This window comes from Massilia oculi (assembly GCF_017582745.1).
In the GTDB taxonomy this organism is placed as follows: Bacteria; Pseudomonadota; Gammaproteobacteria; order Burkholderiales; family Burkholderiaceae_D; genus Telluria; species Telluria oculi_A.
Map to the genome: position 1 here is coordinate 1 of NZ_JAFVIM010000022.1, position 56,770 is coordinate 56,770.

The following is a 56,770-nucleotide window of genomic DNA, read 5'->3' on the forward strand; positions in this document are numbered from 1 at the left end:
ATGCCGCGTTGTAGTCTTTCCAGTTGGTCGTTCGGTACTTCAGCTTTACGGGAGCAATCATGCCGTCAGTTTACCCGTGCTGCGCCTCGGCCGCTGATGGGCCGATTTGTGCAACAAAGCCCCGCGCCGTCATTCGCTTTATCGACCACCGCCTGCTCACCCTCACCGGTCTCGCATTGGGCATTGCCGTATTATGCGCCTACCTCACTTTGGTATTCCTCAATGAGGCCCGATTTCCGCGCAGCGCGCTGGCGATATATTGGTTCATCGCTTTTTCTTATGTCGTCATATCGCGGATCGGCGTGCGCAAGCTGCTGCGCAGCAAGCGCGGCCCCTGCGCCGGCAAGGCGCTGGCGGTCGCCATCTACGGCGCCGGCGAGGCCGGCGCCCGGCTGGCCCAGACCATGCGCGACGGCGACGAGTACCGCCCGCTGTGCTTCTTCGACGACAAGCACGCGCTGAACGAGCGCACCGTGGCCGGCCTGCGCGTGTTCCACACCTCGCGCCTGGTCGAGCTCGGCGCCGCGCTCGGCATCCGCACCATCGTCATCGCCCTGCCCGCCGCCGCACCCGAACGCCTGCGCGAGCTGATGCAGCGCCTGGGCCAGGCCGGCGTGCCCACCAAGATCCTCACCCGGCTGGTCGACCTGGCCGACGACAAGGCCAGCGACAAGTCGGTCCTGCGCGACGCCATCCGCGAAATCAAGTTCGAAGACCTGCTCGGCCGGCCGCCGGTGCCCCCGCGCCTCGACCTGTTCGCGCGCTGCGTGCGCGGCAGGGGGGTGCTGGTGACGGGCGCCGGCGGTTCCATCGGCAGCGAGCTGTGTCGCCAGATCGTCACCCTGAGCCCGGCGCGCCTGCACCTGATCGACCACTCCGAATACGCCCTGTACACCATCCGGCAGGAGCTGGCGGTGCGCTTCCCCGACCTGCCCATCCACGCCCACCTGGGCTCGGTCTGCAATGCCGACCTGGTCGAGCGCGTGCTGGCCGCCGGCGGCATCGACACCATCTACCATGCCGCCGCCTACAAGCACGTGCCGCTGGTCGAGACCAATATCGTCGAAGGCCTGCGCAACAATGTGCTGGGAGCCCAGATCATCGCCGCCGGCGCGGCGCGGCACGGCGTCCAGACCTGCGTGCTGATCTCCAGCGACAAGGCGGTGCGGCCGACCAATATCATGGGCGCCAGCAAGCGCATCGCCGAGCTGATCTTCCAGGCCGCGGCGGCCCGCGCCGCCGGTGGCTGCGCACCGGGCGACGGCGCAGGCGGTGGCGCCGCCCATGGCGACGGCCATGGCCCGGCCCATGGCGCGGGCAACAAGGCAGGCACGACGTTCTGCATGGTCCGCTTCGGCAATGTACTGGGCTCCTCGGGGTCCGTGATTCCCCTGTTCCAGCGCCAGATCACGCGCGGCGGGCCGGTGACGATCACCCATCCCGAGGTGTCGCGCTACTTCATGCTCATCCCCGAGGCGGCCCAGCTGGTGATCCAGGCCGGCGCCATGGCCAAGGGCGGCGACGTGTTCGTGCTCGACATGGGCGAGCCGGTACGCATCCTCGACCTGGCGCGCACCATGATCGCCATGCACGGCCTCACCGAACGCACGCCCCAGCAGCCGCGCGGTGACATCGAGATCCAGTTCATCGGCCTGTTCCCGGGCGAAAAACTGCACGAAGAACTGCTCACCGACGGCACCGTCTTCCCGAGCGAGCACCAGCGCATCATGCGCATGAAGGAGAGCGCGCTGAGGCCCAATGTGCTCGAGACCTGCATCACCTGTCTCATGATGGCCTGCGAGACCCACGAGCGCGGCCCCATCGAGTCGATGGTCAAGGCCATCGTGTCCGAATACCTGCCGGGGGCGCCGGCGCCGTTGCCGCAGGCGCCGGTCGAGGAGCCCGTGCCTGCCGGCCTGATTCGCAAGTTCGTGCCGTTCCGTATCTAGAACCGGCCAGCGCCACCGCTACACGCCGTCACCGTCACTGCGTTGCCGTCATACCTGCTGTCATACATCGCCGTCATACCGTTATTGTCGAGGAAACCCATGCGAGACGAGAACCAATCAGTTCACCTGGAGCAGTTGCTGGCCCGGCTGCGCGACCGCCATGCCGTCATCGGCATCATCGGCCTCGGCTACGTCGGCCTGCCGCTGGCGCTGCGCTACGCCGCCGAAGGCTTCCGTGTCCTCGGAATCGACGTCGACGCCGACAAGGTCGCGCGCCTCAACCGCGGCGGCAGCTATATCGCGCACATCGGCGCCGCGGCGATCGAAGAGGCGCGCGCCGCCGGCTTCATGGCCAGCACCGACTTCGCGCGCACGAGCGAGGCCGACGCCCTGATCATCTGCGTTCCCACCCCGCTCACCGCCTACCGCGAGCCCGACCTGTCATTCGTGATCGGCACCGTCGAATCCCTGCTGCCGCACATGCGGCCCGGCCAGCTGCTGTCGCTCGAGAGCACCACCTATCCCGGCACCACCGAGGAAGAGCTGCGCCCGCGCCTGGAGTCGCGCGGCCTGCGCGTCGGCCAGGACGTGTTCCTCGTGTTCTCGCCCGAGCGCGAAGACCCGGGCAATCCAGATTTCCACACCCGCACCATCCCCAAGGTATGCGGCGGTTCCACCAATGCCTGCCTGGAAGCCGGCCTGGCCCTGTACCGCGCCGCCATCGACACGGTGGTGCCGGTCAGCTCGACCCGCGCGGCCGAACTGACCAAGCTGCTCGAGAACATCCACCGCGCCGTCAACATCGGCCTGGTCAACGAAATGAAAATCATCGCCGACCGCATGGGCATCGACATCCACGAGGTGATCCGCGCCGCCGCCACCAAGCCGTTCGGCTTCACCCCGTATTACCCCGGCCCCGGCCTGGGCGGGCACTGCATCCCGATCGATCCCTTCTATCTCACCTGGAAGGCGCGTCAATATGGCCTGCACACCCGCTTCATCGAGCTGGCCGGCGAGATCAACAGCGACATGTCAGGCTGGGTGGTGGGCAAGGTGGCCGACGCCCTCAACGAGCGCGGCCGCGCGGTGATGGGCAGCCGCATCCTGGTGCTGGGCATCTCCTACAAGAAGGACGTCGAAGACATGCGCGAATCGCCCTCGGTGGCGCTGATGGAGCTGCTGCGCGCGCGCGGCGCCGCGGTCGACTATTCCGACCCGCACGTCCCGGTCTTTCCGCGCATGCGCGAACACCGCTTCGAGCTGTCGAGCGTACCCCTCACTCCGTCCTCGCTCGCATCCTATGACGTGGTGCTGCTGGCCACCAGCCACAGCGCCTTCGACTACGACCTCGTGCGGCAGTACGCCAACCTGATCGTGGACACCCGCGGCGTCTACCCGAACCGCTTGCCGAACGTGGTGCAGGCCTGACGCGCCCGGCCCGATCCTCCGATCCGACCCTCCACGCCCGACCATCGCTGCCCACCATCACGCCCGGAGCCCGCATGCGCCAATATTCTCCCCCCATCCGCGACCGCAAGATCCGCTTCGCCCTGGTCGGCTGCGGCCGCATCGCCCGCAACCACATGAACGCCATGCGCGAGCACGCCGAGCGCTGCGAACTGGCCGGCGTATGCGACATCGACCCGCACGCCCGCGAAGAAGCCGCCGGCATCACGGGCGCCTGTCCGTATGCCAGCCTCGACCGCATGCTGGCCGAGCTCGATGCCGACGCCTTCGTGCTCGCCACCCCGTCCGGCCTGCACCCGGGCCAGGCGATTCGCATCGCCGCGGCCGGCCGCCACGTGATCACCGAGAAGCCGATGGCCACGCGCTGGGAAGACGGCAAGCGCATGGTCGCCGCCGCCGACGAGGCCGGGGTGCGGCTGTTCGTGGTCAAGCAGAACCGCCGCAACGCCACCCTGCAGCTGCTCAAGCGCGCGGTCGAGAAAAAGCGCTTCGGCCGCATCTACATGGTCAACCTCAATGTGTTCTGGACCCGCCCCGAGGAGTACTACCGCAGCGCCGGCTGGCGCGGCACCTGGGAATTCGACGGCGGCGCCTTCATGAACCAGGCCAGCCACTACGTCGACCTGCTCGAATGGATCGTCGGCCCGATCGAAAGCCTGCAAGCCTATACCGCCACCCTGGCGCGCGACATCGAGGTCGAGGACACCGGCGTGATGAGTCTGCGCTGGCGCAATGGCGCGCTGGGCTCGATGAACGTCACCATGCTGACCTGGCCGCGCAACCTCGAAGGCTCGATCACCATCCTCGGCGAACATGGCAGCGCGCGCATCGGCGGTGTCGCCGTCAACGAGGTCCAACAATGGGAATTCGCGCAAGCCGATCCCGACGACGCCCTGGTGCCTGATGCCAGCTACCAGACCACCTCGGTCTATGGCTTCGGCCATCCGCTCTACTACGACAACGTGATCCGCGTGCTGCGCGGCGAGGCCGAGCCCGAGACCGACGGGCGCGAAGGCCTGAAGTCGCTCGAGGTGCTGGTCGCCGCCTACCGCTCGGCGCGCGACGGCCGCCGCGTCGCCCTGCCGCTGGAGTACTGACCATGGCCATCATCATCCATTCCAGCGCCATCGTCGACCGCGGCGCCCAGCTCGGCGACGACACCCACGTCTGGCACTTTGCCCACGTCTGCGCCGGCGCGCGCATCGGCGCCGCCTGCTCGCTGGGCCAGAACGTCTTCGTCGGCAACGACGTGAGCATCGGCAACGGGGTCAAGATCCAGAACAACGTCTCGATCTACGATGCCGTGACGCTGGAAGACGACGTCTTCTGCGGTCCCAGCATGGTGTTCACCAACGTCTACAACCCGCGCGCGGCGGTGCCGCGCAAGCACGAGTACCGGCGCACCCTGGTGCGGCGCGGCGCCACCATCGGCGCCAATGCCACCGTCGTGTGCGGCGTGACGATCGGCCAGTACGCCTTCGTCGCCGCCGGCGCCGTGGTCAACCGCGACGTCGCGCCGCATGCGCTGGTGGCGGGCGTGCCGGCGCGCCAGATCGGCTGGATCAGCCGCACCGGCGACCGCCTGGCCCTGCCCCTCACCGGCAACGGCGAAGCCCGCTGCCCGCATACCGGCGAGCCCTATGTATTGCAAGACGGCGCCTGCCGTCCGGCCGACAGCGCAAGCAACCCGCCGGGCGACAACCCGAACCCAAGCTCGAGCCACAGCCCCGCACGAGGATAAGTCATGGACTTCATCGACCTCAAATCGCAATATCTCGCCTCGCGCGAGCTGATCAACGGCCGCATCCAGGCCGTCCTCGACCACGGCCAGTACATCCTCGGCCCCGAGGTCGCCGAGCTCGAGGCGCGCCTGGCGGCCCGCACCGGCGCGCGCCACTGCATCACCGTGTCGTCCGGCACCGAGGCGCTCATCATCGCCATGATGGCGCTCGGCATCAAGTCCGGCGACGAGGTGATCACCACCCCGTTCTCCTTCATCGCCGCGGCCGAAGCCGTGATGCTGGTGGGCGCCACACCGGTGTTCGCCGACGTCGAAGCCGCCACCGGCAACATCGATGCGCGCCTGATCGCCGAGCGCATCACGCCGCGCACGCGCGCCATCCTCCCGGTCTCGCTGTACGGCCAGCCGGCCGACATGGACGCCATCAACGCCATCGCCGAACCCTATGGCATCGCCGTCATCGAGGATGCCGCCCAGAGCTTCGGCGCCACCTACCGCGGCCGCCAGAGCTGCCACCTGTCCACGATCGGCTGCACCAGCTTCTTCCCCAGCAAGCCGCTGGGCTGCTATGGCGACGGCGGCGCCCTGTTCACCGACGACGACGCCCTGGCCCAGGCCATGCGCGAAATCCGCGTCCATGGCCAGTCGCACCGCTATGTGCACACCCGGCTGGGCGTGGGTGGACGCATGGACACCCTGCAGTGCGCCGTGGTGCTGGCCAAGCTCAAACGCTTCGACTGGGAGGTCGAACAGCGCCAGCGCGCCGCGGCCGGGTACGACGCGCTGCTGCGCCACCAGGTTCCCGTCCTCGCCGTGCGCAACGACCGCAGCAGCGTCCATGCCCAGTACACGGTGCTGGTCGACGACCGTGAACGGGTGCGTGGGCAGCTTGCCGCCGCCGGCATCCCGACCGCCGTCCACTATCCGGTGCCGATCCACCGCCAGGCCGCCTATGCCCACCTGGCGCCGGACACCTATCCGGTGGCCGAGGGTTTGGCCCGGCGCGTCCTGAGCCTGCCGATGGGGCCGTTCCTCGACGACGCCAGCGTGCAGCGGGTGGCCAGGGCCTTGCTCGACGCCTGCCAGGCGCGTGACGCGATGCCGGCCGTGGCGGCGGAACAGATGGCGCCTGCACCGACTGCCGCCACCGCCGCCTCGACCGCCACGCCCGCCACCACCTCATGAGGCAACTGCCGCCATTCTGGCGCCACGTCGCCACCGTCCTCGGCGGCGCCCTCGGCGCGCAGGCCCTGCCGCTGCTGGCGGCGCCGCTGCTGACGCGCATGTGCACGCCGCAAGAGATGGGCGCCTACAGCGTCTGGCTCGGCGTGATCGCGCTGTCGGCGATCGGCGCCACCCTGCGCATGGAGGCGGCGATGATCCTCGACCACGACGAGCGGCACCAGCGCACCTGCTTCCGGGTCGTGTTCTACAGCGCCACCATCGCCGCCTTGCTGCTGACCCTGATCGCCACAGTGGCGCGGCTGGCCGGCTTCGAGCCCGCCCTGCACCTGCCATGGGCGGCCCTGCTCACCATCGGCGCCGGCGCCTGGCTGATCGCCTGCATGCAGACCACGCTCGCCTACGCCACCTCGCACAATGCCTTCGGCAAGGCGGCGCGCGCCAAGGTGGTGGCGGCCGCCGTCATCGTCCTCACCCAGCTCACGCTGCTGTACGCCGGCCTTGGCGGGTCGGGCCTGATCGCCGGCCACCTGTGCGGCCTGCTGGCCGGCTACCTGTGCGCGCGGCGCCTGCTGCAGCCGCCGCGCGCGCCCATCGCCTGGCTGCCCGACCTCGGCCAGCGCGCCTACCTGAGGCGCCACCAGGCCTTCTGGCGCTACTCGCTGCCCTCGAACCTGCTCAACGGCGCCGTCAGCCAGTTGCCCCTGTTCCTGATCGGGATGCGCCACGGCGCGCTGGCCGCCGGCCTGTACGCGCTGACCCAGCGCGTGCTGTCGGCGCCGGTGTCGCTGCTGGCGGCCTCGGTGCTCGAGGTCTTCAAGCGCGAATCTGTGCTCGAATTCCGCGAGCACGGCAATTGCAGCCGCACCTACCGCCATACCTTCAAGGCCCTGCTGGTGCTGGGCATCGGCCCGGCGCTGCTGCTGATGGCCTTCGCCCCGACCCTGTTCGCCACCGTGTTCGGCGCCTCCTGGCGCGAGGCGGGCGAGCTGGCCCAGCTGATGGCGCCGCTGTTCCTGCTGAACTTTGTCGCCAGTCCGCTGAGCTATGTGTTCTTCGTGGCCGGCCGCCAGAAGGCCGACCTGCTGTGGCAGGTGACGCTGTTCGCCACCACCCTCGGCGCCTTCCTGCTGCCGGGCAGCGTGCACGAGAACGTGCTGTGGTACGTGATCGGCTATTCCTGCCTCTACCTGGTCTACCTGCACATGTCCTGGAACTGCTCGCGCAACGGGCTGGCGGCCGCATGAATAGCTTGTCCACTCCGCATCCCAGTGCGCATCCCGCGCCACCGCCTGCCCTGCATCCCGGCGGCGCACCCGACACCTGGCAGCTGGCGCTGCAGGGCGGCCCCACCCAGCCCCGCGGCGCGGCGCGCGCCCGGCGCGAGCAATGGCTGATGATCGCCTGCTTCTTCATGCTGTTCCCGGGCTTCTTCTTTTATCACACCCTGCTCGGCACCGGCACCACCGGCGCCTTCCTGGGCGGCTACTTCGCCCCGGTGGCGCTGGCCTTTGCCGGCCCGATGTGCCTGGTCTACCTTGCCCGCATGCGACGCGAGGCACAGCGCCTGACCCTGGTCGACGTCCACTACGGCGTCTTCTTCGCGTATTTCGTGGGCGTGGTGATGGTCAATGCGGCGGCCGGCGCCAACCGCGCGATCGTGACCTACCACATGCTCGCCATCCTGTTCATGGTGCTGGTCTACATCCAGTTCAGCTTCATCGACTTCGACAGCCGGCGCTTCCGCGTCGTCGGCCTGCTCGGCCTGGCCGGGATGTCGGCCATCGTGTTCTCGTATTCGGTCGACGGCGTGTTCTACCTCGGCGCGCTCGGCATCGCCAAGGATACCAATGCGCTCGCCACCTACCAGGGTTTTTCGCGCTCCTACCTGTTTACTTACCTCGCGGTGGCCACCTTCACGCGGAACCTGCCGCTGCGCCTGGCCTTGCATGCCCTGGGGGCGGCCACCCTGTTCGTCAACACCGCGCGCAGCGAGTTCGTGGCCCTGCTGTTCGCGATTCCCCTGATCGAATTCTATTATTCGCGCCACAAGCTGTACTTCGTGCTGGCCGGCGTGTGCATCGCCACCACCGTCGGCCTCTACCTCGACCAGATCCTGGCTTCCCTGCCCTCGAACCGCATCCTCGAACTGTTCGACCTGTCGCATTCGACCTCGGCCAACAAGCGCCAGCAGCTGACCGTGCACGCGGTGCAATCGATCGCCGCCCATCCCATCCTGGGCGACTATGGCAGCTACAAGCCCGGCCATTACTCGCACAACGTGCTGTCGGCCTGGGTCGACCTCGGCCTGTTCGGCATGCTCTACGTGGCGGCGCTCGCCATCGTCCCAATCACGCCGATGTTCTTCCACGAGTATTTCGCCGCGCGCCGGCGCCCGCTGTTCCTGCTGGCCTTCGCCTTCGCCTGCGTGACCGTCCTGTTGCTGGTGTCGTCCCATTACTTCACTGACATGCTGCTCAGCGCCACCCTCGGCGCCTGCAGCCGCTATGCCTACGAGAGGAAACATGCCGCGCATCGTCCACCTGACCTCGGCGCATCCGCGCTACGACACCAGGATCTTCGTCAAGCAATGCCGCACGCTGGCCAGCCACGGTCATGAGGTCATCCTGGTGGTGGCCGACGGCCTCGGCGACGAGTTGCGCGACGGCGTCCGGATCGTCGACGCCGGGAAACGCGCGGACAGACCGTCGGAGCGCCGTCCAAACGCCCTCGTGGGCCGTTTGGACCGCATGCTGTGGACCACGCGCCGGGTCGCCGCGCTCGCGCTGGCCTTCGATGCCGACGCCTACCAGTTGCACGACCCGGAGCTATTGCCGGCCGGCCTGCGCCTGCGGCGCGCCGGCATGCGGGTCGTGTTCGACGCCCACGAAGACGTGCCGACCCAGCTGCTCGACAAACCGTATCTGGCCCCCGGCATCGCGCGCATGGCGGCGGCCCTGTACGCGCGCTATGAACGCTACGCCTGCGCCCGCCTCGACGGCCTGCTGGCCGCCACTCCCCATATCCGCGAGCGGCTGGAGCACTGCAATGCGCGGACGATCGACGTCGCCAACTATCCGGTCCCCGAGGAATTCTCTCCCGAGCGCAGCTGGGACGCGCGCACCGATATCTGCTACGTCGGCAGCATCTCGGCGATCCGCGGCATCCGCGAAATGGTGCAGGCCTGCGCCCTGCTGCGCACCCCGGCCCGGCTGGCCCTGGCCGGCAGCTTCGCCGACCCGGCGCTCGCGCGCGAGGTGGCGCTGCTGCCGGGCTGGACCCGCATCCGCGCACTCGGCCACCTCGACCGCGCCGGCGTGGGCCGGGTCATGGAAAACGCGTTCGCCGGCCTGGTCACCCTGCTGCCGACCGCGAGCTACCGCGACGCGCTGCCGGTCAAGATGTTCGAGTACATGGCGGCCGGCATTCCCGTGATCGCGTCGGATTTCCCGCGCTGGCGCGCCATCGTCGAGGCCAGCGAGTGCGGCCTGTGCGTCGATCCGCGCGATCCGGCCGCCATCGCCGCCGCCATCGACCGCCTGGCGCAGGAGCCAACGCTGGCCCGGCGCATGGGCGCCAATGGCCGGCGTGCCGTCGAACAAACATATAACTGGAAAAACGAGGCGCAGAAGCTGGTGCGCTTTTATGCCGACCTGACCCGGCATCCACTGGCGCACCGCCTGGCGCTGACCTAGCGGACAACAATGAATCCACCCCGCGCCAGCGCCCATCGTTTAAGCGGTTTCAAGGAATCGCACGGCGATCCACCTTATCGTGTATTGCAGACTTAGAGGTGAGAATATGTTCTTGCAACACTACAATACATTTATTCAAGCCATTAATTTGCCGGTAGCAAAGCTCTGCTTTCACGAGCATATCGATCCGGAAGATATCCGCACGACCTACCGCGCCTTCACCCGGCCGCATCCGCGTTTTCGGCTCATTCGCGCCAAGACCGTCGGCGCGGCGCTGATCGACCTGTCGCGCTTCGCCGACCGCCACGCCTACGAGGAGAGAATCAAGGCGAAGAACCACGGCGGCTATCACGCGAAACGGGCGCGCAAACGCGGCTACCGTTTCGTCGATATCGACCGCAACGATTATATCGACGACATCCACGCGATCAATACCTCGCTCGATATGCGGCAAGGCCGCCCGATGGACCGCAAATATACCGAGAAACACGAGGCATTCGTCACGCTGCCGCATTTCCGCCATCACGGCATTCTCGATCCACAGGGAAAACTGGTCGCTTATGCGAGCCTGGGCATCTATGGCAATTTCGCCGCCTTTTCGCAAATGCTGGGCTATCGCAATAACGACGGCGTCATGCACCTGCTGCTGGTGGAAACCATCAGCCGCCTGATCGACGAACGGCAGGTGCGCTACGTCATGTACGACACCTTCTTCGGCGCCCAGCCCGGCCTCAAGACCTTCAAGACCATCCTGGGCTTCCAGCCCTATCGTGCGCGGTATTTTCTTCAATAGATCGCTGCAATGAAGACTTTCTTGAACCGGGTCTATGCCGACTACCTGATGCCCAGCCGCCTCGGCGAGTACGCGTCCCTGCTGCAGGCGGCCAACGACGCCGGGTATGCGCAGGTATCGGTGCGCAGCTTCTTCCGCAACCTGCACCGCGAGCAAGCGCCGCGCAAGACGCTGGTGCACCGCCACGACATCGACAGCGACCTGCGCACGGCAAGGAAGATGTTCGCGCTCGAGGCGCGGCACGGGGTCCGGGCCAGCTATTACTTCCGCCTGTGCACCCTCGACTACGGCTTCATGCGCGAGATCGAAGCAGCCGGCAGCGAAGCGAGCTACCACTACGAAGAGGTCGCCGATTTCGCCAAGCGCCACCGCATCCGCAAGGGCGACGAACTGCGCCGGCGCTTTCCCGAGATCCGCGAGCTGTTCGCACGCAATATCGGCCAGATCGCGTCGCGCCTGGGCGCGCCGCTGGCCACCGTGGCCAGCCATGGCGACTTCGCCAACCGCCGCCTGAACGTGATCAACCACGAGCTGTTGCGCGACCGCGCGCTGCGCACCCGCTGCGGCATCGAGTGCGAATCCTACGATGCCGAATTGCTGCGCGGCTTCGACCTGTACATCAGCGACCGTAAGCATCCCGTCTACTACACGCCGATGTCGCCCTTCGCCGCCCTCGGCCACTACGAACGCATCTGCATGCTCACCCACCCGGTGCAATGGGAAACCAACTGGATCGAGAACACCCGCTGCAACTGGCGGCGGCTGGTGGAAGAGATGGCGTGGCGCATATGACGCAGATGACGACTATGAACATCCTCCTCGTCAACCACTACGCCGGCTCGGTCCACCACGGGATGGAGTACCGCCCCTATTACCTGGCGCGCGAATGGGTGCGCGCCGGGCACCGGGTGCACATCGTGGCCGCCTCGCATTCCCACCTGCGCCGCCAGGGCCCCACCATGGCCGGTCGCGACCGCCTCGTCGAGGACATCGACGGCATCCACTACACCTGGCTGCGCACACCCGCCTACGCCGGCAATGGCGCCGGCCGCGTGCGCAATATGCTGGCCTTCGTGGCGCGCCTGTGGCGCGAGGCGCCGCGCCTGGCGCAGACCTTCGCGCCGCAAGCCGTGATCGCCTCCAGCACCTATCCGCTCGACATCTGGCCGGCGCACCGGATCGCCCGCCTGGCGGGAGCGCGCCTTCTGCACGAGGTGCACGACCTGTGGCCGCTGTCGCCGATGGAACTGGGCGGCCATTCGCGCCATCACCCCTTCATCATGCTGCTGCAGGCGGCCGAGAACCACGCCTGCCGCCATGCCGACGCCATCGTCTCGATCCTCCCCCGGGTGCGCGAACACCTGGAGGCGCGCGGCATGGCGCCGCACAAGCTGCACCTGATCCCGAACGGCGTCGATCCTGACGAATGGCCGGACTCCGGCACCACGCCGCCCCATGCGGATGCACCATGCCAGGGACCGGACCCATTATCGTCCGCCGCCGCCCCCCTTCTTGCCCGCCTCGACAAGCTGCGCGCCGAAGGCCGATCGATCGTCGGCTATGCCGGCAGCCACGGCCTGGCCAATGCGCTCGACACCCTGCTCGACGCCGCCCACCTGCTGCGCCAGCGGCCGCTCGCCTTCGTGCTGGTCGGCGCCGGGCCCGAGAAGGACCGGCTGCGGCGCCAGGCGCGCTCGCTCGGACTCGACCACGTCCACTTCGCCGATCCGGTGCCCAAGCGCGCCATCCCGGCCCTGCTGGCGCGCTTCGACATCGCCTTCCTCGGCTGGCGGCGCCAGCCGCTGTACCGCTTCGGCATCGCGCCCAACAAGCTGCTCGACTACATGATGGCGGGCTGCCCGGTCCTGCATGCGGTCGAGGCCGGCAACGATCCGGTGGCGGAAACCGGCTGCGGCGTCAGCGTGGCGCCCGACGATCCGTCCGCCCTGGCCGAGGGACTGGCGCGCCTGATGGCGCTCGATCCACGCACGCGCCGGGCGCTGGGCGAGCGCGGCCGCCGCCATGTGCTGGACCACCTGAGCTATCCGGTCCTGGCCCGACGCTTCCTTGCCGTACTCGCACAGGAGACCCACCATGCCTGACCAGCCCCCGCGCGCTCCCGCTGCCGCCGCTGCCGTTGCCGATACTTTCCTGCCCTTCGCCCTGCCCGACATCGGCGAAGAAGAGATCCGCGCGGTCGAAGCCTGCCTGCGCTCCGGCTGGGTGACCACCGGCCCCGTCACGCGGCGCTTCGAAACGGCCTTTCGCGACTATCTCGGCGCCGAGGTCGAGGCGATCGCCGTCAATTCCGCCACCGCCGGCCTGCACCTGGCGCTGGAAGCGGCCGGCGTAGGGCCGGACGACGAAGTCATCGTGCCGACCCTGACCTTCACCGCGAGCGCGGAAGTCGTGCGCTACCTCGGCGCGCGGCCGGTGTTCGTCGATGCCGACCCGCACACGCTCAACCTGGATCCGGCCGCGGTGGCCGCCGCGATCACACCGCGCACGCGCGCCATCGTCCCGGTGCACTTCGCCGGCATGGCCGCCGACATGGACGCCATCGGCCGTCTCGCGCGCCGCCACGGCCTGCGCGTGATCGAGGACGCCGCCCATGCCTTCCCGACGCGCCACCGCGGCCGCCTGGTGGGCACGCTCGACAGCGACGTGACGGTGTTCAGCTTCTATGCCAACAAGACTATGACCACCGGCGAGGGCGGCATGGTCGTCACGCGCGACCCGCGGCTGGCCGAACGGATCCGCTGCATGCGCCTGCATGGCATCAGCCGCGACGCCTTCGACCGCTATACCGCGCGCACGCCGTCCTGGTATTACGAGGTGGTTGCCGCCGGCTTCAAGTACAACCTGACCGATATCGCGTCCGCGATCGGCATCGAGCAATTACGCAAGATCGACCGCTTCCAGCAACGCCGCACCATGCTCGCCGAGCGCTACGATGCGGCGCTGGCCGGGCTGCCCCTGGTCCTTCCGGCACGCCCGGAGACGGGTTCCGGCTCGACCCACGCCTGGCACCTCTACGTGGTGCGCCTGGAGCGCGCGGCGCCTGGCGGCGGGGACAGTGCGGACGGCGCAGGCATCGCGCACGGTGGACGCGACGCGCTGATCGCCAGGCTGGCCGAACGCGGCATCGGCACCAGCGTGCATTTCATCCCCTTGCACCGCCAGCCCTACTGGCGCGACAGCTACGGCCTGCGCGCCGCCGAATTCCCGGTCGCCGAGGCCGCCTTCGGGGCGATGCTGTCCCTGCCGCTGTACACCCGCATGGGCGATGCCGACCAGGAACGGGTCATCGTGGCACTGCACGACCTGCTGTCATGAGCAAGCGCCTGTTCGACCTGGCGGCGTCGCTGGCGGGCTTGCTGCTGCTGTCGCCCTTGCTGCTCGCGATTGCCTTGTGGATCAAGTGGGATTCGCCAGGCCCGGTACTGTACCGCCAGCAGCGCGTCGGGCGCGGCGCGACCTTGTTTACGATCTATAAATTCCGCACCATGCACCAGAGACCGGACGGCGGTCCTGAACTCACGGTCGGCGCCGACCCGCGCATCACCCACGCCGGCGCCGTGCTGCGCCGCTACAAGCTGGACGAGCTGCCGCAGCTGTTCAATGTCGTCAATGGAAGCATGAGCCTGGTCGGACCGCGGCCCGAAGTGCCGCGCTACGTCGCCCACTATCCCGAGCCGCTGCGCCGCATCGTGCTGTCGGTCGCGCCCGGCATCACCGACTGGGCCTCGATCCTCTACAAGGATGAGAACGCGGTGCTGGCGCGCGCCGGCGACCCGGAACGCGCCTATATCGACACCGTGCTGCCGGCCAAGCTGCACTACTACGTGCGCTACGTGCGCGAGCGGACCTTCTGGATCGACGTGAAGATCATCCTGCGCACCCTCGTCGCGATCGCTCGCTAGGCATCACGTGGAAGATCAGGCGATGCTGAGCGTGCTGCACCTGGGCGACCTCGGTGTCGCGCTGCCGCTGGGAGCGGCGCTGGCGGCCTGGTTGCTGGCCGCCGGGGCATGGCGCACGGCGCTGCGCTGGGGCGCGTGTTTCGGCGCGGCAGTGGTGCTGGTCGGCGGCAGCAAGATCGCGCACCTGGGCTGGGGCACCGATTTCTCCATGCTCGAGTTCAAGGCGATCAGCGGCCACGCGACACTGGTCGGCGCGCTCTATCCGTTCGCGGCCTGGGTGGTGCTGTCGCGCCAGGGACAGGCCGCGGCGCGGACAGGCCTGGCGCTCGGCCTGCTGCTGGGCCTGGTCGTCGCGGCGCTGCTGGTCGTCACGGGCGAGCATACGGCCGCCGAGGCGCTCAGCGGCTGGCTGCTGGGCGTCGCCGCCAGCCTGCTCGGCGCCGCCTGGTCGGGCGACCTGGAGCGTGCTCGGCTGCTGCCGGCGATGTGGTGGTCGCTGCCGGTATTCGCGGTCGGCGCCTGGCTGATGGAGTTCGCGCACGTCGGCTACTGGATGATCCTGGTGGCCCTGGCGCTGTCGGGCAACAGCCATCCCTATCCCTGGGATACCTGTTAACTTACGCAGAAAGGAGCTTCAACATGCCGTCCCTCTCGCTTCCCACGATCCGCTGTCGGGCCCAATCCAACCTGCACGACCATCCGCTGCAATCGCTGGCGCTCTCGCTGCTGCGCGGCGCTGCCGCGCTCGAGGTCGCCGCCGGCCACCTGCGCTCGGAAATCTATCCCGGCCTGCGCTCGCTGGAAGACCCGACGTTTGCCTACCAGGTATTCGCCTTCGTGACCGGTTTCGCCCACCAGGCGGTGGTGGTGTTCTTCCTGATCAGCGGCTGGCTCGTCGGCGGGAGCCTGCTGAACCGACTGCACCAGCCGCGCGCCCTCGCCAACTACGCGATCGACCGCATCACACGCCTGTGGACCGTCCTGCTGCCGACCCTGGTACTGATCCTCCTGATCGGCCTGGCCATCGGCGTGGCGCAGCCCGGGGCGATCGATGTGTCGCCGTCAAATAACTACTCGGCCTCGAGCTTCGTCGGCAACCTGCTCGGCCTGCAGACCTTCCTCGTCCCTAATTTTGGCGGCAACTACGCCTTGTGGAGCCTGACCTACGAGACCTGGTACTACGTGCAGTTTCCGCTGCTGGCCCTGGTGCTGTTCGGCCATGGCCGCTTCAAGCGCCTCGCCTGCGCGGCCGCCTTCGTGCTGCTGGTGATCGTGCTGCCGAAGATGATCTCGATGTACTTCATGCTGTGGCTGCTCGGGGCGGCATTCTCGCGCATCGAGCTGCATTGCGGGAACGGCTTGCGCCTGGTGCTGGGCCTGCTGACGATGGGCTTGTTCAGCTATTACCGGCTGACCGGCAGCAATAACGAACTGGTGCCGGAATCCTTCGTGCAAGACATGATCTGCAGCGTCCCCCTGCTGCTGTTGCTGTCCTCGCTGCACCAGCCGCTCGATCCTTCCGCGCCGCGCTTCCTGCGCATCAACGGCATCGCCACCTTCTTCTCGGAGTTCTCGTTCACGCTGTACGTCACCCACCTGCCGCTGATCTTCCTGGCGATCCACATCGGCGGCCAGGCATTCGGACGCGAGCAGCTCGATCCCTTCGTGACGCCCGATTACCTCTGGTACGGCGCGCTTCTGCTGGGCCTGATCGGCTTCGCCTATGTGTTCTACCTGGCGTTCGAGCGCAACACCTTCCGCATCCGCCGGGCAGTGAAGGACTGGCTGCTCACTCCACGCGCCAAACGTCCCTCCGTGTCGGTCCTGTCGCCGGATTGAGTGGATCGATGCCGGTCGGCGAGTACGCAGGCCAGTGCACTCGCCGGCCTGGGTACACCATGTCGGCGTACTCGCTTGCCGGCATACCGTACGATGGAATGGATGCTGTGCTCACTCCGTAGTGCGCCAGGCCCTGCGGCGGGGCCGCAGGCGGGCAGAGTCACAGTCACAGGCGCAGGCGCAGGCACAGGCATAGTCACAAACACCAACAACGGCGCGGGCGCATCATGGTGGCCAGGTCGCCGCCCGCCCTTCCCTCACGCCGCGTACCCCAGTTGCGCCGTCCCGTACTGCGAGCGGTATTCGCCCAGACGCAGCGCCATGTCGTTGAACAGCACCCCGCGCGGCGAGATGCCGGCGTGGTTGAGGCGCTTGATCGACTCATTGATGTGGTTCTCTGTCGTCACGCCCGAGCGGGCCACGATGAACACGGCGCCGGCATGGGCGCCGATGATGAGCGCATCGGCCACCGCCAGCAAGGGCGGCGGGTCGAGCAGCACCAGGTCGTAGCGCCCGCTGACCAGCTCGAGCAGATTTCCAAGATTCAGTTGCAGCAGGAATTCCGAACGGTTGGTCGGCAACTCTCCGGTCGGGATGAAATCCAGGTTATCCAGCACGCTCCGGTGGATGACCTCGTCGACCGGCATGGCGCCCGCGATCGCCCGCGACAGGCCGCGCGAGCGATCGATGCCGAAGTAGCGGTGCAGGTGCCCGTTGCGCAGGTCGGCGTCGATCAGCAGTACGCGCATGCCGCTGGCCGCCATCACCGCCGCGAAATTGGCGGTCACGAAGGATTTTCCCAGCCCACGCGTGGGACCGGCGATCATGACCACGTTGTTCTTGAAATGCGGCATGGAAAAGCGCAAGGCGGCGCGGAAGCTGCGCAGGCTCTCGATGGCGGGGTCTTCGGGCAGGATCTGGGCCAGGAGCGGCAATCCGCCGTCCGGCTTGACCTTGCGCATGAGCTTGTCCTCGTTGCCGCTGTGCGGAATGGACGCATACACGACCCGCGCCCGCAACAGCCGCTCGATCTTGGCCGGGTCGTCGATCCCGCCGCGCATCGTCTTGCGGGTGAAGGCGAGCAGCGTGCCGAGGAATAGCCCGGTGACCACCGCCAGCGCCACGATCAACGGCCTGTTCGGCTTGATCGGCCGCTCGGGCTCGATCGGCGCATCGACCAGGCGCACATTGCTGACCCGGCCAACCGAGATCAGGCGCAGCTGCTGGGCCGTGTTCGACAGCGCCGTATAAAGGTCGGTATTGACCTTGATGTCGCGAGTCAGGCGCGCCTCGTCCTGTTCCATCACCGGCAAGGTGCGGATGCGGGCCGCGATCGCCTCGATTTCGGCATCGACCTCGCGCCGCTGGCGATTGATGGCGGCGACCACCGGATGGTCTTCGGTGAAGCGGGCCAGCAATTCGGTCTTTTTCTGCATCAGCTCCATGCGGCGCGCGCGCGCGGCCGCCGCCTGCGCCAGGCTCATGCGCGCCTCTTCGCGCAGGTCGACCGTGCCATGGGCATTGCGGAACTGGTTATAGCGGTCTTCGGACTGTTCCAGCTGGCGCTTCAGGATCGGCAATTGCTGGTTCAGGAAAGCCAGCGACTTCTCGGCTTCCTCGGTCTTGCGCGCCAGGTTCTGGCGCATGTATTCGCGGCCGATCTCGCTCAGCAGGCTGTTGATGCGGTCGGCGTCCTGGCCCTGCATCTTGACTTCGATCACACCCGACTGCTTGCCCTGCTCCGTGATCACCATGGAGCGCTGGATGCCCTGGATCGTGCCCAGGCGCGACTTGCGCTTGATCTTGAAACGCGCGCCGGGATTGGCGACCAGGCGGTCGACCTTGATCTCGACCAGCCCGTCCGGCGTCTGCACCCGGTAGCGCTGGCCGACGCTGGCGTCGAAGGCGATGCGCTGGCCGCCTCCGGAAAAGCGATAGCGGTTGTTGGCGCGCGCGGTGATCACGAATTCACGGTTGAGCCAATTATCGGGGACCTCGAACACCGATACGGCCGCGCGCTCGCCGCCCCATACGAAGCCGCCATAGCCGAACAGCCCGGGCTTCGACAGCGCGCCGCCATTCTGGTTGGCGAACCACGAACCCAGCACCGGGAAATACTTCGGCTGCACCTCGACGTACAGCTGCAGGTTGTCGACCGCGCGCGAGACCACCATGCGCGAGCGCAGCAATTCCATCTCGGCGATCGCCGCCTTCTTGGTCTCGAACAGCGACGAGGCCTCGCTCAGGATGTTCTTCGAGGCGTTCGGACTTTCTTCCTCGACGTGGATCATCAGGTTCGCTTCGTAGACCGGGTTGGCCACCAGCGCATACAGGACGGCGACGATCGTGATGATCGCCGTGATGCTGCCGATGAGCCAGCGGCTGTCGTACAGCGTATTGAGATAGCCCTTCAGGTCGACCGCGGATTCCTCGGGCAAGGGTTCGGGTGGGCGCGGGTCGAACGGCACCGACAGCACCGGCGGGCTGTGCGAGACCTGTTTGAGCGAATGCGCCTCGTGCGGGCTGGTCATGGCGGTACTCCTCGGGACAGCATAGGCAGTGGCGCTACTCAGGGACGATTCGTGACGCCAACGGCATTCGTCAGCGCGCCCGGGAACAGCAGGCTCAGGTGGCGGTTCCAGTTCGCCAGCGGCGAGGCCGCGACGTACACGACGTCCTTGGGCCGCAACTCGAAGGTCTCGGCCATCGCCAGCGCGCCGGAGTCGCGCGCGTCGAGCCGGAACACGCGGGTGCGGTCCGGCGCCTTGCGCACCACGTACACCTGGCGCGCATCGCCGCTCAAGGGACTGATGCCGCCCGTCTCGCCCAACGCTTCGTTGAGCGTGAGCCGGCCATTGTGCATGGTGAGCGCCTTCGGCGAGATCACCTCGCCCGAGACGAACACCTTGCTCTCGTCGCGCGAATGCACGCGCACGACGTCGCCATGCGCCAGCAGGATGGTGCCCGGATTGACGCCCTTCTGCACCAGCTCGCGCAGATTGACGTGGTAACGGACGTCGCCACGCTCGATCACGATGCGGCTCTGGTCCGCGGCCGGTTGCATGCCGCCAGCGCGGTTCAGCGCCTCGACCAGGGTCATCGGGATGTCGTCGATCGCCTGCAGGCCGGGCGTGCGCACTTCGCCATCGACGTAGACGCGGCGGCTGCGGTAGGCCTGCACGCGCAAGGTGACGTTCGGATTGGCGATATAGCGGGCGAGCTTGCCGGTGAGCAGAGCGCGCGCTTCTTCCTCGGTCTTGCCGTCGAGGCTGAGCAGGCCGATCAGGGGGAACTGGATGCGGCCCTGATGGTCGACCGCGAAGCCTGGCGGCGTCGCGTTCGGCTGGACGACGCCGCTGTCGGCGGCCGAGGTGGCCATGGTCATGCCGCCGGCGGCCAGCTCCGGATGGTCCCAGACCACGATCGACAGGATGTCGCCGCGCCCGATGGTATACGGCGGCGGCCGGGACACGAACAGGGGTGAGAGGTCTTGCCGGGCGACGCTGGCCTGCGCCGCGCGCTCTTTTTCGATAAGGGTTTCGGTGATCAGCTCGGTGGTGGGCGCCGACGCATCGCCGGGACCGCCCGAACGCGCCGCCTCACCGAAGCCGATGCCGGTCGCGCAGGCCGACAGGGCGAGACACAAGGCAAACATCAGGGCGATGGTGGACACGGACACCGGCGCGCGAAGCGACCGTGGTGCGCATCGTAAAGCCCGCGACAAATCCCTTATTGCAACTGAACGAAACCGAGCCATGATTGTTGCCTATCAAAAATAGACGCAGTAAGTGAACGATTCAGTTCAGAGTACGGCGTCCATCGGGCTTGGCTTTGCAGCGTCTCAAATGGCGAACGGCGGCGTCAGGTCTGGTACGGCGGGAAAAACGTGCCGGGCTTCGCACAGGGTGGTTCAGCGCATCTCTTCGATCAGCTTGAGTCCATCGGCGAAGCGCCAGATGCGGCGAATCTCGATGATGTCGAATTGTGCGGCGACATTCGGCGGAAACGCGGAATAGCGGGCGTTCAGGCGCACGAAGCGGCGCACCGCGTCGTCCATGTCGGCCCGTCCGCTCGATCGGATGATGGTGACGTCGTCGATGCTGCCGTCGCTGCGCAGCGACACGCTGACCAGGGGATCGATGCGCACGTCCTGCAGCGACAGGCGCGCGCCTCCCAGCACCGCGTTGCGCTCCAGCTTCTGGCGCACGCTGTCGACATAGAGGCGCAGCGGCGCGTCGCGCTCGCCGCCGTCGGCCAGCACCCGGCGCCCGCCCATCGCCCGCTCGGCCGGCGTGGCGGGCGCATCCACATTGGGAATGGTCACGCCGCGCAGCAGCTCTCTCGCGCGATTGCCGGGCAAGCCGGCCACCGAGCCGGCGCCGGGCTGGCTTCCGCCGCCGCTGCCGGTGCCCCGACCCACTCCCTGGCCCGGGCCGACGGGCATGGACTCCATCGCCGCCGCGCCCGCGCCAGGGCCGGGCGCCTGTGCCTGCATCCGCTGCGCGGCGGCCTGGCGCGCGGCTTCTTCCGCCTGCTGGCGGGCGAGGCGTTCGGCCTCGGCGCGCGCCCGCTGTTCCGCTTGCTGTTGCGCCTGTCGTTTCGCCTGTTCTTCCGCCTGCTGCTGCGCCAGCTGGCGTGCGCGCTCCTGTGCCAGTTGCTGCTGCGCGAATTCCTCGATGCGCCGGCGCTCTGCCTCCTCTTGCGCGAAACGCTGCGCTTCCAGGCGTTGCCGCTCGGCGTGCTCTTGCTCCCGCATCCGCTCCTGCATCTGCGCCTGGCGCAGCGCTTCTTCTTCGGCGCGCTGGCGCGCCAGCGCCTGTTCTTGCATCCGCTCTTGCAGCGCCTGCTCGGCAGCCTGCTGCGCCAGCCGCTGCTCGGCCTGCTCGCGCGCGGCCTGTTCCTGGGCCCGCAAACGCTCGGCCTCGCGCAGTTGCGCGATCCGGGCCTCGTCTTCGGCCACACGGCGCTCCTGCGCGCGCCGTTCCTGTTCCAACCGCTCCTGTTCGGCCCTTTCCTGCACCAGGCGCTCGGCGGCTTCACGCTCGGCCTGGGCCAGCCGTTCCAGCTCCTGCTGCGCCGCCAACAGGCGCCGGCGTTCTTCCTCGGCCTCCTGCGCAACGAGATCCGGACCGGGGTCGGCCAACTCGGCCGGTTCCTCCGGCGCTTCTCGGGCGACCGCGTCGGCCAGTGCCGGCGCATCGAACGCCGGTTCAGGGACGACGTCCGGCAAGGGCACGGGAACGGTGAATTCCGATTCCGGATCCGGGGCGGCCACGATCACCGGGGGCGGCACCTCGCGCAGCCTGCGCTTCGGCGCGGGCGGCTTGGGGCGCTTCGGCCGCCGCGCCTGGGCCGGTGGACGCGCCTCGGCCTGGACGATCGGCGGCGGCGGTGAGTCAACCAGGCGCAGCCCGCGCGCCGGCGCCGGGGCCGGCGGTGGCGCAGGCGTCGTGGGTGGCGCAAGCGGCGCCGGCGTTTCAGGCAATGGAGAAGTCGGCGCGGCCGACGGCGGCGCTGCCGGGGAAGGCGCCAGGGTGACGTTGATCGGTCCCCCGCCGCCAAAGTCGAGGCCGGGCACACCGAACTGCAGCGACAGCAACAGGCCGTGCAGCACGACCGAAATGACAATGCCCACGCCCAGGCGCCGGTCACTGCGTGCCTGGTCGTATCCGCGCCTGCCGGCGGTCGCTTTGGTCATGTCATCGCTTGAGCAATATTATCAAGCTGGCATCTTAGCGTTTACTCAGCAGTAAGGCGAGGCGCGCACGATTCAACTCCGCCTTGTGGCGAAAAAGCGCATGCTCAGCGCTTCGCCCTGGTGAACGTATAAGTTTCGCCGTGTGCCAGGTACACCACTTCCTGTTCGAGTCCCGCGGCCTTCACCTCGCGCGCGAAGTCCTCGAGCGGCGACTTGAAGACGTCATAGTCGTTATAGTGGATCGGGATGGTCTTTTTGGGGCGCACCACCTGCATCATGCGCACGCCGTCCTTGCCGTCCATGGTGACTTTGACCACGCCCAGGATGCGCGTGCCGCCCAGGTGCAGCAAGGCCAGGTCGATGCCGGGAAAGCGCTCCGGCACCGTCTTGATGTCGTCGATCACCAGCGTATCGCCACTGATGTACATGCGGTAGTCCGGCGCCGCCGGATCCGCCCCGAAGTCGAGCACCGAGCCCATGACCCTGGGCAGCAGCGCGGCCACGCCGGCCGGACCGTGGCGGCCGGGCGTCGCCGTCACCCGCAGGCGTGCCTGGCCTTTCGAGACGTCCAGCCGGTCCCACGGACTCAGTCCGGTCACGCGGGTGAATCCCAGTTTCTCGAGACTGGCCGCGGCCTGGCGGGTGCTCACGATGGGCACCGCGCGATTCAAGCGTTTCTGTACCAGCTGGTCGAAGTGGTCGCCGTGAAAATGCGACAGTATCACCAGGTCGATGGGTGGGAGATCGTCGAAAGCGATCGCCGGGTTCGTCTTGCGTTCCGAGGTCAGGCCATAGCCCAGGTGCACGTGGTCGCCCTTGTGCAGAAAATTGGGGTCGGTCAGGATGATGAAACCCTGGTAGCGGATCAGCACGGTCGCCGTGCCGATGAACTGCACGCTGCCCTGCGCCGCGTCGATCTTCTGCTCGCCGGCCGGAAGCTGCAGCGTCGATACCTGCCCCTGCTGTGGGGGGTCCGGCGCCTGGGCCCGGGCGCCGGCGGCGAGGCCGCACAGTCCAGCCAGGAGGATGGTGGTGAACAGCAGGCGGGGCAAGCGCATGAAGGATCTCCGGGTGGCTGCGAACCAGCCGGTCCGCCTGCCTTCACGCTAACATGAAGGCCAGGGCGGCGCCGTTCACTTGCTCGAATTGCCCGGCATCGCGCCGACCAGCGCCCGCAACCCGGCTTGCGCCTGGGCCCAGGGCGTGCCGGCCAGCTGCTCCGTGCAGCTCGGGCAGGCCTGCATCGGATTGCAGTCGTGCGCCAGTTCGACGTAGTTCAGGCCGACCACGGTCTTGCCCTGGTAGCTGTCGACCCGGCCCGGCTTCGCGGACGGGGCCTCCCCACCGGGCGCGCCGTCGAGCCACTTGGCAAACGGCTCGGTGGCCACGCCGTCCGGCACATACCAGCGTTTGCGGGTCGGGTTCCAGCGGGCGCCGAGCGCCTTGGCGGCGTCCTTCTCGGCATAGGGGACGGTAAGGAAAACCATGTACGAACGTGCTCCGGAATCGATGTCAATGGGGCCCGCTATTCTACAGGGACCATGCCCGGGCGGCGGGTGTCGCGCCTTCACTTTTCCTTGCGGCGCCGGACCCACGCGGCGTCGCTTTCGCGCTGCTCGCGGCGGTCCTTGCGCCAGGTGTACACCAGGTTGACGAGCGCCCCCAGCAAGCCGGTCACAATGCCGACCAGGATGCCCAGGTCCGACAGCGTCAGCGTCGTGGCCAGGTCGGCGCCAAGCAGGCGCAGGTAAGTGTCAATGATCATCGTGTCCCCCGTGCTTCGCCCTGAAGCGGCGCAGGGAACCGTGAACGCCCCTGAGCCACGTCAATGCGTGAATGAAAGTTTAGGAAAACTATACCACATCAGTAAATAAAAACTATACTATAGCGTATAGTTTTCCTATACCATGACGATATGGATCTCCAAACGATGATTGCAGGCTGGGTGAGAGAAGCGCGCACCGCCGCCGGCCTGTCCGGCACGGCGCTCGGCGCGCGGCTGGCGCTCGAACTCGGCACCGAACGCGGCAACACCAAGGCCAATATCTCGCACTGGGAAAACGAAAAGCACAGCCCGAACCTGAAGCAGCTGCTCGCCATCTCGCGGGTCACGGGCCGCAGCCTGCCGCCGGAAATCCTGGCGCCCATGTCGGGTGCCCCGGCGAACGACGCGCTGCCCGCCGGCGGGGTGAGCAACGCCCTGCGGGTCGTGGCGGCCGAAGGCGACGACGACGGCTTCGTGCAGATCCCGATGGTCAAGCTGCGGCTGTCGGCCGGCATCACCGGCTACCAGACCGAGCCCGAACGGCGCGACGGCGGCACGCTCGGCATGCGCCGCACCTGGATCGAACGCAACCAGTACAACCCTTCGCACCTGATCGCCATCTACGTCAAGGGCGAGAGCATGGAGCCCTCGCTGTACGCGGGCGACATCGTGGTCATCAACACGCTCGACACCAAGCTGGTCGACGGCGCCGTGTACGCCTTCAACTACGAGGGCGAAGCCGTGGTCAAGCGCCTGGCGCGCGATGCCGGCCAGTGGTGGCTGACCTCCGACAACGTCGACCAGCGCAAATACCATCGCAAGCTGTGCCAGGGCGGTGAATGCATCGTCATCGGGCGCGTGGTGCGCAAGGAAAGCGACCGCATTTGATACTCACAGGCGGCATCGTCACCATACGCGACATCCGGATCGCCCTCGTCTTCGCCGCCCCCGACTGCCTGCGGCCCGGCGTTGGGGACGCGCTGCTGGCGCGGCTCGCCCCGTGGTTCCCGCGCCTGCCGATCATGCTGGCGGCGCCGCGCGAAAAGCCGTCGCGGGCGTATGCGGCATTCGATACGCGTCAGCTGTTGCCCGAACTCGACCTGGCCGGCATGGTCGAACAAACGATCGACCTCGACCTCGCGCCGCCTGACGACGCCGCGCCGCCATTCTAGGCGGCTCGTTCGCCAAAGGCGCTCGCGGCCCGCTCCAATATCCGCCGCAAGGCCGGGTGGTGCACGCGCCGCTCGACCGTCACCGCATAGATCTGCTCGACGATCGAATCGATCACGCCCACCTGTTCCAGCCCATACTGCGCGCACAACGTGTCCGCCAGTACGGTTGGCGCCGCCATGAAGCCGGCGCCCGCGCCGGCGAAAGAACCGAGCAAGGCGCCGTCGTCGAATTCGCCCACCACGATCGGACGCAGCCCATGCGCTTCGAGCCAGGCCTTGAGCTGGCTGTGCAGGGCGGCGTCCTCGCCCGGCATCAGGAACGGCGCGTCCTTCAGGCGTTGCGGAAATGGCCCGGCCCAGCGCCGGCAGACCTCGGGATGGGCAACCACCGTCACCGTGCTCGATCCCAGCAGGTGGCTATGGCCGCGCACCGCGCCGCCCGGCGGCAAGCCCTGGTCCGAGATCAGCAGGTCGAGCCGGTGCGCGCTCAGGTCTTCCATCAGGTCGGCGAAGCGTCCTTCCCTGCACACCAGGTGCATGGCCAGGCCGGCATCGCGCGCCGGTTGCAGCAGGCGAAAGGCCATCGTCTTGGCGATCACGTCGCACAGGCCGACGCGCAGCGTTTCCGTCTCCGTGAACACGCCGCGCCGCACCGCCTGTTCCAGCTCATTGCCAAGACTGAAGATTTGGTCGGCATAGCGCAGCACCGTCTTGCCGGCTTCGGTCAGCGCCAGCCCGCGTCCCTTCTTGCGCAGCAATTCCTCACCAAGCTGTTCTTCCAGCACCTGCAACTGGGTACTGATCGCCTGCGGCGACACGTGCAACTGCTCCGCGGCGCGGGCGACGCTGCCGACCGTCGCGACGGCATGAAAATACTGGAGGTGCTTGTAATTGATCATGCAACACCACCAAAAAATGGGATGATTTCGAAAGATTATTCGATTTTACTTTCGATTGGCAGCGCCGTATATTGGTGACTCCCAGTTTTTTTGAAGCGAGGAATGCAATGAGAAGTTACCCCACCAACAGCCCGAAAGCCATGTGCCGCCTGCTGGCGCTGGCCATGATCGTCGATGGCCGCATCGCGCCGCAGGAACTCAAGAGCCTGCACCGCAGCGGCGTGCTCGAGGCGCTGCGGGTGAGCGAAGACACGTTCGACGACACGGCGGGCGAACTGACCCAGGATTTGCTGGCGACCAGCGCCGACCGCGAGGCCGGCATGGTCGAGATCGGGCCCGCGACGATCGACCGCCTGCTGGACGAGGTGCAGGAAGAGGCGCTGCGCGCCACGGTCCTCAAGGGCATGCTCGAGATCGTGCGCGCCGACAGCGTGATCGACCACCGCGAGCGCCGGCTGCTGCGCCGCGCGATGCATGCCTGGGGCGACTCGGGCGTCGAGGCGGGCAGCGCGGCGTGACGATACGGGGCGGCGCCATCGAATGCATACTTTGAAAGACATGCTTGCAATTGAGGCGCCGCCGTTACAAAGCGACACCATTTCAACACATTGCCGGAGTAGCCCAGCCATACAATGAAGACCTCACATTGCGCGAGGTCCATCATGTCGAATTATTCCCAGGAGCACCGGTACAACCTGACGCCGTCCGAGATGGATTGGGCCTGGCGGCTCGACCTGCGGCCGGTGCACGACCCGGACCTCGGCCAGTACTACGGCCGCACCGCCCACTTCGGCACCCACGACCCGTATGCCAGCCAGGACGACATCTTCGTCTTCCATGCGACCAGGGGCATGGCCTATACGGTCCAGAGCGGCAGTTACTTCGATCCCGTCGACCTGCGCATCCATGACGACGATGGCCGGGAAATCGCCAGCGACGATGGCAGCGGCGCCTATGGCTACGATTACGCCGCCTTCGTCGCCCCCTATACGGGCTGGTACTACATCGACGCATCGTGGAGCCAGGGTTACTACGACACCTATGCCAGCCTGAACGTCTACGAAGACCGGGTGCCGGTCTACCTGCCGACCAACACCATCGTCGGTACCGGCGGCCACGACATGCTGTATGGCACGCGCTCCGACGACGTCGTGGATGGCGGCGCCGGCGTCGACACCTTCGTGCTGGAGGGTTACCGCGACGAGTACCAGGTCAGCGTGCGTGGCGGCACGATCACAGTCACCGACCTGCTGGGCCTGGACGCCGTCGACACCTTGCGCAACGTCGAGCGGCTGTCCTTCGAGGGCGGCGAATACATTTCCTACGAGACCACGGGCTTTCCGGCCGAGGCCTATCGCCTGTACCAGGCAGCCTTCGACCGCACCCCGGACAAGGTTGGGCTCGGATACTGGATGGGCAAGATGGGAGACGGGGCAAGCCTGCACGCGGTGGCGGACGCTTTCGTCCACTCGGCCGAGTTCGGTGAGCTGGTCGGCCCGGCAGCCAGCCATGCCGACATCATCACCCTGTTCTATGCGAACGTGCTCGACCGTGCTCCGGACGCCGATGGATTCGCCTACTGGAAAGAGGCGCTGGACAGCAAGACGATCACCGTGGCCGACATGCTGGTGGGCTTCAGCGAAAGCCCGGAGAACCAGGCCAGGGTCATCGGCTCGCTGCAGGCCGGTTACGAATTCATCGTGACCTGACCGCGTCCTCCGGCCCCGCGCGCAGCGCATGGGCATCGACGATGGCTTGCGCGCGCAGGATCACCGGACGGTCGATCATCTTGCCGTCCAGGGCCACTGCGGCGCCATTGGCGAGCGCCGCCGCCTCCAGCACCCGCCCGGCCCACGCCAGCTCGTGCGCGCCCGGCGTGAAGCAGCGGTTCACGGCCTGCACCTGCTTCGGATGGATGCACAGCTTGGCGCCGAACCCCATCTGCCGCGCGTGCCGGGCGTCGTCGGCCAGCCGGTCGGCGTCGTCGAGCGCCGTGCTGACGCCGTCGACCGGCGCCGCGAGCCCGGCCAGGCGCGAAGCCAGCACCAGTTGCGAACGGAAGAACAGCAGCTCTTCGCGTTCTCCCGGGATCCCCAGGTCGAGCTGGAAATCGATCGAGCCGAACATCAGGCGCTGCACGCCGCGCGCCGAGACGATCGCGCGCAGATGGTCGATGCCCGTCGCGCTTTCGATCAGCGGCAGCACCGCCGTGGCTCCGGCCGCGCGCAGGCGTGCGATGTCGCCGGCCTGCTCGGCCTTTGGCAGCACGACGCCGGCCACGCCGGGCACGCGGCACAGGGCCAGGTCGTCGGTGAACCAGTCGGTGTCGGCGCCGTTGACACGCACCAGGACCGGCTTCGCGGGTGACAGCCAGGCGGCGACGGCCTCGCGCGCGGCCGCCTTGTCGGCGAACGGCACCGCGTCCTCGAGGTCGACGATCACGGCATCGGCGCCGGCCGCGCAGGCCTTGTCGAAGCGCTCCGGCCGGTTGCCGGGCACGAACAGGTAGGAGCGGGGCATCGGGGCGGCTGCGCTCATCGCGTCTCCCCGCGCGCGAGGAAATAGCCGACGACCGGCGTGCGGCCGATATGCCAGATGCGCTCGAACACGGCGCGCATCTCGTCGTCGCTGGCTGCGGCGCCGAAGCGCGCCAGCCGCAGCGCCTTGTCTTCCAGCTCGCGCCGGCTCAGGGTATTGCCCGGGTCGCCCTTCGGTTCGTCGACCCGCGCCTTCAGCACCCTCCCGTCGGTGGTCGTCACCGTCACCTTGCCGATCCAGCGCGCCGGGTAGGCGCCGTCCACTTCGTCGTCGAGCACCATCGTCACCTTGTCGCGCAGGGCCACGATGCGCGGGTCGGCGTAGGCCTCGTCGAATTCGTTCAGGCCGGCGCTGCGGAACTGCGCGATCAGGCCCAGCACCGTCCCCATCGAGAACTTGGCCTGGTGGACCGTGCGCGGATCGACCACCGGGCCGAGCACGTCGATCGCGCCCTGGTGCACGTGGGCCGTCACGGCGGCGATCTGCTCGGGACGCAGGTCTTCGGCAACGATCGCCTGCAGCAGCGCGTCGGCTGCCGGATGCGTATGGCGGCACGAGGCGTGGAACTTGAACGAGGTTTCGGCCGTCGCCCAGCGCGTGCCCAGGCCGTCGGTGAGCCGCGCCGGATCGGCGTCGCGCGACATGCCGGCCGCCATGCCCTGCTTGCCTTCCAGGATCCGGCGCGCGCCGGTGAAACCCTCGGCCGCCAGATACGCGGCCATCATGCCGTCGCTGGCGGCCTTGGCGGTGTGCAGCTGCTTCGAATCGGCGGCGTCGCGCAGGAATTCCCACAGTCCGGCCGCTTGCGTGCCGGCCGAACCGAAGGCGTCCAGCATGCGCTCGGGCGTCAGTCCCAGCAGGCGGCCGACGGCGGCCGCCGCGGCGACGGTGCCGGCGGTGCCGGTGGTATGGAAGGTCCGGTAATGCGAGCGGCCGAGGAATTCGCCGACGCGGATGCCGACTTCGTAGCCGGCCACCGCCGCCGTCATCAATTCGCGTCCGCTGGCGCCATTTGCCTGGGCCACCGCCAGTACCGCCGGGAACACCACGGTCGCCGGGTGGAATACCGACCCGTTATGGACGTCGTCCTGCTCGGCGTAGTGCGAGGAGGCGGCATTGACCATCGCGGCGAACAGCGGCGTCGTGGTGCGGCGCGAGATCAGCACTTCGGCGCCGCCGCAGCCGGGGCCGGGCCCCATCGTGCGCGCGAACGATTCGATGCACTGGACCGGCCGGCCGTTCCTGCCTGCCAGCGCCGATCCGAACCAGTCGAGCATCAGGTCTTCGGCGCGCGCCATGACGGCCGGCGGGATGTCCTCGTAGCGCAGCTGCGCGGCGAAGGCGGCAAGCGCCTGGCTTGGGTGGTCGCTCATGTTCTTCCTTTGTCGTTGCTGTCGTTCAGATGGCCTGCTCGGCGCGCAGGGCTGCGATGTCGGCCGCGGCGTAGCCGAGCCCGGACAGGATCGCCTCGGTATGCTCGCCCAGCGCCGGCACCGGGTCCATGCGCGCCTGCCAGGTGTTCGGGACCGCCGGCGGCAGCAGCGCCGGGATCGCCCCGCCCGGGATGCCGACGTCGACCCAGCGGCCGCGCGCCGCCAGTTGCGGGTGAGCCCAGAGGTCGTGCATATCGTTCATGTGCGCGTTCGCGATCTGCGCCTCGTCCAGGCGCGCGACCACCTGCTCGGCCGTCAGCTGCGCGAAGACGTCGACGATGATGGCGCGCAGTTCCTGGCGCGCGCCGGTGCGCGCCGAATTCGAGGCGAAGCGCGCATCCGCCGCCAGTCCGGGCTGGCGCAACACCTTGGCGCAGAACTGCTCCCACTCGCGTTCGTTCTGCAGCCCGAGCATGACGGTCTTGCCGTCGCCGACCGGGAACGGCCCGTACGGATAGATGGTGGCGTGGGCGGCGCCGGCGCGCGGCGGGGGCGCGGCGCCATCGATCGCGTAGTACAGCGGATAATTCATCCACTCGGCCATGCTCTCGAGCATGGAGACGTCGATGTGGGCGCCCTCGCCCGTGCGCCCGCGCTGGATCAGGGCGGCCAGGATGTTCGTGTAGGCGTACATGCCGGCCGCGATGTCCGCGATCGAGCAGCCGGCCTTGGCCGGCTCGTCGGGCGAACCGGTGATCGACAGGAAGCCCGATTCGCTCTGGATCAGCAGGTCGTAGGCCTTCTTGTCGCGGTAGGGGCCGTCGGCGCCATAGCCGGAGATGTCGCACACGATCAGGCGCGGAAAGCGCTCCTTCAGGGCTTCCCACGACAGCCCCAGGCGCGCCGCCGCGCCCGGCGCGAGGTTCTGCACCAGCACGTCGGCCCCGGCCAGCAGGGCCTCGAGGATCGGCGCGGCCTGGCGGTGCTTGACGTCCAGCGTCAGGCTCTCCTTGGAGCGGTTGGTCCAGACGAAATGCGAGGCCATGCCACGCGCGCGCGTGTCGTAGGCGCGCGCGAAGTCGCCCACGCCGGGCCGCTCGACCTTGATGACGCGGGCGCCCAGATCGGCCAGCTGGCGGGTGCAGAACGGTGCGGCGATCGCGTGTTCCAGGGTGACGACGGTGATGCCATCCAGGGGTCGCATGATCGATCTCCTAGTAGGAACGCGGCAGGCCGAGCACGTGTTCGGCCACGTACGACAGGATCATGTTGGTCGAGATCGGCGCGACCTGGTACAGCCGGGTCTCGCGGAACTTGCGCTCGACATCGTATTCGGCGGCGAAGCCGAAGCCGCCGTGGAACTGCAGGCAGGCGTTGGCCGCCTCCCACGAGGCGTCGGCGGCCAGCATCTTGGCCATGTTCGCCTGGGCGCCGCAAGGCTGCTTGGCGTCGAACAGCGCACAGGCCTGGTAGCGCATCAGGTTGGCCGCCTCGATGTTCACGAAGGCCTTGGCGATCGGGAACTGCACGCCCTGGTTCTGGCCGATCGGGCGCCCGAACACGACACGCTCGTTCACATAGTTCGTGACCTTGTCGATGAACCAGTAGCCGTCGCCAATGCATTCGGCGGCGATCAGGGTGCGCTCCGCATTCAGGCCGTCGAGGATGTACTTGAACCCCTTGCCCTCTTCGCCGATCAGGTTCTCGACCGGGATCTCGAGGTTCTCGAAGAACAGCTCGTTGGTTTCGTGGTTGACCATATTGAGGATCGGCTGCACGGCCAGGCCATTGCCGATCGCCTCGCGCAGGTCGACGATGAAGATCGACATGCCCTCGGATTTCCTGGTCACCTCGGCCAGCGGCGTGGTGCGCGCCAGCAGGATCATCAGGTCGGAGTGCTGCACCCGCGAGATCCACACCTTCTGGCCGTTGACGACGTAGCGGTCGCCCTTGCGCACGGCCGTGGTCTTGATCCTGGTAGTGTCGGTGCCAGTGGTCGGCTCGGTGACCGCCATCGACTGCAGGCGCAGCGCGCCGCTGGCGATCTGCGGCAGGTAGCGTTCCTTCTGGGCCGCCGAACCATGGCGCAGCAGCGTGCCCATATTGTACATCTGGCCATGGCAGGCGCCGGAGTTGCCGCCGGCGCGGTTGATCTCTTCCATGATGACCGAGGCCTCGGTCAGGCCGAGGCCGGAACCGCCGTATTCCTGCGGGATCAGGGCGGCCATCCAGCCGGCCTGCGTCAGCGCGTCGACGAACTGCGCGGGATAGCCGCGCTCTTCGTCGATCTTGCGGAAGTACTCCGGCGGGAAGTCCGCACACAGCGCGCGGACCGCGTCGCGGATGTCCTGGTGCGGCAGTTCCAAGTGGATCATGTGGGTCTCCTGAATATTGTGGGAATGATGCGCTCAGCGCAGGGTCGCCTCGGCCTGCATGGCGAGTTCGCCCCGGTCGTTCTGCGCCCATAAGGCGATGGTCTTGCCGTCCGGCCCCGGCTTGCCGCAGACCGCGAACGGCGCGGTATCGAACAGCGGACCGACGGCGCGGAAGCTGAAGCGCGCGATGTCCGCGCCCGGCAGCTCGCGCCGCACCAGGTCGACCAGCAGCGTGGCGATGAGCGGGCCGTGCACGACCAGGCCGGGATAGCCTTCCACGCCGGTGACATAGCTGCGGTCGTAGTGGATGCGATGGCCGTTGAAGGTCAGCGCCGAATAGCGAAACAGCAGCACCGGATCGGGGTGGACCGTGCGCGACCAGCGCGCGTCGGCCGGGGCCGGCCGAGGCGCAGGCGCAGGCGCGGCGGCGCCGGACGCGGGCAGGTCGCGGTACACGATGTCGTGTTCCTCGGTGATGACCGGCGTCCCGTCCTGGCGGATGTCATGCCGCACCGTGACGAACACCAGGCGGCCGCTGGCGCCCTCCTTGGCCTGCACGCTGCGGATGGTCGAGGTGCGCGTCACGAGCTCGCCGATCCGCGCCGGCGCATGGAACTCGAAGCGGCCGCCCGCCCACATGCGCCGCGGCAGAGGCACTGGCGGCAGGAAGCCGCCACGTTTCGGGTGGCCGTCCTCGCCCAGCTGCGACTGGCGGGCGATCGCGTGGAAGTAAATCCAGTGCCACAGCGGCGGCAGCGCCTCGCCCTGGGCGGGCGCGTCCGGATAATCCAGCGTGGCGGCCAGGGCCGCCGCCGCGTCGGGCCGCAGCACGTCATGCAGCACCTCGGTCTTGCCTGTCCACTGCTGGAGCAGGCTTGCATCGAAATCGTCGGTAATCATCGTTCGCCGTGAAAGGAATCGGATGGCTCATCATAGATTTGAATGGATCGGCCATAGAAATAGAAAAACGTGATTCCTCCATCACGCGCCGCGATAGCTGCGGCCATCACGAATCGCGATTGCCAAGACGTATCAAAGAGCATATGTTGATGGCTCATCCATTACCGGAACGTTCATGGACATCAAGCAGATCCGCACCCTGATCGCAATCGCCGAGACCGGCAGCGCCACCCGCGCAGGTGAACTGCTCCACCTGGTGCAACCGGCCGTCTCGCGCCATATCCGCCTGCTGGAAGAAGAATGCGGGGTGCCGCTGTTCGAGCGCGAACGCCACGGCATGGTGCTGACCGACGCCGGCCGCACCCTGGTCGAGTATGGCCGCCGCGCGCTGCGCGAGTTGGACAAGGCGCGCGCCGAGATCGGGCCGGCGACCACCAGCGTCTCCGGGCGGTTGACGATCGGCCTGCTTGCCAGCACCAGCCGGCTGCTGGCCGGCGAACTGGTGGCGCGGGTGCGCGCCCGCTATCCGGCGGTGACGGTCAGCATCACCGTCGGCTACGCGGGCAATGTGCTCCAGTGGCTTGAAGCGGGCGACATCGAACTGGCCCTGCTGTACGACACGCGCTCGTCCACCGGCCTGCAGGCCGAGGCGCTGGTCGACGAGCGCCTGTACGTGCTCGGCCCACCAGGCGAATTCTCGGGAAACGAACCTTTTCCATTGAAAGGGCTCAAGGACCGGCCGATGGTGATGCCGAACGCGTCGCACGGGCTGCGCAGCATCATCGAACACGCGCTGGCGGTGGCCGGCATCAGCGTCGACGTCGTCGCCGAGACCAATGCGCTGGACCTGCAGAAATCGCTGGTGGCCAAGGGTTTCGGATACACGATCCTGCCCACCTCGGCCGTGCTGGAAGAACTGCAGGGGGGAACGCTCTCCGGCGCCCCGGTAGGCACGCCGGACCTGTCGCGCCGCATCGTGCTGGCGCGGGCCGCCGCGCGCCGGCCCTCCCCGGCCAGCGCCGCCGCGGCCCCCATCCTGACCGCCCTGATGAAGGAGATGGTGGACCAGCAGGCCTGGCCGGGCGCGGCCTGGATCGGACGCTGAAACGAGCTATGCCGTTCCCTGATGCTGGCATCACAAAAAGGTATTTCGTGCGCCCTCCCATAAGCTCTTAGGATGGTTCAAAACAACGGGACCACCCGATACAACGAGCACAGGAGACGACGATGCTGAAAAAACTGATGTTTGCCGGCCTGACGCTGGCCGCCGCCGGCGCCCATGCGGCCGATTACCCGGCCCGGGCAATCACGATGCTTATTCCCTTCTCGGCCGGCGGGCCGACCGACGTCATCGGCCGCATTCTCGGCCAGACCATGGCGAAGTCGCTCGGCCAGTCGGTCGTGGTCGAGAATGCCACCGGCGCCGGCGGCACGATTGCCGCAGGCAAGGTGGCGCGGGCCGCGCCCGATGGCTATACCATCCTGCTGCACCATAATGGCATGAGCACCAGCCCAGCGCTGTACCGCAAGCTGGCCTTCAATCCGATGACCGACTTCGAATACGTGGGCCAGGTAGCCGACGTGCCGATGGTGCTGCTGGCGCGCAAGAACCTGGCGCCAAACACGCTGCCCGAACTGCTCACCTATATCAAGGCCAACAAGGACAAGCTAACGATGGGCAATGCCGGACCCGGCGCCGTCTCGCACCAGTGCGGCATGCTGTTCCTGAGCGCCATCGGCGCGCCGCTGACCACGGTGCCCTACAAGGGCACGGCCCCGGCGATGAACGACCTGCTGGGCGGGCAGATCGACCTGCTGTGCGACCAGACCACCTCCACCACTTCCTACATCAAGACCAACAAGGTGAAGGTGTATGGCGCCACCACCAGGGCGCGCGTGGCCTCGCTGCCCCAACTGCCGACCCTGGCCGAGCAAGGCATCGCCGGATTCGACATGTATGTGTGGCACGGCATGTATGCGCCCAAGGGAACGCCGAAAGCCGTCGTCGACCGCCTGGGGACGGCGCTGCGCGAAGCGCTGAAGGATCCCAACGTCAAGGCCCGGTTCGCCGAACTCGGCACCGAACCGGTCCCGGCCGAAAAGGCCACGCCGGAAGGCTTGCGCACGCATTTGAAGGCCGAGATCGAGAAGTGGGGGCCGATCTACAAGAAGGCAGGGGCCTACGCCGATTGATGGTGGTCGTATGCGCGATGTGATTGGCCCGCCCTGAGGGAATCGAACCCCCGACCCACGGCTTAGAAGGCCGTTGCTCTATCCGACTGAGCTAAGGGCGGATCTTGGAAGAGCGCTACTATAAACCGCAAGCATCATGCTTGCAATAAGGCCACGCTTGTTGTCGTGGCCCACGATGGCAGCGCTGAAAACAAAACAGGCCGTCGATGACGGCCTGTCTTGATGAATCTTTTGGTCGGAGTACAAGGATTCGAACCTTGGACCCCCTGGTCCCAAACCAGGTGCGCTACCGGGCTGCGCTACACTCCGCCGTGAGAAACATTATAAGCGATGGCGACGCGAAATGCCAGCCCCGGCCTGCATCCGACCAGACTGGCGATTCCATCACGCAGCCAGCTTGTCCGCGATACGGCGCGCCATGCTTTCGGCCACGGCCGCCTCTTTCGCTTCCACCATCACGCGGATCAGCGGTTCGGTGCCGGATGCACGGATTAGCACGCGGCCATTGTCGCCCAGCTCGCGCTCGACCGCTTCCTTCTCGGCCACCAGCGCCGGATCAAGCGTCCAGTCGAAGCCCGGCGTGACTTTCTTGTTGATCAGGGTCTGCGGGAACAGTTGCAGCTCGCTGCAGCATTCCGCCAGCGACTTATTGCCACGCACCAGGGCCGACAGCACTTGCAGCGCCGACACGATGCCGTCACCGGTGCTGTGCTTGTCCAGCGCCAGCAGGTGGCCCGAGCCTTCGCCGCCGAACAGCCAGCCGCGCTCTTTCATGACCTCGAGCACGTAGCGGTCGCCGACCTTGGCGCGCGCAAAGCCGATGCCCATCTGCTTGAAGGCGACTTCGAGCGCCATATTCGTCATCAGGGTGCCGACGGCGCCCGCCACCGGGCCGGTGCTCATGCGGTCGCGCACCATCACGTACAGCAGCTCGTCGCCGTTGTAGACGCGGCCGTTGGCGTCGACCATGATCAGGCGGTCGGCGTCGCCGTCCAGCGCGATGCCGAGGTCGGCCTTGTTGGCCACCACGGCTTCGGACAGCGCCTTCGGCGCGGTAGCGCCAAAGCCGGCGTTGATGTTGAAGCCGTCCGGCTGGGCGCCGATCGAGATCACCTCGGCGCCGAGTTCGTGGAACACGTGCGGCGCGATGTTATAGGCCGCGCCGTGGGCGCTGTCGACGACGATCTTCAGGCCACGCAGGTCGAGTTCGTTCGGGAAGGTGCTCTTGCAGAATTCGATGTAGCGGCCCTGGGCGTCGCGCAGGCGGGTCGCGCGGCCGAGTTTATCGGAGGCGACGCAGCCCATCGGCTCGTCGATCGCTTCCTCGATTTCGAGCTCGACGGCGTCTGGCAGCTTGGTGCCGTGTTCCGAGAAGAACTTGATGCCGTTGTCCTGGAAGGGATTGTGCGAGGCCGAGATGACGACGCCGGCCTGCAGGCGCAGCGCGCGGGTCAGGTAGGCGATGGCCGGGGTCGGCATCGGGCCGGCCAGCATCGAATCGACGCCGGCGGCGGACAGGCCGGCTTCCAGCGCGGCCTCGAGCATATAGCCCGAGATGCGGGTGTCCTTGCCGATCAGGACGACCGGACGGCCGCTGCTCGACTTGCGGCCCTTGGCCAGGACGGTGCCGGCGGCATAGCCGAGACGCATCACGAATTCAGGAGTAATTGGCGCAACGCCCACCGTGCCGCGCACGCCATCGGTGCCGAAATATTTCCGTGCCATCTAGTTCTCTTTTCTCTTATTGAAACGATTTTTACAGGACCGAGGGTGGATGCATTGCCGCATGCCACACCTTCAGGGCATCGACAGTCTCTGCCACATCATGCACACGCACGATTCTAGCGCCATGCGCTACCGCAGCCAATGCCGCGCCGATGCTGCCGGCCACCCGCTGTTCAACCGGGCGCCCGGTGACGGCGCCGATCATGGATTTGCGCGACATGCCGGCCAACACCGGCAAATCGAGTTCGTCGCGCATGCGCTGCAAGCCGTGCAGCAAGGCATAGTTGTGCTCGACGGTCTTGCCGAAGCCGAAGCCGGGATCGACGCAGATGCGTTCGCGTTCGATGCCGGCCGCGCTCAATGCATCGACGCGTTCGCGCAGGAAAGCGATCACCTCCCCCACCACGTCCTGGTACTGCGGCGCCTGCTGCATGGTTTCGGGCGTGGCCTGCATGTGCATCACGCACAGGCCGCAATCGCTGTCCTGCACCGCCGCAATCGCGCCCGGCGCGCGGAAACCGTTGATGTCGTTGATCATGTCGGCGCCGGCGATCAGCGCTTCGCGCATGACCTCGGGCTTGCAGGTGTCGACCGACAGCGCGACGTCGAGCGTGCGCAGCGCGTACAGGGTCGGCATCACGCGCCGCAGCTCTTCGTCGAGCGGCACGCTCGGCGAACCTGGACGGGTCGATTCGCCGCCGATGTCGATCATGGTGGCGCCGTCCCTGATCATCGTCTCGGCATGGGTCAGCGCGAATTCAAGGCCCTGGTAGCGACCGCCGTCGGAAAAGGAATCGGGGGTGATGTTCAAAATGCCCATCACCACTGGATAGGCAGATTCAGCCCCCTCCAGCGCGAAGCTGAAGTGGCCGCATTGCAGTTTCTTGGTCATGAAAGCACATCGGGGGTCAGGTCTGACAATCAGACACGGCCTCGACAATAAATGTATTTAAAGGTTGAGCTCGTGTCCGAATGTCAGACCTGACCCCAGCTTTTTGCAAAACAAAAAAGGCACCCTGACGGGTGCCTTTGAGGGGAGAGACAGCGTCAGGCCGGTGCGGTGGCATTCGGCGCCACACCGCCCGAGCCGCTGTCGCCCGGCGGCGTGCGCTTGGTCAGCACGGTCTTCGGCTGGCGCGGCTCGCGGCCGGCCATGATGTCGTTGATCTGCTCGGAATCGATGGTTTCCCAGTCGAGCAGCGCCTTGGTCATCATTTCGACCTTCTCGCGGTTCTCTTCCAGCAGACGGCGCGCCAGCGCGTACTGCGTGTCGAGGATGGCGCGGATCTCGGCGTCGACCTTTTGCTGCGTCGCTTCCGAAATGGTCTTGGTGGCGCCGCCGAAGAAGCCGTCGTTCTCGCTGTCTTCGTAGACCATCACGCCCATGCTGTCGGACATGCCGAAGCGGGTCACCATCGAGCGCGCCAGCTTGGTCGCGCGGGCGAAGTCGTTCGAGGCGCCGGTCGACATCTGACCGACGAAGATCTCTTCGGCGATACGGCCGCCGAACAGGATCGAAATCTCTTCGAGCATCTTGTCCTTGTAACCGGACAGGCTGTCGTGCTCCGGCAGCTGCCAGGTCAGGCCCAGTGCGTAACCGCGCGGCATGATCGTGACCTTGTGCACCGGATCGGCCTTCGGCAGCAGCTTGGCGACCACCGCGTGGCCCGACTCGTGGTAGGCCGTGTTGCGGCGCTCTTCTTCGCGCATGACCATCGACTTGCGCTCCGGACCCATATAGATCTTGTCCTTGGCGTCTTCGAAGTCGATCATCTCGACCAGGCGCTTGCTGCGGCGCGCGGCGAACAGCGCGGCTTCGTTGACCAGGTTGGCCAGGTCGGCGCCCGAGAAGCCCGGGGTGCCGCGCGCCAGGATGTCGGCCTTGACGTCGGTGCCGATCGGCACTTTACGCATGTGCACGTTGAGGATCTGTTCGCGGCCGCGGATGTCCGGCAGGCCCACCATCACCTGGCGGTCGAAACGGCCCGGACGCAGCAGCGCCTTATCGAGCACGTCGGCGCGGTTGGTGGCGGCGATCACGATGACGCCCGATTGCGCCTCGAAACCGTCCATCTCGACCAGCAGCTGGTTCAGGGTCTGTTCGCGTTCGTCATTGCCGCCGCCCATGCCGGCGCCGCGGTGACGGCCGACCGCGTCGATCTCGTCGATGAAGATGATGCAAGGCGAATGCTTCTTGGCGTTCTCGAACATGTCGCGAACACGCGACGCACCGACGCCGACGAACATCTCGACGAAGTCGGAACCCGAGATCGAGAAGAACGGCACCTTCGCTTCGCCGGCGATGGCGCGCGCCAGCAGGGTCTTACCGGTACCCGGAGGACCGACCATCAGCACGCCGCGTGGAATGCGGCCGCCCAGTTTCTGGAATTTGGTTGGATCCTTGAGGAAGTCGACGATTTCCGAGACTTCTTCTTTCGCTTCGTCGCAACCGGCGACGTCGGCGAAGGTGACGGTGTTATTGGTTTCATCCAGCATGCGCGCCTTCGACTTGCCGAAGGAGAAAGCGCCGCCCTTGCCGCCGCCCTGCATCTGGCGCATGAAGAACACCCAGACGCCGATCAGGAGCAGCATCGGGAACCACGAAATGAATACCTGCTGCAGGAACGATGGCTCCTCCGGCGGCTTCACGTCGAAGCGCACGCCGTTTTCACGCAGGTCGCCGATCAGGCCGCGGTCCAGGATGGTCGCGGTCGCGCGCACCTTCGAATCGTCGCTGCGGGTGGCGGTGATGTTCGAGCCTTCGATCGTCACATCCTTGATGCGACGTTGTTTGATCTCATCGAGCAGCTCGGAATAAGCAATGGTCTTGCTGCCGCCGGCGACGCTATGGGTGTCGAACTGCTTGAACAGCATGAACAACAGCAGCGCGACGACCACCCAGATGGCGGATTTGGAAAACATATTATTCACGAGCACTCCTCCGATGCAATTGCATCTCTACCGATTTCAGTATTCCGATTTTACTCGCAATAAGCCGACACCGCCACGCGGCGCAGGCAATAGTGCCGAAATACTATCTTTTTACATCCCGCCGGCACATTGCATACAAATCCGTGGTGCCGGGCCGGAGGGATCACGCGGCTGATGTATGGGCGCGCGTGGAGATTTCAAGGGGAAATTCCATCCCTCTAAAGAATGGGCCGCTCGCCTCAGTCCGCCGGGTTCTTCAGGCCACGGCCAAGCAGGAAGATCTCGGACGATTTGTCGCGGCTGGCCTTCGGCTTGATCTGCTTCACGGTCTTGAATTCGGTCCGGAATTTCTCCAGGATTTGCGTGAAACCCATGTCTTTAAAACATTTAACCACCAGCGCACCGCCCGGCTTCAAATGGAGCTGCGAAAATTCGATCGCCAGGTCGATCAAATGTTCCATGCGCGCTGCATCGGCATGGCTGATACCCGACAAATTGGGCGCCATATCGGATAGCACAAGGTCGGCCTTGCGGCCGGACAAGACTTCGTCGAGCTGCGTCAGCACTTCTTCCTCGCGGAAGTCGCCTTGAATATATTGCACGTCCGCGATCGGCTCCATCGGCAGGATGTCGAGGCCGATGATGGTGCCATTGATGCCGCCGCCGTCGGCGCCGGCCAGCTTGCGCCGCGTGTACTGGGCCCAGCTGCCCGGGGTGCAACCGAGGTCGACGATGACCTGGCCGGGCTTGATCAGCTTTTCCTGCTCGTCGATCTCCTTGAGCTTGTAGGCGGCGCGGGCGCGGAAGCCTTCTTTCTGGGCCAGTTTGACGTACGGATCGTTAATATGGTCGTGCAACCAGTTTTTGTTTAATTTGTTCTTGGCCATTCGCGTAGAATACTGCTTTTATAGGTACATCAAAAAAGAATTGTTATGATCAAACTTACACCGGCCGAGCGCAGCGCCCTGCGCGCAGAAGCACACGGGCTCAATCCAGTCGTCATGATCGGCGAAGCCGGCCTTACCGAATCCGTCGTCAAGGAAATCTCGGCCAGCCTCGATGCACACGGCCTGATCAAGGTGCGCGTGTTCGGCGACGACCGCGAAGCGCGCGTCGCCATGTACGAGCAGATCTGCGCCGACCTCGACGCGGCGCCGGTCCAGCACATCGGCAAGCTGCTGGTCCTCTACCGCCCCAAGAAAGAGGCGGTCAAGGAACGCAGCGGCAAATCGGGCCCGGGCATGCGCGAAGTCACCATCGTCAAGGCCAGCGCCAGCGGCACCAAGAAGCCGAGCGTCACCAAGGTCATGCTGAAAGGGAACGAACGCGTCACCGCCGGCGGCAACATCAAGCGCGCCAAGCCGCGCCAGACCAGTTCCAAGAAAAATTCGCTGAACAAGTGAACAAAAAAACCGGGGCAACCCGGTTTTTTTACGTCCCGATTATTCGGAGCACGCTCAACGCAGCCGAACGATCAGCCACGCCCCCAGCAAGCTCTGCACGAGATAGAACAGCTGCGACACCCCATGCATCACGGCGAACTGCGTCCAGTACGGCGACGCCCTCACCCCATCCGGCCCGGCGAGTTCACGCAATTGCGCCATGGCCGGCTGCAGCCCGACGAAAATCACCAGCGTACACGCCAGCATCGCCAGCACCAGCAAGCTCAAAAATCTGCGCCGCGACGGCGCCAGGTCGCTCGACACCCGCAGCAAGACCAACAGCACGACGGCGCAGGCAATCGACAGCCACGCCTGGCGCGTGAGCAGCACCGCGACCAGGTCGCCCGCCTGCACGCTGCCGAGGACGGCGAACGCCGCGGGCGCCGCGACATAGCCGAGCGCCCACAGGACGCCCGTCCACAGCGCGGCCACCAGCAGGCGCGCCGCCGGCAAGCGCCCCGCTTTCACACCGCTGGCCGCCGCCGCTTCCATCAGACGTAGCGGACTTCGAGGATTTCGTATTCGCGCGGGCCCGACGGGGCCTGCACTTCGACCACGTCTTCGGCAAACTTGCCGATCAGCGCGCGCGCGATCGGCGAGGTCACCGAGACCTTGTTCAGTTTCAGGTCAGCTTCGTCGATGCCGACGATCTGGTAGGTGACCTTCTGGCCCGATTCCAGGTCTTCGAGGTCGACAGTGGCGCCGAACACCACGCGGCCGTCGGCGTCCAGCGTGGACGGATCGATGATCTGGGCGGTGGAGAGCTTGCCTTCCAGCTCGGCGATGCGTCCTTCGACGAAGGCCTGGCGTTCCTTGGCGGCGTCGTACTCGGCGTTTTCGGACAGGTCGCCATGCGAACGCGCCTCGGCGATCGCGTCGATCACGATGCGGCGCTCCTTGGTCTTGAGCTGGTGCAGCTCTTCTTTCAGGAGTTCTGCGCCGAATTTGGTCAGTGGTGTGTTCATGGTTCTCTGCTGTTGGTGTTGTACGGGACACCCGTAGCGTCTCAAAGCGAAAACCACAGAGGCACGCGGCGCCAAGGCCGCGCGAGCTCTGTGGTTCACTTGTGTACTAAGCTGTCCTACGGGTACTGCGTGTGCTTAGTGTAAGGTTTTATGCAGGCCTTGTAAATCGTACACGCGCAGTTCGTCGATGTGGGGCATGCCCTCGATCGCCGCTTCGGCGCCGGCGATCGTGGTGTAGGTCACCACGTGCGAGGCCAGTGCCGAGGTACGGATCGTGCGCGAGTCGGTGATCGCACTGCGCTTTTCCTCGACCGTGTTCACGACCATGACGATCTCGTGGTTCTTGATCATGTCGACCACGTGCGGACGGCCTTCCAGCACCTTGTTCACCGAGCGCACCGGGATGCCGGCCGCCGAGATCACGGCGGCGGTGCCCTTGGTCGCCACCAGGTCGAAGCCGAGCTTGACCAGGTCGCGCGCCACGCCGACCGCGCGCGGCTTGTCCGACGACTTCACCGACAGGAACACGGTGCCCGACTTCGGCAGCTTGATGCCGGCCGCGAGCTGCGATTTCACGAACGCTTCGCCGAAGGTGGTGCCCACGCCCATCACTTCGCCGGTCGATTTCATCTCTGGTCCCAGGATGGTGTCGACGCCAGGGAACTTCACGAACGGGAACACGACTTCCTTGACGCTGTAGAACGGCGGCACGACTTCTTTGGTGATGCCCTGCTGCTCGAGGGTCTGGCCGACCATGCAGCGCGCCGCGATCTTGGCCAGCTGCAGGCCGGTCGCCTTCGAGACGAACGGCACGGTACGCGAAGCGCGCGGGTTCACTTCCAGCACATAAACAGTATCAAGCGTCACGCCGTCCTGCTCCGACTGCTGGATCGCGAACTGCACGTTCATCAGGCCGACCACGTTCAGGGCCTTGGCCATCAGCGAGGTCTGGCGCTTGAGTTCATCGATGGTCGCCTGCGACAGCGAGTACGGCGGCAGCGAGCAGGCCGAGTCGCCCGAGTGCACGCCGGCCTGTTCGATGTGTTCCATCACGCCGCCGATGAAGGTGGCTTCGCCGTCCGAGATGCAGTCGACGTCGACTTCGATCGCGTCGTTCAGGAAGCGGTCGAGCAGCACCGGCGAATCGTGCGAGACCTTGACAGCTTCGCGCATATAGCGCTCCAGGTCGCGCTGCTCGTGCACGATTTCCATCGCGCGACCGCCCAGCACGTAGGAAGGACGCACCACCAGCGGGTAGCCGATCTCTTCGGCCAGCGCCAGCGCATCGGCTTCGGTGCGCGCGGTGCGGTTCGGCGGCTGGCGCAGGTCGAGCTTTTGCAGCAGCTGCTGGAAACGCTCGCGGTCCTCGGCGGCGTCGATCATGTCCGGCGAGGTGCCGATGATCGGCACGCCGTTCGCTTCCAGGTCCAGCGCCAGCTTCAGCGGGGTCTGGCCGCCGTATTGCACGATCACGCCGACCGGCTTTTCCAGTTCCACGATCTCGAGCACGTCTTCCAGCGTCAGCGACTCGAAGTACAGGCGGTCCGAGGTATCGTAGTCGGTCGACACGGTCTCTGGATTGCAGTTGACCATGATGGTCTCGTAGCCGTCTTCGCGCATGGCGAGGGCCGCGTGCACGCAGCAGTAGTCGAACTCGATGCCCTGGCCGATACGGTTCGGGCCACCGCCCAGCACCATGATCTTCTTCTTGTCGGTCGGGTTCGATTCGCATTCTTCGTCGTACGTCGAGTACATGTACGCGGTATTGGTCGCGAACTCGGCGGCGCAGGTGTCGACGCGCTTGTACACCGGGCGGATGTTCAGCTCGTGGCGGCGGGCGCGCACGGCGGCCGGCTCGACCTTCAGCAGGAAGGCCATGCGGCGGTCCGAGAAGCCCTTCTGCTTCAGCTTGTAGAGCACGTTCTTGTCGAGCGACTCCAGGGTCTGGTTCTCGAGCCACAGCTCGATGTCCACGATCTCCTTGATCTGCACCAGGAACCACGGATCGATCTTGGTGAGGTTGTGCACTTCTTCCAGGGTGAAGCCCTGGGCGAAGGCGTCGCCCACGTACCAGATGCGTTCCGGACCCGGCTCGCCCAGCTCTTCCTCGATCTTTTCGCGGTCGCGGGTCTTTTCGTTCAGGCCGTCGACGCCGACTTCCAGGCCGCGCAGGGCTTTCTGGAACGATTCCTGGAAGGTGCGGCCCATCGCCATGACTTCACCGACCGATTTCATCTGCGTGGTCAGGTGCTTGTCGGCGGTCGGGAATTTTTCGAAGGTGAAGCGCGGGATCTTGGTGACGACGTAGTCGATCGACGGCTCGAAACTGGCCGGGGTCGCGCCGCCGGTGATCTCGTTGCGCAGCTCATCGAGCGTGAAGCCGACGGCCAGCTTGGCCGCGACCTTGGCGATCGGGAAGCCGGTGGCCTTCGAGGCCAGCGCCGACGAACGCGACACGCGCGGGTTCATCTCGATGACGATCATGCGGCCGTCTTTCGGGTTGATCGAGAACTGCACGTTCGAGCCGCCGGTGTCGACGCCGATCTCGCGCAGCACGTCGATCGACGCGTTACGCATGATCTGGTATTCCTTGTCGGTCAGCGTCTGCGCCGGCGCGACGGTGATCGAGTCGCCGGTGTGCACGCCCATCGGATCCAGGTTTTCGATCGAGCAGATGATGATGCAGTTGTCGTTCTTGTCGCGAACAACTTCCATCTCGTACTCTTTCCAGCCGAGCAGCGACTCTTCGATCAGCAGTTCGCTGGTCGGCGAAGCCTCGAGGCCGCGCTTGCAGATCTGTTCGAATTCTTCTTCGTTGTAGGCGATGCCGCCGCCGCTGCCGCCCATGGTGAACGATGGACGGATGATGGTCGGGAAGCCCAGCTCGCGCTGCACGCTCCACGCTTCTTCCATCGAGTGGGCCACGCCCGAACGCGCCGAACCCAGTCCGATCTTGGTCATCGCGTCCTTGAACTTCGAACGGTCTTCGGCCTTGTCGATCGCTTCCGGGGTCGCGCCGATCAGCTCGACCTTGTATTTATCGAGCACGCCGTGGCGGTGCAGGTCGAGCGCGCAGTTCAGCGCGGTCTGGCCGCCCATGGTCGGCAGGATCGCGTCGGGACGCTCTTTCTCGATGATGCGCTCGACAACCTTCCAGGTGATCGGCTCGATATAGGTCACGTCCGCCGTTTCCGGGTCGGTCATGATGGTCGCCGGGTTCGAGTTGACCAGGATGACCTTGTAGCCTTCTTCGCGCAAGGCCTTGCAGGCCTGGGCGCCGGAGTAGTCGAATTCGACTGCCTGGCCGATGACGATCGGGCCGGCGCCGATGATCAGGATGCTTTTGATATCACTACGTTTTGGCATATTATTTTTTCTCCGCTGCTTGCATCAGGCCGATGAAGCGGTCAAACAGGTAGGCGACGTCGGTCGGGCCGGGCGAGGCTTCCGGGTGGCCCTGGAAGCAGAAGGCCGGCTTGTCCGTGCGGGCGAAGCCCTGCAGCGAGCCGTCGAACAGCGAGACGTGGGTCACGCGGCAGTTGGCCGGCAAGGTTTCCGGGTCGACTGCGAAGCCGTGGTTCTGCGAGGTGATCAAGACCTTCTTGCTGTCCAGGTCCTGCACCGGGTGGTTGGCGCCATGGTGGCCGAACTTCATCTTCATGGTCTTGGCGCCGGATGCCAGCGCCATGATCTGGTGACCGAGGCAGATGCCGAAGGTCGGGATGCCCTTCTCGATCAGCTCGCGCGAGGCCGCGATGGCGTAGTCGCATGGCTCGGGGTCGCCCGGGCCGTTGGCCAGGAAGATACCGTCCGGATTGAGCGCCAGCGCGTCGGCGGCAGTCGATTGCGCCGGCAGCACGGTGACCTTGCAGCCGCGTTCGGCCAGCATGCGCAGGATGTTGCGCTTGACGCCGTAATCGAAGGCGACCACGTGGTATTGCGGGTCGGTTTGCTTGCCGAAGCCTTCGCCCAGCTTCCATTCGGTCTCGGTGAACTCATAAGGTTCGGTCACCGAGACAACCTTGGCCAGGTCCATGCCGGCCAGGCCCGGGAACGAGCGCGCCAGTTCCAGCGCCTGGGCTGGTGACGGTTCCGCGCCCTGGGAGGCGGTCAGGATCGCGCCGGCCTGGGCGCCTTTTTCGCGCAGGATGCGGGTCAGTTTGCGGGTGTCGATGCCGGCGATGGCAACCACGTTCTCTTGCTTGAGGTAATCGCCCAGCGATTGGGTCGAACGGAAGTTCGAGGCCAGCAGCGGCAGGTCACGGATGATCAGGCCGGCGGCGTGCACCTTGCCCGCTTCGACGTCGGCGCTATTCACGCCGTAGTTGCCGATGTGCGGATAGGTCAGGGTGACGATCTGGCGCGAGTAGCTCGGATCGGTCAGGATTTCCTGGTAGCCGGTGATCGCGGTGTTGAACACCACTTCGCCGGTCGTATGACCGACGGCACCGATGGAATATCCTTTGAAGATGGTCCCGTCAGCAAGTGCCAGGATGGCTGGAACGGAGGGGCCAGAAAAAAATGGCGGCAAGGGCAACTCCCGAAAAAGTTGCCGTAGCTTCGCCACGTCAGACCGACATCCAACTGTCCTGGACGCAGTAGAGCCGCCCGGTGTTGGAGGTCATGTTGAATGAGGGATGGTGGGTATGCGCTACGGCTAAGTTTGAATTAGATAAACTTCCGAATTATAGCGCGAACTCTGATGTTCGGCAATGCGGCGCTGCCACATACCCGCTAGCAAATTGTCGAAAGATGACACGCCCCGCCATCTTCCCTGCCCTGCTGAAACTTATGTTGCGGGTGCAATATTGCGCCCGCAGCTAGCCGTCAGGCGGCGCTCAAGGCGGCGATGCCGGCGCGGGCGATCTGCACGTCCTGTTCCGACTTGACGCCCGAGACGCCAACGGCGCCGATCACGTGGCCGTCGACGATCACCGGTACGCCGCCTTCGAGCATGCCTTCCAGCTTCGGCGCGCTCAGGAAGGACATGCGGCCGCCATTGATCACGTCTTCATAGATCTTCGATTCGCGGCGGCCGAGCGCGGCGGTATTCGCCTTTGCCGGGGCGATATACGAGGACACGGGCGGCGCGCCGTCCAGGCGCTGCTGCCACAGCAGGTGGCCGCCGTCGTCGACGATGGCGATCGAGACGTTCCAGCCGTTGTTGACGGCTTCGGCTTCGGCCGCGGCGCCGATTTTCTTCACATCCGCCAGGGTCAGGTAGGGTTTGGTGTTCATGGTATTGCCTTTCTTATGGAATTTGCTGCCGGAGCTTGAGCTTGGCTTTAATTTGCGGCATGACCGCAGCGGCGGCCTGCTCGCCGGCCAGGATGGCGAGATTGCGTCCGCCGAAATCGCCCGATCCCATATTGCCGAGCGCCGGCGTGATCACGATATCGGCGTCCTTCAGTTCGAAATGGTTCAGGCGCTGGCCCATGATGCTGAAGGTCTGCATCAGGACGTCGAGCGAGCTGGCCGTGGCCGCGCCTTCGGTCGCGCTTGAGATATTGACGGCGATAATGAAATCGGCGCCCATCTCACGCACGTAGCGCACCGGCACCGGCGCCACCAGGCCGCCATCGACGTATTCCTTGTTGCCGATCTTTACCGGCTGGAACACGCTCGGCACGGCCGACGACGCGCGCACCGCCATGCCGGTATTGCCGCGGTTGAACAGGATCGGCTGGCCGGTCTTGAGGTCGGTCGCCACGGCGCCGAAGCGCAATTTCAGCTTTTCCATCGGCACATTGCCGATCGCCTTGTTCACATAGTTCTGCAGCGCCTCGCCCTTGAGCAGGCCACTGGATTTGCTGAGCCACGGCATGGCCCAATCCGAGATGGTCGCCTCGTCCATGGTGAGGGCCGTCTTTTGCAGGGCGAAGCCGTTCAGGCCCGATGCATACAGCGAGCCCACCACCGAACCGGCGCTGGTGCCGACCACGATCTCCGGATAGATGCCCTGGGCCTCGAGGGCCTTGATCACGCCGATATGGGCGAAGCCGCGCGCGGCGCCGCCGCCGAGGGCGAGGCCGATGCGGATTTTCTTGGGAGGAAGCGGCGCCGCCTGGGGGACGGCAACGGGCGTGGCGACGACGGGAGCCGGAGTCGGGGTGCTGCCGCAGGCCGCCAGCAGCAGCGCGGCGCAGGCCACGAGGGAAGAACGACGAGAAACCATGGAATGTACGGAAAAGAACGAGGCGACGATTGTACCTCGGCTCGTTCTCCCCAGCACATCTAACCCACCCGGGGGTGGGTAGGCGGCGCTCCTTACAGGCTGCCGCGCAGGCTCACCGAGACATTGCGTGGATCGCCGTAGTACCAGGCCAGGCCGGTCGGACCGAATTTCTTGTAGTAGACCTTGTCGAACAGATTATTCACGTTGGCCTGGACCGACAGCTTGTCGCTGAAGCGCCAGGCGAACATGGCGTTGGCGACGCCGTAGCCGCCCTGGGTCGCGGTCAGGCCGCTGCCGCGCACATAGGAATCGCTCTGCATGTTCACGCCACCGCCGACAGTCCAGCCCGGGCCGGAGCGGTTCGGGCTATAGCTGGTGAACAGGTTCAACTCGTGCTTCGGATCGATGCTGCGCAGCGGCTGGCCGGTGTTGGCAGCCGTATCCCGCACATACTTGGTACGGGTATTGGTGTAGCCTGCCATGACTTGCCAGCCAGGCAGGATCTCGCCCGAGACTTCGGCTTCGAGACCCTCGCTGCGCTGCTTGCCGCCGGCGATACGGCAATAGCCGGTGGTGAAGTACGGCAGGCAAGGATTGATCGACGACGCGTCTTCGATCGGACGGCCGACGTTCTCGATCTGGAACAGGCCCACCGAGGCATTCAGGCGGCCGCCGAAGAACTCCCCTTTCAGGCCGAGCTCGATATCTTCACCGGTGATCGGCTCCAGCAGGTTGCCGTCCGCGCCGCGCACATTCTGTGGCGTGAAGATCTCGGTATAGCTGGTGTAGGCGCTGATCTCGTTCGACAGGTCATATACCAGGCCCAGATACGGCGTGGCTTCGCGCGTCACCTTGAAGCCGCTGCCGTTGGCACGGTTTTCATTTTCATACCAGCTCAGGCGCGCGCCGAGCGAGAGGGTCAGCGGATCGGCCAGCGAGATGCGCGCCGTGGCGAAGGCGCCGTAGTTGGTCACTACCGTCGGCGGATTGCCGCCGGCCGGCATCGTCGTCACCTCGCGCTCCGGGTAGCTCGAATAAGGGTCGAAGGTGCGGATGTCGATGGTCTGCTTGAACAGGCTGCCCACCCCATAGGTCGCGATCGTCCGGTCGTACACACGCTCGGCGCCCACCACCAGCGCATGCTTGCGTCCGAACAGCGTGAACGGGCCGTCGGCGACGATGCTCAATGCCTGCTGGCGGCTGTCGTCGCCGGTGTACTGCGACGTGGTGATGTCCATCAGGTAGGGGTTGGTGGTGCTGGTGCGCGCGATGTACGACTGCTTGAAACCGTTCGGCTTGATGCGCAGCCCCAGGTAGCCGGCATTCGCACGCACGCTCCAGCCATTGTCGAAGCGGTGCTCGATGCCGACCTGGGCCTGGTCGTTGTAGCGGTTCCAGCGGCTCCAGGCTGAAGTCAGGAAGGTGTCGTCCGGCAGGTTCAGCGAGGTGCCGTCGAAGTTGCCCGGGATGCCGCCCCAGGCGCCGGTAGCGTCCAGGTCGGTGTGCTGCAGCCAGGCGGTGACCGTGGTGCGCGGCGTCAGGTCGGCCTGGACCACGCCGTACAGCACTTCGCGGTCTTCTTCGCGCGCCTTCTGGAAGAAGTCCTTCTTGTCCTTGACCGCCACCACCCGGCCGCGCACCGAGCCGCTTTCATTGAGCGGGGTCGACACGTCCACTTCGATGCGGCGACGGTCCCACGAGCCGACCGTCAGGCCGCTTGATGCCTGGAACCCGGTCGTCGGCAGCTTGCGCACCATATTCACGGTGGCGGAGGGGTTGCCGGAACCGCGCAGCATGCCCGAGGCGCCACGCAGCAACTCGACCCGGTCCAGCACCGCCGTATCGGGCTGGATGAAGGCCGAACCGGACTGCTTGTAGCTCAGCCCATCGATCTGCATCGCATCGACGCCGAAGCCGCGCGAGTTGTAGCCGAGCCGTTCGCTGTCGGTGTACTCGACCGTGATGCCGGCGGTGTTGTTGAGCACATCGGTCAGGTCGAGCAGGTTGCGCTCTTCGATGAACTGGCGGGTGATGACGGTCACCGGCTGCGGCGTGTCGCGGATGTCCTGCTCGCCCTTGAACAGGGTCGAGGAACGGGTGGTGAACGACTTGCTCTTCTCGGTGGTGGCGTCGTGCTTGCCGGTGATGTTCACGGTGGGGATCGCGTCCGCCGCGATGTCGTCCGGCGCCTCCGGGTAAGCCGCCATGGCGGCCAGCGGTGACAGCAAGGCTGCGCTTGCGCCCAGTGCGATAGCTCGGCGCACCAGACGGGCGACGTGCGTGGGATGGGATACAACGGATGGCACTGGGCGCAACATGATCACTCCTTGAAATTGTTTTGAAATGAGAATGATTCGCATTATAATTCTTATTCAATAGTTGATGCAATGCACATATTCGGCACCTCTACCAAAGGAGACATTCTTTATTTGGGGATAGCGCAGGCATCATCGAATTAAATAAACCTAATAAAGAGAATGACGACCATGACGAAACTGCTGCTCTCCTCACTACTCTCCCTTGCTGCAATCGCACCCGCCGCCCAGGCGCACCACGTCTGGCTGGAGCAGGAAGGCAAGACGGTGAAGCTGCAGTTCGGCGAGTTCGGCCTGAACCAGCGCGAGACCACGCCCGGCCTGCTGGACAAGTTCGTCGCGCCGCGCGCGACCCTGCTCAAGGCGTCAGGTGAGACCGAGCTCAAGCTCGAGAAGACCGCCAAGAGCTATGTGGTCGGCGGCGCCAGCCTGGCGGCGGGCGACGCAATCGTGGCGGAGGACAATGCCTATCCGGGCTGGGAAACGACCAAGGACGGCACAACCAGCCAGCACATCTGGATCCCGGCCGCGCGCCTGGCGACCAGCTTCGCCGCACAGCAGCCGAAGCTGGCGCTGGACATCGTCCCGACCGGCACGCCCGGCGAATTCAAGGTGTTCTATAAAGGCCAGCCGCTGCCGAAGGCCAAGGTGGCGATCACCGTGCCGAGCGGCTGGTCGAAGGAAGCGCTGGCCGACGCCAACGGCGCGGTGAAGTTCGACCTGCCGTGGAAAGGCACCTATGTGCTGGAGACCGCGCATACCGACAAGACCGGCGGAGAGCGCGCCGGCGTGCAGTACGCCAGCGCCAGCCATACCTCGTCGCTGACCGTGGTGCAGCCGAAAGGCATCGCGGCCCTGGCCGCGGGCCCCGCACTGGCGCCGGGCGCCGAGCACTGATCGTCGTTCGCTTGCATAGAAAGGCCCGACTCTCATGACTACCCTCACCTGGCGCTACCGCGGCGGCGTGGCCGCGCGCGCGGTCGCGGCCATCGCCGGCGGCTATGTGCTGACCGCGATCGCCAGCGCCCTGATCGCCATCGCGCTGCCGCTGCCGCGCGCCGACGCCGTCACCATCGCCACCCTGCTCTCCTTCGTGGTCTACACCTGCGTCATCCTGTGGGTGTTCGCCACCGGCAGCGCGCTGCGCGCCTGGGTCGGGGTGATCGCAACCAGCAGCGTCCTGGGCGCTGTATTGTGGATTGCCGGGAGGGCGTCATGAAAGAAGGCTTGCGCCAATCGATGGCCTGGGTGCACACCTGGTCCGGCCTGCTGGTGTGCTGGCTGCTGCTGCTGGTGTTCTTGGGCGGCACCGCCGCCTACTACAAGCACGAGATCACGTTCTGGATGAAGCCCGAGCTGCACAAGGCGGCCGATGCGCCATCGCGGGTGACGCCAGCCGAATCGGCTGCGCTCGCGGTGCGCGAGCTGCAGCAGCGCGCGCCGAAGGCCAATGCCTGGTTCCTCGACCTGCCGCACGAGCGCAATCCGCTGATCTACGCCAGCTGGACCAATCCGCCCAAGAAGGGCATGACCCGCGAAGAGCGGCGCGCGGCCTTCCGCACCCAGAACTTCACGCTCGATCCGATGACCGGCGAGCATACCGCCGCCCCGCGCGACACCCGCGGCGGCGAGTTCCTGTACCGCCTGCACTTCGACCTGTACTACATGTCGGCGATCTGGGGCCGCTGGATCGTCGGCATCGCCGCCATGTTCATGCTGGTGGCGATCGTCAGCGGCGTGATCACCCACAAGCGCATCTTCAAGGACTTCTTCACCTTCCGTCCCAGGAAGGGCCAGCGCTCATGGCTGGACGCGCACAACGCCACCGCGGTGCTGGCGCTGCCGTTCCACCTGATGATCACGTATACCGGCCTGGTCACGCTGATGTTCATGTACATGCCCTCGCCCACCAAGGCGCTGTACGGCGCCGAGCAGAACGCCATGTTCGCGGACGTGTTCCCGAACGCCGAGCGGGTCAAGCCGGCGAAGGAGTTCGCGCCGCTGGCCGACATCGCGCCGATGCTGCTGCAGGCCGAACGCGCCTGGGGCCAGGCGCCGACCCGGATCGTGGTAAGCAATCCGAACGACGCCAACGCCCGGGTCGCGCTGCATCGTCCTTCGGGCCAGCAGTTGTCGAACATCGAACCCACCATGACCTTCGACGGCGCGAGCGGCGCGCTGCTGTCCGGGGCCAAGCCGATGAGCACGACGCTGGACGCGCGCGCCGCGATCTACGGCCTGCACGTGGCCCACTTCGCCGACCCGTTCCTGCGCGCGCTGTTCTTCGTGTGCGGCCTGGCAGGCACCGCGATGGTCGCCACCGGCGCCCTGCTGTGGGGCGTGAAGGAGCGCCAGAAATACGCCAAGGCGATCGCGAAAGGCGGCAAGGTCGGCTTCGGGGTGCGCCTGGTCGATGCCCTGAACATCGGCGCCATCGCCGGCCTGCCGATCGCCTTCGCCGTCTACTTCTGGGCCAACCGCCTGCTGCCGGTCGAGATCGCGCAGCGCACGAACCTCGAGGCCAACTGCTTCTTCATCGCCTGGGGCCTGGCCGCGCTGCTGGCCCAGATCCGCCCGACGCGCGCGATGTGGCGCTTCCAGCTGGCGCTGGGCGCCGTGCTGCTGGCCGGGATTCCGGTGCTGAACGCGCTCACCACCGACACCCACCTGGGCGTGACCCTGTTCGGCGGGCCGGCCCTGCGCGCGGTGGCCGGCTTCGACCTGGTGGTGCTGGCGCTCGGCCTGCTGCTCGGCTACGCGGCCTGGTGGCTGGGCAGGCCGAAAAAGCCGGCGACGGCATCGATGCCCGTGCCGGCCGACGTGGCGACCAACAAGCTGGAGGCTGCATGAGTGCGCTGATCCTGGCCGGGGCCGCGCTGGCCTATAGCGGCTTCGCCGCCAAGGGCCTGTCGATGGACCGCCATTACGCCGACATCCACGGCCGCGGCGCGGAACCGGACGCACGCCTGCGCCTGCGCTTGCGCCTGCTCGGCTGGCTCGCACTGGCGCTGTCCTTCGGCGCCTGCATCGCGGCCAGCGGCTGGCATATCGGACCGGTCGTGTGGTGCGGCGTGCTGTCGCTGGCCGCCTGGAGCGTCACGCTGCTGCTGCAGTATGCGCCGCGCCGGGCGATCCAGGCGGCCTGGATCGGCGTACCGGCGCTGGCGGTGCTGGTGGCCCAGCTGGCTTGAGGCGATCGTTTCGTCCTATTTCGGCAGCCGCTCGTCGGCGCCCAGGGTCATCGTGGTGCGCACGCCCGAACCGCGCACCCATCTCGCGCCGCGGACGAGCGCCTGTCTGAGGGCCGGTTCGGCGAACGCGGCGATCAGCCAGGCCACGGCCAGCGTTGCGGCGATGGCCAGCGCCAGGCCGGCAGGCCGGCCCAGGCCATTGCCGGTGGCGGCAACGAGGATCGCCCCGCCGACCACCTCGTGCACGAGGTAGAACGGATAGGTGACCAGACCGAGCATCCGTATCCTGGCCCCTGCGCGCGCGGAAGGCGTCCAGCGCTGCGCATTGACCAGGGAGACGCGGATCGCCGCCAGCAGGACCGCGAAGGACAGCAGCGCGCCGACCGTCACCCACCCGATGTCCAGGGGCCCCGCGTCGCCGGCGGCAAAGATGGTCGTCAGGCTCACCGAGCGGCAGACGATCTCGAGCGCCGCCGCGCCCAGGGACAGCCCGAACAAGACCCGGTCGCTGCGGTCCAGCTGCTGCCGCTGCGTCGCCATCCACAAATAGATCCCGATCGCAAAGAAGACGCCGTGGCGCAGCAGGAGCATGTTCTTCAGCCCGTAGCCGAGGTCGAGCACGCCCGGACCCGACGTCGACGCCACCAGATAGAACAGGGAAACCAGATAGGCGCTGCTGGCCACGGCCAGCAGCCGCGCCACCGCGCGCAGCCCCACCCTTCCCCGCAGCAGTACGATGAACACCAGGGTATAGAACGCGATTTCGATCGGCAAGGTCCAATAGGCGGTGGCCAGCGCATCCTCGCCCACCAGCACCACGGAGCTGGCCAGCGCCCGCCACTCGGGATTCACGCCGATGCCCAGCGCGTAATAGGCCGGCGCGGGCACGACCGACAGGATCGCGAAGCTGATCGCAGCGGCGATCCAGGCCGCCGGATACAGGCGCAGGAAGCGGTTGCGCGCGAACCGGTAGGGCGTGGAGGCGATGGCCGAGTTGGCGATGACGACGCCCGAGATGACGAAGAAGACTTGCACCCCGACCCACCCGAACGGCATGATATGGGCCTCGTTCGGGATCCGCCAGGTAAAATGAAACAGCGCCACCATCAGCGCGCAGCCGAAGCGGACCAGGTCCAGCCCGAAGGCATAGGCTGCGTGATGCGGTGATAAATTGTCGCTGCTCAAATCTTGCCTCCGAAGTAAGGAGGCAACGATAACCAAAAGCACGGCGCTTGTCTAAATATATTGCCCAGCTAACCGCATTCCCGACACATCACGCCGCATCCGACGCCCCCACACACAAGCCCCGAGCCCCATCACGCCACTGCACAATTAGGGTCAGAGTCGAATTATCGAGCAATTTCCCAACATCGCTCGCCACTCTTCTCTAACCACAATTTCCCGGCTACAGCTTTCCGAAAAGACAATTAGGGTCAGAGTCGAATTGTTTGACAACTTTTAAAGTTGCTCGATAATTCGACTCTGACCCTAATTATTTTTGCAACTAGAAAAAGCGACACAACTGTCTTCCGGCACGCTTTTCAGTCAGTTCTTCCGACAGCACATTGTTCATCGCTGAATAATTTCTCGCCAGCGAAAAAGCACCCCAAAATTAATTAGGGTCAGAGTCGATTTATTGAGCAATTCCTTAGAATTGCCATTAATTCGACTCTGACCCTAATTATCTTGCGAGCAAAATGTGCCAAGGCTCGTGGAGTGGAAACAGAGAGCCTCGGTATTTCACAAAGTTGTCAAACAATTCGACTCTGACCCTAATTGAGGAGGGGGGTCAGGCGGGGAGCGAGGTGTTGGGGAGCGAGGCGGAGAAGGTGCTGCCCTTGCCTGGCTGCGAAGTGATCGTCAGCTTGCCGCCGTGGCGCAGCAGGACGTGCTTGACGATCGCCAGGCCGAGGCCGGTGCCTTGCGTCTCGCGCGAACGGCTCTTGTCGACGCGGTAGAAACGCTCGGTCAGGCGCGGGATGTGTTCGGGGTCGATGCCGATGCCGCAATCCGTCACCGCGAAACTCAGGGCGTCGGCGCCACGGGTCCAGGCAAGGCGGATCGTGCCGCCGTTCGGCGAGTAGCGCACCGCGTTCGAGGCCAGGTTGGCGAAAGCGCTGCGCAGTTCTTCCATGCTGCCCATCACGTCGGGACCGTCGACCGCCACCTCGATCTGGTGCCGGCCGCCCGACAAGGCGCGCGCCTCCGCGGCGATCGATTCGACCAGGCTGCGCACGTCCACGCGCTCGCGCTTCAGCGGATACTCGTCCGACTCCAGCCGCGACAGGGTCAGCATGTCCTGGATCAGGCGCTGCATCCGGTGCGCCTGCTCCGTCATCAGGTTCAGGTGCGCCATCCGCGTGGCGACGTCGATGCCCGGATCGGACATCGCGATCTCCAGGAAGCCCACGATCACCGTCAGCGGCGTGCGCAGCTCGTGCGAGGCGTTGGCGATGAAGTCGCGCCGCATCGCCTCGATGCGCTCGGTGTCGGTGGCGTCGTGCGTCACCAGGATCTGGCGCCG

At 66.2% G+C, this 56,770-nt stretch carries 51 protein-coding genes and 2 tRNA genes (1 of these 53 cut by a window edge); 26 read left to right on the plus strand and 27 right to left on the minus strand.

All coding sequences use genetic code 11. The annotated features are described in order from the left end of the window. The first annotated feature begins 59 nt into the window (after positions 1-59). From J3U95_RS21570 to J3U95_RS21640, 15 genes are all read left to right on the plus strand, one after another. Entirely contained in the window at positions 60-1,949 is a 1,890-nt protein-coding gene (locus J3U95_RS21570; protein WP_307728406.1) for a polysaccharide biosynthesis protein, read from the plus strand. A gap of 99 nt (positions 1,950-2,048) precedes the next feature. Next, the gene (locus J3U95_RS21575) at positions 2,049-3,377 is read left to right on the plus strand and encodes a nucleotide sugar dehydrogenase (protein ID WP_208280705.1); all 1,329 of its coding nucleotides are present in this window, start codon (positions 2,049-2,051) and stop codon (positions 3,375-3,377) included. Between the two features lie 74 nt (positions 3,378-3,451). After that, positions 3,452-4,513 (plus strand): Gfo/Idh/MocA family protein, encoded by a 1,062-nt coding sequence (locus J3U95_RS21580; protein WP_208280706.1) that lies wholly within the window; start codon positions 3,452-3,454, stop codon positions 4,511-4,513. A 2-nt stretch (positions 4,514-4,515) separates the two neighbouring features. Further along, positions 4,516-5,157, plus strand: a complete 642-nt coding sequence (locus J3U95_RS21585) for an acyltransferase (RefSeq protein ID WP_208280707.1) — start codon at positions 4,516-4,518, stop codon at positions 5,155-5,157. A 3-nt stretch (positions 5,158-5,160) separates the two neighbouring features. After that, a complete protein-coding gene (locus J3U95_RS21590) occupies positions 5,161-6,342 on the plus strand; it encodes a DegT/DnrJ/EryC1/StrS family aminotransferase (protein ID WP_208280708.1) in 1,182 nt (393 codons plus the stop codon). Next, positions 6,339-7,586 carry a lipopolysaccharide biosynthesis protein gene (locus J3U95_RS21595; RefSeq protein ID WP_208280709.1) on the plus strand — a complete coding sequence of 416 codons (1,248 nt, stop codon included), beginning with the start codon at positions 6,339-6,341 and terminating at the stop codon, positions 7,584-7,586. The genes J3U95_RS21590 and J3U95_RS21595 overlap by 4 nt, the downstream gene beginning before the upstream one ends. Then, entirely contained in the window at positions 7,583-8,959 is a 1,377-nt protein-coding gene (locus J3U95_RS21600) for an O-antigen ligase family protein (RefSeq protein WP_208280710.1), read from the plus strand. Before J3U95_RS21595 ends, J3U95_RS21600 begins: the two co-directional genes overlap by 4 nt. After that, positions 8,865-10,034, plus strand: a complete 1,170-nt coding sequence (locus tag J3U95_RS21605) for a glycosyltransferase (RefSeq protein WP_208280711.1) — start codon at positions 8,865-8,867, stop codon at positions 10,032-10,034. Before J3U95_RS21600 ends, J3U95_RS21605 begins: the two co-directional genes overlap by 95 nt. 148 nt (positions 10,035-10,182) lie before the next feature. Beyond that, positions 10,183-10,827, plus strand: a complete 645-nt coding sequence (locus J3U95_RS21610; protein WP_229520013.1) for a hypothetical protein — start codon at positions 10,183-10,185, stop codon at positions 10,825-10,827. A 9-nt stretch (positions 10,828-10,836) separates the two neighbouring features. After that, positions 10,837-11,619 (plus strand): polysaccharide deacetylase family protein, encoded by a 783-nt coding sequence (locus J3U95_RS21615; RefSeq protein ID WP_208280713.1) that lies wholly within the window; start codon positions 10,837-10,839, stop codon positions 11,617-11,619. A 14-nt stretch (positions 11,620-11,633) separates the two neighbouring features. Next, positions 11,634-12,929 (plus strand): glycosyltransferase family 4 protein, encoded by a 1,296-nt coding sequence (locus J3U95_RS21620; RefSeq protein ID WP_208280714.1) that lies wholly within the window; start codon positions 11,634-11,636, stop codon positions 12,927-12,929. Further along, the gene (locus tag J3U95_RS21625; protein WP_208280715.1) at positions 12,922-14,163 is read left to right on the plus strand and encodes a DegT/DnrJ/EryC1/StrS family aminotransferase; all 1,242 of its coding nucleotides are present in this window, start codon (positions 12,922-12,924) and stop codon (positions 14,161-14,163) included. The genes J3U95_RS21620 and J3U95_RS21625 overlap by 8 nt, the downstream gene beginning before the upstream one ends. Continuing rightward, positions 14,160-14,750 (plus strand): sugar transferase, encoded by a 591-nt coding sequence (locus J3U95_RS21630; RefSeq protein ID WP_208280716.1) that lies wholly within the window; start codon positions 14,160-14,162, stop codon positions 14,748-14,750. The genes J3U95_RS21625 and J3U95_RS21630 overlap by 4 nt, the downstream gene beginning before the upstream one ends. 7 nt (positions 14,751-14,757) lie before the next feature. Then, the gene (locus J3U95_RS21635) at positions 14,758-15,366 is read left to right on the plus strand and encodes a hypothetical protein (protein ID WP_208280717.1); all 609 of its coding nucleotides are present in this window, start codon (positions 14,758-14,760) and stop codon (positions 15,364-15,366) included. 23 nt (positions 15,367-15,389) lie between these two features. Then, a complete protein-coding gene (locus J3U95_RS21640; protein WP_208280718.1) occupies positions 15,390-16,589 on the plus strand; it encodes an acyltransferase family protein in 1,200 nt (399 codons plus the stop codon). Positions 16,590-16,846: 257 nt separating this feature from the next. Here J3U95_RS21640 and J3U95_RS21645 read toward each other — a convergent pair whose 3' ends face one another. From J3U95_RS21645 to J3U95_RS21670, 6 genes are all read right to left on the minus strand, one after another. After that, complete coding sequence (locus tag J3U95_RS21645) at positions 16,847-19,120, minus strand: polysaccharide biosynthesis tyrosine autokinase (RefSeq protein ID WP_208280719.1); 2,274 nt, start codon at positions 19,118-19,120, stop codon at positions 16,847-16,849. Positions 19,121-19,158: 38 nt separating this feature from the next. After that, positions 19,159-20,262 (minus strand): polysaccharide biosynthesis/export family protein, encoded by a 1,104-nt coding sequence (locus J3U95_RS21650; protein WP_370662098.1) that lies wholly within the window; start codon positions 20,260-20,262, stop codon positions 19,159-19,161. A 237-nt stretch (positions 20,263-20,499) separates the two neighbouring features. Then, on the minus strand, positions 20,500-22,287 hold the full coding sequence (locus J3U95_RS21655) for an energy transducer TonB (protein WP_208280721.1): 1,788 nt from the start codon (positions 22,285-22,287) through the stop codon (positions 20,500-20,502). A 104-nt stretch (positions 22,288-22,391) separates the two neighbouring features. Then, complete coding sequence (locus tag J3U95_RS21660; protein ID WP_208280722.1) at positions 22,392-23,345, minus strand: MBL fold metallo-hydrolase; 954 nt, start codon at positions 23,343-23,345, stop codon at positions 22,392-22,394. A 75-nt stretch (positions 23,346-23,420) separates the two neighbouring features. Next, positions 23,421-23,774 carry a DUF5710 domain-containing protein gene (locus tag J3U95_RS21665; protein WP_208280723.1) on the minus strand — a complete coding sequence of 118 codons (354 nt, stop codon included), beginning with the start codon at positions 23,772-23,774 and terminating at the stop codon, positions 23,421-23,423. Positions 23,775-23,854: 80 nt separating this feature from the next. Further along, on the minus strand, positions 23,855-24,052 hold the full coding sequence (locus J3U95_RS21670; RefSeq protein ID WP_208280724.1) for a phage holin family protein: 198 nt from the start codon (positions 24,050-24,052) through the stop codon (positions 23,855-23,857). A 165-nt stretch (positions 24,053-24,217) separates the two neighbouring features. Between J3U95_RS21670 and J3U95_RS21675 the strand changes: the two genes are divergently transcribed. Both J3U95_RS21675 and J3U95_RS21680 read left to right on the plus strand, forming a co-directional pair. Further along, entirely contained in the window at positions 24,218-24,940 is a 723-nt protein-coding gene (locus tag J3U95_RS21675; RefSeq protein WP_208280725.1) for an XRE family transcriptional regulator, read from the plus strand. Further along, entirely contained in the window at positions 24,937-25,224 is a 288-nt protein-coding gene (locus tag J3U95_RS21680; protein ID WP_208280726.1) for a hypothetical protein, read from the plus strand. Before J3U95_RS21675 ends, J3U95_RS21680 begins: the two co-directional genes overlap by 4 nt. Here J3U95_RS21680 and J3U95_RS21685 read toward each other — a convergent pair. Continuing rightward, complete coding sequence (locus tag J3U95_RS21685; protein WP_208280727.1) at positions 25,221-26,123, minus strand: LysR family transcriptional regulator; 903 nt, start codon at positions 26,121-26,123, stop codon at positions 25,221-25,223. The two genes, J3U95_RS21680 and J3U95_RS21685, sit on opposite strands and share 4 nt — an antisense overlap. A 107-nt stretch (positions 26,124-26,230) precedes the next feature. On the opposite strand from J3U95_RS21685, the gene J3U95_RS21690 reads away from it, so the two are divergent. After that, positions 26,231-26,641: a tellurite resistance TerB family protein gene (locus tag J3U95_RS21690; RefSeq protein ID WP_208280728.1), complete on the plus strand. Its 411-nt coding sequence runs from the start codon at positions 26,231-26,233 to the stop codon at positions 26,639-26,641. A gap of 144 nt (positions 26,642-26,785) precedes the next feature. Beyond that, a complete protein-coding gene (locus J3U95_RS21695) occupies positions 26,786-27,832 on the plus strand; it encodes a DUF4214 domain-containing protein (RefSeq protein ID WP_208280729.1) in 1,047 nt (348 codons plus the stop codon). Here J3U95_RS21695 and J3U95_RS21700 read toward each other — a convergent pair. The 5 genes from J3U95_RS21700 to J3U95_RS21720 are packed head-to-tail and all read right to left on the minus strand — an operon-like array spanning position 27,819 to position 33,309. Continuing rightward, complete coding sequence (locus tag J3U95_RS21700) at positions 27,819-28,661, minus strand: HpcH/HpaI aldolase/citrate lyase family protein (protein WP_208280730.1); 843 nt, start codon at positions 28,659-28,661, stop codon at positions 27,819-27,821. The two genes, J3U95_RS21695 and J3U95_RS21700, sit on opposite strands and share 14 nt — an antisense overlap. Then, the gene (locus J3U95_RS21705; protein ID WP_208280731.1) at positions 28,658-30,034 is read right to left on the minus strand and encodes an MmgE/PrpD family protein; all 1,377 of its coding nucleotides are present in this window, start codon (positions 30,032-30,034) and stop codon (positions 28,658-28,660) included. The genes J3U95_RS21700 and J3U95_RS21705 overlap by 4 nt, the downstream gene beginning before the upstream one ends. Before the next feature lie 25 nt (positions 30,035-30,059). Further along, positions 30,060-31,238, minus strand: coding sequence for a CaiB/BaiF CoA transferase family protein (locus J3U95_RS21710; protein ID WP_208280732.1), 1,179 nt, complete (start codon positions 31,236-31,238; stop codon positions 30,060-30,062). Between the two features lie 10 nt (positions 31,239-31,248). Further along, complete coding sequence (locus J3U95_RS21715) at positions 31,249-32,409, minus strand: acyl-CoA dehydrogenase family protein (protein ID WP_208280733.1); 1,161 nt, start codon at positions 32,407-32,409, stop codon at positions 31,249-31,251. Positions 32,410-32,442: 33 nt separating this feature from the next. Continuing rightward, the gene (locus tag J3U95_RS21720; RefSeq protein ID WP_208280734.1) at positions 32,443-33,309 is read right to left on the minus strand and encodes an HTD2 family dehydratase; all 867 of its coding nucleotides are present in this window, start codon (positions 33,307-33,309) and stop codon (positions 32,443-32,445) included. Between the two features lie 175 nt (positions 33,310-33,484). Here J3U95_RS21720 and J3U95_RS21725 point away from each other — a divergent pair, with 175 nt between their 5' ends. Both J3U95_RS21725 and J3U95_RS21730 read left to right on the plus strand, forming a co-directional pair. Continuing rightward, positions 33,485-34,414 carry a LysR family transcriptional regulator gene (locus J3U95_RS21725; RefSeq protein WP_208280735.1) on the plus strand — a complete coding sequence of 310 codons (930 nt, stop codon included), beginning with the start codon at positions 33,485-33,487 and terminating at the stop codon, positions 34,412-34,414. A gap of 122 nt (positions 34,415-34,536) precedes the next feature. Next, complete coding sequence (locus J3U95_RS21730) at positions 34,537-35,502, plus strand: tripartite tricarboxylate transporter substrate binding protein BugD (protein WP_208280736.1); 966 nt, start codon at positions 34,537-34,539, stop codon at positions 35,500-35,502. Between the two features lie 24 nt (positions 35,503-35,526). On the opposite strand, the gene J3U95_RS21735 is transcribed toward J3U95_RS21730, so the two are convergent. From J3U95_RS21735 to J3U95_RS21760, 6 genes are all read right to left on the minus strand, one after another. Then, positions 35,527-35,603: transfer RNA gene (locus J3U95_RS21735), tRNA-Arg, on the minus strand. Between the two features lie 131 nt (positions 35,604-35,734). Continuing rightward, positions 35,735-35,811: transfer RNA gene (locus J3U95_RS21740), tRNA-Pro, on the minus strand. 75 nt (positions 35,812-35,886) lie between these two features. After that, positions 35,887-37,227 (minus strand): phosphoglucosamine mutase, encoded by a 1,341-nt coding sequence (gene glmM / locus J3U95_RS21745; protein ID WP_208280737.1) that lies wholly within the window; start codon positions 37,225-37,227, stop codon positions 35,887-35,889. Between the two features lie 31 nt (positions 37,228-37,258). Next, a complete protein-coding gene (gene folP, locus J3U95_RS21750) occupies positions 37,259-38,119 on the minus strand; it encodes a dihydropteroate synthase (RefSeq protein WP_208280738.1) in 861 nt (286 codons plus the stop codon). A gap of 155 nt (positions 38,120-38,274) precedes the next feature. Next, the gene (gene ftsH / locus J3U95_RS21755) at positions 38,275-40,158 is read right to left on the minus strand and encodes an ATP-dependent zinc metalloprotease FtsH (protein ID WP_005669764.1); all 1,884 of its coding nucleotides are present in this window, start codon (positions 40,156-40,158) and stop codon (positions 38,275-38,277) included. A 239-nt stretch (positions 40,159-40,397) separates the two neighbouring features. After that, positions 40,398-41,045 (minus strand): RlmE family RNA methyltransferase, encoded by a 648-nt coding sequence (locus J3U95_RS21760; RefSeq protein WP_208280739.1) that lies wholly within the window; start codon positions 41,043-41,045, stop codon positions 40,398-40,400. A 45-nt stretch (positions 41,046-41,090) separates the two neighbouring features. On the opposite strand from J3U95_RS21760, the gene yhbY reads away from it, so the two are divergent. After that, on the plus strand, positions 41,091-41,561 hold the full coding sequence (gene yhbY / locus J3U95_RS21765; protein WP_071363244.1) for a ribosome assembly RNA-binding protein YhbY: 471 nt from the start codon (positions 41,091-41,093) through the stop codon (positions 41,559-41,561). A gap of 54 nt (positions 41,562-41,615) precedes the next feature. Here yhbY and J3U95_RS21770 read toward each other — a convergent pair whose 3' ends face one another. The 7 genes from J3U95_RS21770 to J3U95_RS21800 form a co-directional block, all read right to left on the minus strand. Next, complete coding sequence (locus J3U95_RS21770; protein ID WP_208280740.1) at positions 41,616-42,092, minus strand: DUF4149 domain-containing protein; 477 nt, start codon at positions 42,090-42,092, stop codon at positions 41,616-41,618. Next, positions 42,092-42,565 (minus strand): transcription elongation factor GreA, encoded by a 474-nt coding sequence (greA, locus tag J3U95_RS21775; protein ID WP_005669756.1) that lies wholly within the window; start codon positions 42,563-42,565, stop codon positions 42,092-42,094. Before greA ends, J3U95_RS21770 begins: the two co-directional genes overlap by 1 nt. Before the next feature lie 135 nt (positions 42,566-42,700). Then, positions 42,701-45,931 (minus strand): carbamoyl-phosphate synthase large subunit, encoded by a 3,231-nt coding sequence (gene carB / locus J3U95_RS21780; RefSeq protein ID WP_208280741.1) that lies wholly within the window; start codon positions 45,929-45,931, stop codon positions 42,701-42,703. Position 45,932: 1 nt separating this feature from the next. Continuing rightward, positions 45,933-47,096, minus strand: a complete 1,164-nt coding sequence (carA, locus tag J3U95_RS21785; protein ID WP_208280742.1) for a glutamine-hydrolyzing carbamoyl-phosphate synthase small subunit — start codon at positions 47,094-47,096, stop codon at positions 45,933-45,935. Between the two features lie 296 nt (positions 47,097-47,392). After that, positions 47,393-47,803: a GlcG/HbpS family heme-binding protein gene (locus J3U95_RS21790; protein ID WP_208280743.1), complete on the minus strand. Its 411-nt coding sequence runs from the start codon at positions 47,801-47,803 to the stop codon at positions 47,393-47,395. A 13-nt stretch (positions 47,804-47,816) separates the two neighbouring features. Then, positions 47,817-48,740: a patatin-like phospholipase family protein gene (locus J3U95_RS21795; protein WP_208280744.1), complete on the minus strand. Its 924-nt coding sequence runs from the start codon at positions 48,738-48,740 to the stop codon at positions 47,817-47,819. 92 nt (positions 48,741-48,832) lie between these two features. Beyond that, positions 48,833-50,968, minus strand: coding sequence for a TonB-dependent siderophore receptor (locus tag J3U95_RS21800; RefSeq protein ID WP_229520014.1), 2,136 nt, complete (start codon positions 50,966-50,968; stop codon positions 48,833-48,835). Between the two features lie 258 nt (positions 50,969-51,226). On the opposite strand from J3U95_RS21800, the gene J3U95_RS21805 reads away from it, so the two are divergent. From J3U95_RS21805 to J3U95_RS21820, 4 genes are read left to right on the plus strand one after another with little or no spacing between them, the layout of a single operon-like run. Next, the gene (locus tag J3U95_RS21805) at positions 51,227-51,952 is read left to right on the plus strand and encodes a DUF4198 domain-containing protein (protein ID WP_208280746.1); all 726 of its coding nucleotides are present in this window, start codon (positions 51,227-51,229) and stop codon (positions 51,950-51,952) included. A 34-nt stretch (positions 51,953-51,986) separates the two neighbouring features. Beyond that, positions 51,987-52,274 carry a DUF3649 domain-containing protein gene (locus J3U95_RS21810; protein ID WP_208280747.1) on the plus strand — a complete coding sequence of 96 codons (288 nt, stop codon included), beginning with the start codon at positions 51,987-51,989 and terminating at the stop codon, positions 52,272-52,274. Continuing rightward, entirely contained in the window at positions 52,271-53,905 is a 1,635-nt protein-coding gene (locus J3U95_RS21815) for a PepSY-associated TM helix domain-containing protein (RefSeq protein WP_208280748.1), read from the plus strand. Before J3U95_RS21810 ends, J3U95_RS21815 begins: the two co-directional genes overlap by 4 nt. Continuing rightward, positions 53,902-54,246 (plus strand): DUF3325 domain-containing protein, encoded by a 345-nt coding sequence (locus J3U95_RS21820; RefSeq protein ID WP_208280749.1) that lies wholly within the window; start codon positions 53,902-53,904, stop codon positions 54,244-54,246. Before J3U95_RS21815 ends, J3U95_RS21820 begins: the two co-directional genes overlap by 4 nt. A gap of 15 nt (positions 54,247-54,261) precedes the next feature. Here J3U95_RS21820 and J3U95_RS21825 read toward each other — a convergent pair whose 3' ends face one another. Both J3U95_RS21825 and phoR read right to left on the minus strand, forming a co-directional pair. Then, positions 54,262-55,431 carry an acyltransferase family protein gene (locus J3U95_RS21825; RefSeq protein WP_208280750.1) on the minus strand — a complete coding sequence of 390 codons (1,170 nt, stop codon included), beginning with the start codon at positions 55,429-55,431 and terminating at the stop codon, positions 54,262-54,264. 604 nt (positions 55,432-56,035) lie between these two features. Then, positions 56,036-56,770: the 3' portion of a phosphate regulon sensor histidine kinase PhoR gene (gene phoR / locus J3U95_RS21830; protein ID WP_208280751.1), read on the minus strand. It continues 558 nt past the right edge of the window; 735 of the gene's 1,293 nt are visible here — the last part of the coding sequence; its start codon lies beyond the right edge, outside the window; it ends in the stop codon at positions 56,036-56,038.

Excerpts from the sequence above, each read along its gene's own strand:
- J3U95_RS21570 (WP_307728406.1), top strand. The coding sequence starts at position 60 with ATGCCGTCAGTTTACCCGTGCTGCGCCTCGGCCGCTGATGGGCCGATT.
- J3U95_RS21575 (WP_208280705.1), top strand. The coding sequence starts at position 2,049 with ATGCGAGACGAGAACCAATCAGTTCACCTGGAGCAGTTGCTGGCCCGG.
- J3U95_RS21580 (WP_208280706.1), top strand. The coding sequence starts at position 3,452 with ATGCGCCAATATTCTCCCCCCATCCGCGACCGCAAGATCCGCTTCGCC.
- J3U95_RS21585 (WP_208280707.1), top strand. The coding sequence starts at position 4,516 with ATGGCCATCATCATCCATTCCAGCGCCATCGTCGACCGCGGCGCCCAG.
- J3U95_RS21590 (WP_208280708.1), top strand. The coding sequence starts at position 5,161 with ATGGACTTCATCGACCTCAAATCGCAATATCTCGCCTCGCGCGAGCTG.
- J3U95_RS21595 (WP_208280709.1), top strand. The coding sequence starts at position 6,339 with ATGAGGCAACTGCCGCCATTCTGGCGCCACGTCGCCACCGTCCTCGGC.
- J3U95_RS21600 (WP_208280710.1), top strand. The coding sequence starts at position 7,583 with ATGAATAGCTTGTCCACTCCGCATCCCAGTGCGCATCCCGCGCCACCG.
- J3U95_RS21605 (WP_208280711.1), top strand. The coding sequence starts at position 8,865 with ATGCCGCGCATCGTCCACCTGACCTCGGCGCATCCGCGCTACGACACC.
- J3U95_RS21615 (WP_208280713.1), top strand. The coding sequence starts at position 10,837 with ATGAAGACTTTCTTGAACCGGGTCTATGCCGACTACCTGATGCCCAGC.
- J3U95_RS21620 (WP_208280714.1), top strand. The coding sequence starts at position 11,634 with ATGAACATCCTCCTCGTCAACCACTACGCCGGCTCGGTCCACCACGGG.
- J3U95_RS21625 (WP_208280715.1), top strand. The coding sequence starts at position 12,922 with ATGCCTGACCAGCCCCCGCGCGCTCCCGCTGCCGCCGCTGCCGTTGCC.
- J3U95_RS21630 (WP_208280716.1), top strand. The coding sequence starts at position 14,160 with ATGAGCAAGCGCCTGTTCGACCTGGCGGCGTCGCTGGCGGGCTTGCTG.
- J3U95_RS21640 (WP_208280718.1), top strand. The coding sequence starts at position 15,390 with ATGCCGTCCCTCTCGCTTCCCACGATCCGCTGTCGGGCCCAATCCAAC.
- J3U95_RS21645 (WP_208280719.1), bottom strand. The coding sequence starts at position 19,120 with ATGACCAGCCCGCACGAGGCGCATTCGCTCAAACAGGTCTCGCACAGC.
- J3U95_RS21655 (WP_208280721.1), bottom strand. The coding sequence starts at position 22,287 with ATGACCAAAGCGACCGCCGGCAGGCGCGGATACGACCAGGCACGCAGT.
- J3U95_RS21660 (WP_208280722.1), bottom strand. The coding sequence starts at position 23,345 with ATGCGCTTGCCCCGCCTGCTGTTCACCACCATCCTCCTGGCTGGACTG.
- J3U95_RS21665 (WP_208280723.1), bottom strand. The coding sequence starts at position 23,774 with ATGGTTTTCCTTACCGTCCCCTATGCCGAGAAGGACGCCGCCAAGGCG.
- J3U95_RS21670 (WP_208280724.1), bottom strand. The coding sequence starts at position 24,052 with ATGATCATTGACACTTACCTGCGCCTGCTTGGCGCCGACCTGGCCACG.
- J3U95_RS21675 (WP_208280725.1), top strand. The coding sequence starts at position 24,218 with ATGATTGCAGGCTGGGTGAGAGAAGCGCGCACCGCCGCCGGCCTGTCC.
- J3U95_RS21685 (WP_208280727.1), bottom strand. The coding sequence starts at position 26,123 with ATGATCAATTACAAGCACCTCCAGTATTTTCATGCCGTCGCGACGGTC.
- J3U95_RS21690 (WP_208280728.1), top strand. The coding sequence starts at position 26,231 with ATGAGAAGTTACCCCACCAACAGCCCGAAAGCCATGTGCCGCCTGCTG.
- J3U95_RS21695 (WP_208280729.1), top strand. The coding sequence starts at position 26,786 with ATGTCGAATTATTCCCAGGAGCACCGGTACAACCTGACGCCGTCCGAG.
- J3U95_RS21700 (WP_208280730.1), bottom strand. The coding sequence starts at position 28,661 with ATGAGCGCAGCCGCCCCGATGCCCCGCTCCTACCTGTTCGTGCCCGGC.
- J3U95_RS21705 (WP_208280731.1), bottom strand. The coding sequence starts at position 30,034 with ATGAGCGACCACCCAAGCCAGGCGCTTGCCGCCTTCGCCGCGCAGCTG.
- J3U95_RS21710 (WP_208280732.1), bottom strand. The coding sequence starts at position 31,238 with ATGCGACCCCTGGATGGCATCACCGTCGTCACCCTGGAACACGCGATC.
- J3U95_RS21715 (WP_208280733.1), bottom strand. The coding sequence starts at position 32,409 with ATGATCCACTTGGAACTGCCGCACCAGGACATCCGCGACGCGGTCCGC.
- J3U95_RS21720 (WP_208280734.1), bottom strand. The coding sequence starts at position 33,309 with ATGATTACCGACGATTTCGATGCAAGCCTGCTCCAGCAGTGGACAGGC.
- J3U95_RS21725 (WP_208280735.1), top strand. The coding sequence starts at position 33,485 with ATGGACATCAAGCAGATCCGCACCCTGATCGCAATCGCCGAGACCGGC.
- J3U95_RS21730 (WP_208280736.1), top strand. The coding sequence starts at position 34,537 with ATGCTGAAAAAACTGATGTTTGCCGGCCTGACGCTGGCCGCCGCCGGC.
- glmM (WP_208280737.1), bottom strand. The coding sequence starts at position 37,227 with ATGGCACGGAAATATTTCGGCACCGATGGCGTGCGCGGCACGGTGGGC.
- folP (WP_208280738.1), bottom strand. The coding sequence starts at position 38,119 with ATGACCAAGAAACTGCAATGCGGCCACTTCAGCTTCGCGCTGGAGGGG.
- J3U95_RS21760 (WP_208280739.1), bottom strand. The coding sequence starts at position 41,045 with ATGGCCAAGAACAAATTAAACAAAAACTGGTTGCACGACCATATTAAC.
- yhbY (WP_071363244.1), top strand. The coding sequence starts at position 41,091 with ATGATCAAACTTACACCGGCCGAGCGCAGCGCCCTGCGCGCAGAAGCA.
- J3U95_RS21770 (WP_208280740.1), bottom strand. The coding sequence starts at position 42,092 with ATGGAAGCGGCGGCGGCCAGCGGTGTGAAAGCGGGGCGCTTGCCGGCG.
- greA (WP_005669756.1), bottom strand. The coding sequence starts at position 42,565 with ATGAACACACCACTGACCAAATTCGGCGCAGAACTCCTGAAAGAAGAG.
- carB (WP_208280741.1), bottom strand. The coding sequence starts at position 45,931 with ATGCCAAAACGTAGTGATATCAAAAGCATCCTGATCATCGGCGCCGGC.
- J3U95_RS21790 (WP_208280743.1), bottom strand. The coding sequence starts at position 47,803 with ATGAACACCAAACCCTACCTGACCCTGGCGGATGTGAAGAAAATCGGC.
- J3U95_RS21795 (WP_208280744.1), bottom strand. The coding sequence starts at position 48,740 with ATGGTTTCTCGTCGTTCTTCCCTCGTGGCCTGCGCCGCGCTGCTGCTG.
- J3U95_RS21805 (WP_208280746.1), top strand. The coding sequence starts at position 51,227 with ATGACGAAACTGCTGCTCTCCTCACTACTCTCCCTTGCTGCAATCGCA.
- J3U95_RS21810 (WP_208280747.1), top strand. The coding sequence starts at position 51,987 with ATGACTACCCTCACCTGGCGCTACCGCGGCGGCGTGGCCGCGCGCGCG.
- J3U95_RS21815 (WP_208280748.1), top strand. The coding sequence starts at position 52,271 with ATGAAAGAAGGCTTGCGCCAATCGATGGCCTGGGTGCACACCTGGTCC.
- J3U95_RS21820 (WP_208280749.1), top strand. The coding sequence starts at position 53,902 with ATGAGTGCGCTGATCCTGGCCGGGGCCGCGCTGGCCTATAGCGGCTTC.